57 protein-coding genes and 1 pseudogene (1 of these 58 running past the window's edge) are annotated in these 54,146 nt (G+C 70.4%); 27 read left to right on the forward strand and 31 right to left on the reverse strand.

Features of this window, described 5'->3' with window-relative positions; translation table 11 throughout:
- The 10 genes in view from ACIBGM_RS03150 to ACIBGM_RS03195 are tightly spaced (at most 50 nt apart) and all read left to right on the forward strand, a layout consistent with a single transcriptional unit that may run on beyond the window.
- Positions 1 to 609: the end of a DUF4389 domain-containing protein gene (locus ACIBGM_RS03150; protein ID WP_360526956.1), read on the forward strand. Its footprint begins 852 nt before the window's first position; only the last 609 of its 1,461 coding nucleotides appear in the window; its start codon lies beyond the left edge, outside the window; its stop codon occupies positions 607 to 609.
- A 14-nt stretch (positions 610 to 623) separates the two neighbouring features.
- Positions 624 to 1,631 (forward strand): type I glyceraldehyde-3-phosphate dehydrogenase, encoded by a 1,008-nt coding sequence (gene gap, locus ACIBGM_RS03155; protein ID WP_360526959.1) that lies wholly within the window; start codon positions 624 to 626, stop codon positions 1,629 to 1,631.
- A gap of 12 nt (positions 1,632 to 1,643) precedes the next feature.
- Positions 1,644 to 2,549: a PEP/pyruvate-binding domain-containing protein gene (locus ACIBGM_RS03160; RefSeq protein ID WP_360526962.1), complete on the forward strand. Its 906-nt coding sequence runs from the start codon at positions 1,644 to 1,646 to the stop codon at positions 2,547 to 2,549.
- 10 nt (positions 2,550 to 2,559) lie between these two features.
- Positions 2,560 to 3,150 carry a 2-oxoacid:acceptor oxidoreductase family protein gene (locus ACIBGM_RS03165; RefSeq protein ID WP_396384307.1) on the forward strand — a complete coding sequence of 197 codons (591 nt, stop codon included), beginning with the start codon at positions 2,560 to 2,562 and terminating at the stop codon, positions 3,148 to 3,150.
- Positions 3,134 to 4,306, forward strand: coding sequence for a transketolase C-terminal domain-containing protein (locus ACIBGM_RS03170; protein WP_396384308.1), 1,173 nt, complete (start codon positions 3,134 to 3,136; stop codon positions 4,304 to 4,306). Before ACIBGM_RS03165 ends, ACIBGM_RS03170 begins: the two co-directional genes overlap by 17 nt.
- A 13-nt stretch (positions 4,307 to 4,319) precedes the next feature.
- Positions 4,320 to 5,309, forward strand: a complete 990-nt coding sequence (locus ACIBGM_RS03175) for a thiamine pyrophosphate-dependent enzyme (RefSeq protein WP_360526971.1) — start codon at positions 4,320 to 4,322, stop codon at positions 5,307 to 5,309.
- Entirely contained in the window at positions 5,310 to 6,950 is a 1,641-nt protein-coding gene (locus ACIBGM_RS03180; protein WP_360526974.1) for an NAD(P)-binding protein, read from the forward strand.
- Between the two features lie 22 nt (positions 6,951 to 6,972).
- Entirely contained in the window at positions 6,973 to 7,176 is a 204-nt protein-coding gene (locus ACIBGM_RS03185) for a hypothetical protein (RefSeq protein WP_360526977.1), read from the forward strand.
- Entirely contained in the window at positions 7,151 to 8,044 is an 894-nt protein-coding gene (locus ACIBGM_RS03190; RefSeq protein ID WP_396384310.1) for a class I fructose-bisphosphate aldolase, read from the forward strand. The genes ACIBGM_RS03185 and ACIBGM_RS03190 overlap by 26 nt, the downstream gene beginning before the upstream one ends.
- Before the next feature lie 50 nt (positions 8,045 to 8,094).
- Positions 8,095 to 8,226 carry a hypothetical protein gene (locus ACIBGM_RS03195; protein ID WP_360526983.1) on the forward strand — a complete coding sequence of 44 codons (132 nt, stop codon included), beginning with the start codon at positions 8,095 to 8,097 and terminating at the stop codon, positions 8,224 to 8,226.
- Between the two features lie 95 nt (positions 8,227 to 8,321).
- Here the strand turns inward: ACIBGM_RS03195 and ACIBGM_RS03200 are convergent, their stop codons facing one another.
- From ACIBGM_RS03200 to ACIBGM_RS03210, 3 genes are all read right to left on the reverse strand, one after another.
- Entirely contained in the window at positions 8,322 to 9,125 is an 804-nt protein-coding gene (locus ACIBGM_RS03200) for an ABC transporter permease subunit (RefSeq protein ID WP_396384312.1), read from the reverse strand.
- Positions 9,126 to 9,130: 5 nt separating this feature from the next.
- A complete protein-coding gene (locus ACIBGM_RS03205; protein ID WP_396384314.1) occupies positions 9,131 to 9,934 on the reverse strand; it encodes an ABC transporter ATP-binding protein in 804 nt (267 codons plus the stop codon).
- Positions 9,935 to 10,037: 103 nt separating this feature from the next.
- A complete protein-coding gene (locus ACIBGM_RS03210) occupies positions 10,038 to 10,871 on the reverse strand; it encodes a universal stress protein (protein WP_360526992.1) in 834 nt (277 codons plus the stop codon).
- Between the two features lie 188 nt (positions 10,872 to 11,059).
- Here ACIBGM_RS03210 and ACIBGM_RS03215 point away from each other — a divergent pair, with 188 nt between their 5' ends.
- Positions 11,060 to 12,112, forward strand: a complete 1,053-nt coding sequence (locus ACIBGM_RS03215) for a zinc-dependent alcohol dehydrogenase family protein (protein ID WP_396384316.1) — start codon at positions 11,060 to 11,062, stop codon at positions 12,110 to 12,112.
- A 54-nt stretch (positions 12,113 to 12,166) separates the two neighbouring features.
- On the opposite strand, the gene ACIBGM_RS03220 is transcribed toward ACIBGM_RS03215, so the two are convergent.
- From ACIBGM_RS03220 to ACIBGM_RS03235, 4 genes are read right to left on the reverse strand one after another with little or no spacing between them, the layout of a single operon-like run.
- On the reverse strand, positions 12,167 to 12,637 hold the full coding sequence (locus tag ACIBGM_RS03220; RefSeq protein WP_396384318.1) for a GyrI-like domain-containing protein: 471 nt from the start codon (positions 12,635 to 12,637) through the stop codon (positions 12,167 to 12,169).
- A 4-nt stretch (positions 12,638 to 12,641) separates the two neighbouring features.
- Entirely contained in the window at positions 12,642 to 13,517 is an 876-nt protein-coding gene (locus ACIBGM_RS03225) for a universal stress protein (protein ID WP_396384319.1), read from the reverse strand.
- 21 nt (positions 13,518 to 13,538) lie between these two features.
- Positions 13,539 to 14,507 (reverse strand): Acg family FMN-binding oxidoreductase, encoded by a 969-nt coding sequence (locus ACIBGM_RS03230; protein ID WP_396384321.1) that lies wholly within the window; start codon positions 14,505 to 14,507, stop codon positions 13,539 to 13,541.
- Positions 14,504 to 15,109, reverse strand: a complete 606-nt coding sequence (locus ACIBGM_RS03235) for a hypothetical protein (protein ID WP_396384323.1) — start codon at positions 15,107 to 15,109, stop codon at positions 14,504 to 14,506. The genes ACIBGM_RS03230 and ACIBGM_RS03235 overlap by 4 nt, the downstream gene beginning before the upstream one ends.
- Positions 15,110 to 15,304: 195 nt before the next feature.
- Between ACIBGM_RS03235 and ACIBGM_RS03240 the strand changes: the two genes are divergently transcribed.
- The 5 genes from ACIBGM_RS03240 to ACIBGM_RS03260 are packed head-to-tail and all read left to right on the forward strand — an operon-like array spanning position 15,305 to position 18,381.
- Positions 15,305 to 15,865, forward strand: coding sequence for a hypothetical protein (locus tag ACIBGM_RS03240; protein ID WP_360516869.1), 561 nt, complete (start codon positions 15,305 to 15,307; stop codon positions 15,863 to 15,865).
- 5 nt (positions 15,866 to 15,870) lie between these two features.
- Positions 15,871 to 16,611, forward strand: coding sequence for a universal stress protein (locus ACIBGM_RS03245; RefSeq protein ID WP_396384325.1), 741 nt, complete (start codon positions 15,871 to 15,873; stop codon positions 16,609 to 16,611).
- A gap of 19 nt (positions 16,612 to 16,630) precedes the next feature.
- The gene (locus tag ACIBGM_RS03250; RefSeq protein WP_396384326.1) at positions 16,631 to 17,563 is read left to right on the forward strand and encodes a universal stress protein; all 933 of its coding nucleotides are present in this window, start codon (positions 16,631 to 16,633) and stop codon (positions 17,561 to 17,563) included.
- Positions 17,564 to 17,582: 19 nt separating this feature from the next.
- Positions 17,583 to 18,116: a flavodoxin domain-containing protein gene (locus tag ACIBGM_RS03255; RefSeq protein ID WP_360516878.1), complete on the forward strand. Its 534-nt coding sequence runs from the start codon at positions 17,583 to 17,585 to the stop codon at positions 18,114 to 18,116.
- 25 nt (positions 18,117 to 18,141) lie between these two features.
- Entirely contained in the window at positions 18,142 to 18,381 is a 240-nt protein-coding gene (locus tag ACIBGM_RS03260) for an SHOCT domain-containing protein (RefSeq protein ID WP_360516881.1), read from the forward strand.
- Between the two features lie 50 nt (positions 18,382 to 18,431).
- Here ACIBGM_RS03260 and ACIBGM_RS03265 read toward each other — a convergent pair whose 3' ends face one another.
- Both ACIBGM_RS03265 and ACIBGM_RS03270 read right to left on the reverse strand, forming a co-directional pair.
- Entirely contained in the window at positions 18,432 to 18,575 is a 144-nt protein-coding gene (locus tag ACIBGM_RS03265; protein ID WP_396384329.1) for a hypothetical protein, read from the reverse strand.
- Complete coding sequence (locus tag ACIBGM_RS03270; protein WP_396384331.1) at positions 18,572 to 19,078, reverse strand: pyridoxamine 5'-phosphate oxidase family protein; 507 nt, start codon at positions 19,076 to 19,078, stop codon at positions 18,572 to 18,574. The genes ACIBGM_RS03265 and ACIBGM_RS03270 overlap by 4 nt, the downstream gene beginning before the upstream one ends.
- A gap of 196 nt (positions 19,079 to 19,274) precedes the next feature.
- On the opposite strand from ACIBGM_RS03270, the gene ACIBGM_RS03275 reads away from it, so the two are divergent.
- Entirely contained in the window at positions 19,275 to 19,928 is a 654-nt protein-coding gene (locus ACIBGM_RS03275) for a response regulator transcription factor (RefSeq protein ID WP_360516887.1), read from the forward strand.
- On the opposite strand, the gene ACIBGM_RS03280 is transcribed toward ACIBGM_RS03275, so the two are convergent.
- From ACIBGM_RS03280 to ACIBGM_RS03290, 3 genes are read right to left on the reverse strand one after another with little or no spacing between them, the layout of a single operon-like run.
- Positions 19,916 to 20,443 carry a flavodoxin domain-containing protein gene (locus tag ACIBGM_RS03280; RefSeq protein WP_396384332.1) on the reverse strand — a complete coding sequence of 176 codons (528 nt, stop codon included), beginning with the start codon at positions 20,441 to 20,443 and terminating at the stop codon, positions 19,916 to 19,918. The two genes, ACIBGM_RS03275 and ACIBGM_RS03280, sit on opposite strands and share 13 nt — an antisense overlap.
- Before the next feature lie 21 nt (positions 20,444 to 20,464).
- Positions 20,465 to 21,271 (reverse strand): universal stress protein, encoded by an 807-nt coding sequence (locus tag ACIBGM_RS03285; protein ID WP_360516893.1) that lies wholly within the window; start codon positions 21,269 to 21,271, stop codon positions 20,465 to 20,467.
- Entirely contained in the window at positions 21,268 to 23,646 is a 2,379-nt protein-coding gene (locus ACIBGM_RS03290; protein WP_396384334.1) for a phosphoketolase, read from the reverse strand. Before ACIBGM_RS03290 ends, ACIBGM_RS03285 begins: the two co-directional genes overlap by 4 nt.
- A 151-nt stretch (positions 23,647 to 23,797) precedes the next feature.
- Here ACIBGM_RS03290 and ACIBGM_RS03295 point away from each other — a divergent pair, with 151 nt between their 5' ends.
- Complete coding sequence (locus ACIBGM_RS03295; RefSeq protein ID WP_396384335.1) at positions 23,798 to 26,494, forward strand: GNAT family N-acetyltransferase; 2,697 nt, start codon at positions 23,798 to 23,800, stop codon at positions 26,492 to 26,494.
- On the opposite strand, the gene ACIBGM_RS03300 is transcribed toward ACIBGM_RS03295, so the two are convergent.
- The 5 genes from ACIBGM_RS03300 to ACIBGM_RS03320 form a co-directional block, all read right to left on the reverse strand.
- Complete coding sequence (locus tag ACIBGM_RS03300; RefSeq protein WP_360516901.1) at positions 26,495 to 27,862, reverse strand: MBL fold metallo-hydrolase; 1,368 nt, start codon at positions 27,860 to 27,862, stop codon at positions 26,495 to 26,497.
- Positions 27,859 to 28,218, reverse strand: coding sequence for a hypothetical protein (locus ACIBGM_RS03305; protein WP_360516904.1), 360 nt, complete (start codon positions 28,216 to 28,218; stop codon positions 27,859 to 27,861). Before ACIBGM_RS03305 ends, ACIBGM_RS03300 begins: the two co-directional genes overlap by 4 nt.
- Positions 28,215 to 29,189, reverse strand: coding sequence for an Acg family FMN-binding oxidoreductase (locus tag ACIBGM_RS03310; RefSeq protein WP_360516907.1), 975 nt, complete (start codon positions 29,187 to 29,189; stop codon positions 28,215 to 28,217). The genes ACIBGM_RS03305 and ACIBGM_RS03310 overlap by 4 nt, the downstream gene beginning before the upstream one ends.
- A gap of 96 nt (positions 29,190 to 29,285) precedes the next feature.
- A complete protein-coding gene (locus ACIBGM_RS03315) occupies positions 29,286 to 31,040 on the reverse strand; it encodes a GAF domain-containing protein (RefSeq protein WP_396384337.1) in 1,755 nt (584 codons plus the stop codon).
- Positions 31,041 to 31,092: 52 nt separating this feature from the next.
- The gene (locus tag ACIBGM_RS03320; RefSeq protein WP_396384338.1) at positions 31,093 to 31,572 is read right to left on the reverse strand and encodes a pyridoxamine 5'-phosphate oxidase family protein; all 480 of its coding nucleotides are present in this window, start codon (positions 31,570 to 31,572) and stop codon (positions 31,093 to 31,095) included.
- Between the two features lie 200 nt (positions 31,573 to 31,772).
- Between ACIBGM_RS03320 and ACIBGM_RS03325 the strand changes: the two genes are divergently transcribed.
- Both ACIBGM_RS03325 and ACIBGM_RS03330 read left to right on the forward strand, forming a co-directional pair.
- The gene (locus tag ACIBGM_RS03325) at positions 31,773 to 32,177 is read left to right on the forward strand and encodes a VOC family protein (protein WP_360516916.1); all 405 of its coding nucleotides are present in this window, start codon (positions 31,773 to 31,775) and stop codon (positions 32,175 to 32,177) included.
- Positions 32,152 to 32,823 carry a CBS domain-containing protein gene (locus tag ACIBGM_RS03330; protein WP_396384339.1) on the forward strand — a complete coding sequence of 224 codons (672 nt, stop codon included), beginning with the start codon at positions 32,152 to 32,154 and terminating at the stop codon, positions 32,821 to 32,823. The genes ACIBGM_RS03325 and ACIBGM_RS03330 overlap by 26 nt, the downstream gene beginning before the upstream one ends.
- 19 nt (positions 32,824 to 32,842) lie before the next feature.
- Here ACIBGM_RS03330 and ACIBGM_RS03335 read toward each other — a convergent pair whose 3' ends face one another.
- Both ACIBGM_RS03335 and ACIBGM_RS03340 read right to left on the reverse strand, forming a co-directional pair.
- Entirely contained in the window at positions 32,843 to 33,196 is a 354-nt protein-coding gene (locus ACIBGM_RS03335; protein WP_396384340.1) for a YbhN family protein, read from the reverse strand.
- Positions 33,111 to 33,863 carry a lysylphosphatidylglycerol synthase domain-containing protein gene (locus ACIBGM_RS03340; RefSeq protein ID WP_396384341.1) on the reverse strand — a complete coding sequence of 251 codons (753 nt, stop codon included), beginning with the start codon at positions 33,861 to 33,863 and terminating at the stop codon, positions 33,111 to 33,113. The genes ACIBGM_RS03335 and ACIBGM_RS03340 overlap by 86 nt, the downstream gene beginning before the upstream one ends.
- A gap of 220 nt (positions 33,864 to 34,083) precedes the next feature.
- On the opposite strand from ACIBGM_RS03340, the gene ACIBGM_RS03345 reads away from it, so the two are divergent.
- Positions 34,084 to 36,663, forward strand: coding sequence for a cation-translocating P-type ATPase (locus tag ACIBGM_RS03345; protein WP_396384342.1), 2,580 nt, complete (start codon positions 34,084 to 34,086; stop codon positions 36,661 to 36,663).
- Between the two features lie 2 nt (positions 36,664 to 36,665).
- Here the strand turns inward: ACIBGM_RS03345 and ACIBGM_RS03350 are convergent, their stop codons facing one another.
- Positions 36,666 to 36,995, reverse strand: coding sequence for an HPF/RaiA family ribosome-associated protein (locus tag ACIBGM_RS03350; protein ID WP_360516928.1), 330 nt, complete (start codon positions 36,993 to 36,995; stop codon positions 36,666 to 36,668).
- Positions 36,996 to 37,008: 13 nt separating this feature from the next.
- A complete protein-coding gene (locus ACIBGM_RS03355) occupies positions 37,009 to 37,392 on the reverse strand; it encodes a hypothetical protein (RefSeq protein WP_360516931.1) in 384 nt (127 codons plus the stop codon).
- A gap of 134 nt (positions 37,393 to 37,526) precedes the next feature.
- Here ACIBGM_RS03355 and ACIBGM_RS03360 point away from each other — a divergent pair, with 134 nt between their 5' ends.
- Positions 37,527 to 37,949, forward strand: a complete 423-nt coding sequence (locus ACIBGM_RS03360; protein ID WP_396384343.1) for an Hsp20/alpha crystallin family protein — start codon at positions 37,527 to 37,529, stop codon at positions 37,947 to 37,949.
- 264 nt (positions 37,950 to 38,213) lie between these two features.
- Here the strand turns inward: ACIBGM_RS03360 and ACIBGM_RS03365 are convergent, their stop codons facing one another.
- From ACIBGM_RS03365 to ACIBGM_RS03395, 7 genes are all read right to left on the reverse strand, one after another.
- Positions 38,214 to 39,800, reverse strand: a complete 1,587-nt coding sequence (locus ACIBGM_RS03365; protein ID WP_396384344.1) for an ABC transporter permease — start codon at positions 39,798 to 39,800, stop codon at positions 38,214 to 38,216.
- Positions 39,797 to 40,690 (reverse strand): ABC transporter ATP-binding protein, encoded by an 894-nt coding sequence (locus ACIBGM_RS03370; RefSeq protein ID WP_360516940.1) that lies wholly within the window; start codon positions 40,688 to 40,690, stop codon positions 39,797 to 39,799. The genes ACIBGM_RS03365 and ACIBGM_RS03370 overlap by 4 nt, the downstream gene beginning before the upstream one ends.
- Before the next feature lie 37 nt (positions 40,691 to 40,727).
- Positions 40,728 to 42,302: an FAD-dependent monooxygenase gene (locus ACIBGM_RS03375; RefSeq protein ID WP_396384345.1), complete on the reverse strand. Its 1,575-nt coding sequence runs from the start codon at positions 42,300 to 42,302 to the stop codon at positions 40,728 to 40,730.
- Positions 42,299 to 42,790, reverse strand: a complete 492-nt coding sequence (locus tag ACIBGM_RS03380; RefSeq protein ID WP_360516946.1) for a flavodoxin domain-containing protein — start codon at positions 42,788 to 42,790, stop codon at positions 42,299 to 42,301. The genes ACIBGM_RS03375 and ACIBGM_RS03380 overlap by 4 nt, the downstream gene beginning before the upstream one ends.
- A 111-nt stretch (positions 42,791 to 42,901) precedes the next feature.
- A complete protein-coding gene (locus ACIBGM_RS03385) occupies positions 42,902 to 43,765 on the reverse strand; it encodes a universal stress protein (RefSeq protein ID WP_396384346.1) in 864 nt (287 codons plus the stop codon).
- Positions 43,762 to 44,778, reverse strand: a complete 1,017-nt coding sequence (locus ACIBGM_RS03390; protein ID WP_396384347.1) for a magnesium transporter — start codon at positions 44,776 to 44,778, stop codon at positions 43,762 to 43,764. Before ACIBGM_RS03390 ends, ACIBGM_RS03385 begins: the two co-directional genes overlap by 4 nt.
- Before the next feature lie 98 nt (positions 44,779 to 44,876).
- Positions 44,877 to 47,303 (reverse strand): glycoside hydrolase family 65 protein, encoded by a 2,427-nt coding sequence (locus tag ACIBGM_RS03395; protein WP_396384348.1) that lies wholly within the window; start codon positions 47,301 to 47,303, stop codon positions 44,877 to 44,879.
- A gap of 159 nt (positions 47,304 to 47,462) precedes the next feature.
- Between ACIBGM_RS03395 and ACIBGM_RS03400 the strand changes: the two genes are divergently transcribed.
- Complete coding sequence (locus ACIBGM_RS03400; RefSeq protein WP_396384349.1) at positions 47,463 to 48,347, forward strand: universal stress protein; 885 nt, start codon at positions 47,463 to 47,465, stop codon at positions 48,345 to 48,347.
- A 5-nt stretch (positions 48,348 to 48,352) separates the two neighbouring features.
- Here ACIBGM_RS03400 and ACIBGM_RS03405 read toward each other — a convergent pair whose 3' ends face one another.
- From ACIBGM_RS03405 to ACIBGM_RS03415, 3 genes are all read right to left on the reverse strand, one after another.
- Positions 48,353 to 48,841 (reverse strand): GyrI-like domain-containing protein, encoded by a 489-nt coding sequence (locus ACIBGM_RS03405; RefSeq protein ID WP_396384350.1) that lies wholly within the window; start codon positions 48,839 to 48,841, stop codon positions 48,353 to 48,355.
- Positions 48,842 to 48,926: 85 nt separating this feature from the next.
- Positions 48,927 to 49,808, reverse strand: a complete 882-nt coding sequence (locus ACIBGM_RS03410) for a hypothetical protein (RefSeq protein WP_396384351.1) — start codon at positions 49,806 to 49,808, stop codon at positions 48,927 to 48,929.
- A gap of 29 nt (positions 49,809 to 49,837) precedes the next feature.
- The gene (locus tag ACIBGM_RS03415; RefSeq protein ID WP_360516966.1) at positions 49,838 to 50,422 is read right to left on the reverse strand and encodes a CBS domain-containing protein; all 585 of its coding nucleotides are present in this window, start codon (positions 50,420 to 50,422) and stop codon (positions 49,838 to 49,840) included.
- A gap of 245 nt (positions 50,423 to 50,667) precedes the next feature.
- Between ACIBGM_RS03415 and ACIBGM_RS03420 the strand changes: the two genes are divergently transcribed.
- The 4 genes and pseudogenes from ACIBGM_RS03420 (at position 50,668) to ACIBGM_RS03435 (ending at position 54,128) form a co-directional block, all read left to right on the forward strand.
- A complete protein-coding gene (locus tag ACIBGM_RS03420; RefSeq protein ID WP_396384352.1) occupies positions 50,668 to 51,492 on the forward strand; it encodes a hypothetical protein in 825 nt (274 codons plus the stop codon).
- A 169-nt stretch (positions 51,493 to 51,661) separates the two neighbouring features.
- Positions 51,662 to 52,522 (forward strand): universal stress protein, encoded by an 861-nt coding sequence (locus ACIBGM_RS03425; protein ID WP_396384353.1) that lies wholly within the window; start codon positions 51,662 to 51,664, stop codon positions 52,520 to 52,522.
- 261 nt (positions 52,523 to 52,783) lie between these two features.
- Positions 52,784 to 53,263: pseudogene (locus ACIBGM_RS03430) on the forward strand (ATP-binding cassette domain-containing protein); the annotation flags it as partial.
- A 358-nt stretch (positions 53,264 to 53,621) separates the two neighbouring features.
- Positions 53,622 to 54,128, forward strand: coding sequence for a hypothetical protein (locus ACIBGM_RS03435; RefSeq protein ID WP_396384490.1), 507 nt, complete (start codon positions 53,622 to 53,624; stop codon positions 54,126 to 54,128).
- Positions 54,129 to 54,146: the final 18 nt, after the last annotated feature.

The following is a 54,146-nucleotide window of genomic DNA, read 5'->3' on the forward strand; positions in this document are numbered from 1 at the left end:
TCCGCCGGTTATGTCACCACGGACAAGGTGACGCTGGAGACCTCCGGCTACGCCGTGGCGAGTGAGGAGCTGACGATCCACGCCGACGGTGCGACCTTGCCGCGCAAGCTGTTCGGCGACGCCCGGGTCCGGGTGCTGGCCGACGACGGCGCCCCGGTCTTCGTCGGCATCGCCAGCAGTGCCGACGTGCGGGCGTACCTGGCCGGCGTCGCGTACACCACGGTGACCTCGGCCCGCCCGTACAGCACGACGTACGACGACCACGCGGGAGGCGCGCCGTCGACGCCGCCGACCGAGGTGGCGATCTGGCGGACGCAGGCGGCCGGATCCGGTGAGCAGACCATCACCTGGCCGGTCGAGAACGGTGACTGGATGCTCGTCGTGATGACGCCGGACGTCGCCGCGAACTTCGCCGTACAGGCCGACTTCGGCGCGACCGCACCTGCGCTGACCGGGGCGTGGATCGCGGTGCTGGCCACCTCAGGCGGGTTCCTCCTGCTCGGCACGCTCGCCGTCGTCCTCGCGGTCGTACGGCGGCCCGAGCCGGGACCTTCGACCCTGGAGCCGGCGTCGACCGGCCGGTCGAATGAAAGGGAGGACATCCACTGACCGGAGGGCCGATCATGAGCGTACGTGTGGGGATCAACGGATTCGGGCGCATCGGAAGGGACTACCTGCGCTGCGTGCTGGACCGGGGATCGAGCGGCATCGAGGTGGTCGCGATCAACGACATCGCGGCACCGGCGACACTCGCGCACCTGCTGCGCTACGACTCGACGTACGGCCCGCTGAAGGAGGAAGTCGGTCACTCCGACGACACGATCACGGTCGGCGGCCGCACCCTGCGTGCGACCGCCGAACGTGATCCCGCCCAGCTCGACTGGGCTGCTGTCGGCGCGGACATCGTGATCGAGTCGACCGGCAGGTTCCGCACCCGCGAGGCGGCCGGCGCGCATCTCACCGCGGGCGCCCGCAAGGTGATCCTGTCCGTGCCGGGCAAGGACGTCGACGCGACCGTCGTGCTCGGTGTCAACGAGGACGACTACGACCCGGCCGTGCACCAGGTGATCTCGAACGCCTCGTGCACGACGAACTGCGTGGCGCCGATGGTGTCCGTGCTGCACCGGGCGTTCGGCATCGAGCGCGGGCTGATGACGACGATCCACAGCTACACCAACGACCAGGTGCTGCTCGACTCGCCGCACAAGGATCTGCGCCGCGGACGTTCCGGGGCAGCGAACCTGATCCCGACCAGCACGGGCGCCGCCCGGGCGGTCGGCCTGGTCATCCCCGAACTCGCGGGGAAGATCGACGGCGTGGCGGTGCGGGTCCCGGTCGAGGACGGCTCGCTGACCGATCTCTCGGTCGAACTGTCCGGAACCGTGACCGTCGAACAGGTCAACCAGGCCTTCGCCGACGCGGCTGCCGGTCCGCTGAAGGGCATCCTGCGCTACACGACCGACCCGATCGTGTCCCGCGACATCGTCGGCGACCCGGCGTCCTGCATCTTCGACGCACCGCTGACGCAGGTCCAGGACCACCTGGTGAAGGTCTTCGGCTGGTACGACAACGAGTGGGGCTACACGAGCCGCCTGGTCGACCTGACCGAGCTCGTGGCCCGCTCACTCTGACAGGAGAGTGACATGAACGGCGAGTGGGTCGTCCGGCCCCAGGACGACGGCGGAACCGACCCGGCACAGGTCGGCGCGAAGAGTGCCGAGCTGGCTGAGCTGTCCCGCAAAGGCATCCGCGTGCCGGCAGGCTTCGTGGTCACGGCGGACGCCTACCGGGAGTTCGTCCGCGCGGCCCGCCTGGGCCCGGTGATCGCGGCTGAGCTGCGCAGGTACCGGGCCGGCCGTGACGTGGTCGCAGTCGCCGCCGCGATCCGCACCGCCTTCCGCGAAGCCTCGTTGCCGCCGGCATTGGTCGACGAGATCCTCGCGGCGTACCAGGAGCTCGGCGGCGACGGCACCGAGGTCGCGGTTCGTTGCAGTCCGGTCACCCGGTACGACAACGAGCGCGAGGAGGTCTTCCTCCGGCTCCGCAGCGGAGCGGACGTCGTCGCGGCGTGCCGGCGTTGTTTCGCCGCGCTCTTCAGCTTCGTGGCCGTCGGCAACCGTGAGCTCCGCGGCCCCGATCACCTGGCCGCCGCGATGCCGGTCGTCGTACAGGAGTGGGTCCGGTCCGACCTCGGCGCCTCCGGAACGGCCCGCGGTGAGAGCACGTTCGTCCGCGTCAGCGCCGTCTCGGGGCCGGACGGCGATCCGGACCGGTACTCGGTGCACCCGGGTGCTCGCCCGATGATCACCAGGCACCTGATCACCAGGCATCGCGGCGGCGTGTCGCGAGTGGTGCTCACCGACGACGAGCTCCAGGAACTGGCCTGCTGGTCGGGCCTGGTCGACAAGCACTTCAAACGCCCGATGGAACTCGAGTGGGCCAAGGACGGACCTTCCGGCCGGCTCTTCCTGATCGAGGTCCGGGAGTGGTCGCTGCCGGCGGTCACGCTGCCGGGGCCGGCGCCCGCGGTCCGGGTGCACAGGCGCTGAGGGGGACGCGATGTTCGAGGTGCGGGTCCACGGCCGGGGTGGCCAGGGGGTCGTGACGACCGCGGAGTTGCTGTCGGCCGCCGCCTTCGCGGAAGGCCGGCAGGCGCAGGCGTTTCCCACCTTCGGGTCGGAGCGGACCGGAGCGCCGGTGGTCGGCTTCTGCCGGTTCGACGACCTGCCGATCCGATCCCACGAACCGGTGGCGAACCCCGACGCGGTGATCGTTCAGGACGCGAGTCTGGTGCACCAGGTCGATGTCTTCGGTGGGTTGCGGGACGACGGCTACGTGCTCGTGAACACCTCCCGGTCACTGTCCGAGCTCGGGCTCGACGCCTTCGCCGGGCGGTTCCGGCCGGAGCGGGTGACGGCGGTTCCCGCCACCGAACTGGCCTTGACACATCTGGGGCGCCCGCTGCCGGGAGCCGTGCTGCTGGGCGCGTTCGCGGCGCTCACCGGCCGGCTCCGGCTGGAGTCCGTGGTCGCGGCGATCCGGGAGCGGTTCGCCGGGCCGATTGCCGCCGGCAACGTTGCCGCGGTCGAGGAGGCGTACACCCGGGTCATCCGGCAACTGGAGGGGGCTGATCGTGCTCAAGCAGGTTGAGGGTTCCCGCGCGGTGGCGGAGGCGGTCGCGCGAAGCCGGCCCGAAGTGATCTGTGCCTATCCGATCTCGCCGCAGACACACATCGTCGAAGCACTCAGCGCGTTGGTGGCGTCGGGCGAGCTGACGCCGTGCGAGTTCGTCAACGTGGAGTCGGAGTTCGCAGCGATGTCGGTCGCCATCGGCGCGTCCGCGGCCGGCGCCCGCGCCTACACCGCGACCGCCAGCCAGGGCCTGCTGTACATGGCCGAGGCACTTTACAACGCCTCCGGACTCGGCTTGCCGATCGTCATGACGGTCGCCAACCGCGCGATCGGCGCCCCGATCAACATCTGGAACGACCACAGCGACTCGATGTCGCAGCGAGACTCGGGCTGGCTGCAGCTGTACGCCGAGAGCAACCAGGAAGCCGCCGACCTGCACGTCCAGGCGTTGCGGATCGCCGAGGAGCTCTCGCTGCCGGTGATGGTCTGCATGGACGGATTCGTGCTCACCCACGCGGTCGAAGGCGTGGATCTGCCGGGTGAGGACCAGGTGGACGCGTTCCTGGAGCCCTACGTCCCCCGCCAGGTGCTCGATCCCGGTGATCCGATGACGATCGGCGCGATGGTCGGGCCGGAGGCCTTCACCGAAGTACGCTACCTGGCGCACCAGCGGCACCTGCAGGCCCTCGAGGTGATTCCGGAGGTGGCGGCGGACTTCACCGCAGCCTTCGGACGCGACTCCGGCGGGCTGATCCGGCCGTACCGGTGTGGCGACGCGGACACCGTCGTCGTCGCGCTCGGCTCGGTGCTGGGCACGATCAAGGACACCGTCGACGAGTTGCGCGACGAAGGCGTCGACATCGGCGTCGTCGGCGTCACCACCTTCCGGCCCTTCCCGACCGAAGCGCTGCGTACGGCGTTGCGCGGTGTGCGACGGGTCGTCGTACTGGAACGGGCGCTCGCCGTCGGCATCGGCGGGATCGTGACCGCCGACGTCCGGGCTGCCTGGTCCGGTGAGCCGTTCACCGTCATCGCCGGTCTGGGTGGCCGGCCGGTGACCAAGAAGTCGCTGCGGGCGCTGTTCGCCGACGCCGTCGCCGACCGGCTGGAACCCCTGACCTTCCTCGATCTGAAGCATGACGTCGTCGAGCGCGAGCTACGGCGGACGGGCTGAAAGGAGTCTGGCCATGCCGGCAGAACGCGTGAAGTTCTACCAGACCGGGAGTTTCGCGGTGGGCAACCGGCTGCTCGATCCCGGGCAGCGATCGATCCAGGCGGACAGCGGGCGGACGAACTCGCTGAACTCGGGCCACCGCGCCTGCCAGGGCTGCGGTGAGGCGCTCGGTGCCCGCTACGTGCTCGACACCGTGATGCGTGCTACCGGCAACCAGTTGGTGGCGGTGAACTCGACCGGCTGCCTGGAGGTGTTCTCCACGCCGTACCCGGAGTCCTCCTGGCGGGTTCCGTGGCTGCACTCGCTGTTCGGCAACGCGCCCGCGGTCGCGACCGGAGTCGCGGCGGCCCTGAAGGTGAAGGGCCGCAGCGAGGTCCGCGTGCTGGGTCAGGGAGGAGACGGCGGCACGGTCGACATCGGGCTCGCCTGTCTGTCGGGGATGTTCGAGCGCAACGACGACGTCCTGTTCGTCTGCTACGACAACGGCGGCTACATGAACACCGGCGTCCAGCGGTCCGGAGCGACGCCGCACGGAGCGGTCACCACGACCACACCGGCGGGAAGCTCCTTCGGACAGGGCAAGAGCGTGCCGTTGATCGCGATGGCCCACCGGATCCCGTACGTCGCCACCGCGACCGTCGCGGACCTGCGGGACCTGGAGTACAAGGCCCGCCGGGCGATGGAGTTCCACGGCGCCCGGTACCTGCACGTCCTGGTGCCGTGTCCGCTCGGCTGGCGCTTCGGCTCGGCGGAGACGATCCGGATGGCCAGGCTGGCCACCGAGACCGGAATCTTCCCGGTGTTCGAGGCCGTCGACGGCGAGGTGACCGACGTGACCAGGATCCGCCGGCTTCGCCCGGTGGCGGACTACCTGCGGCCGCAGGGCCGCTTCGGCCACCTGTACGGCGACCGCCCACGGGAGGACCTGATCACCCGGATCCAGGCGGAGGCGGACCGCAACATCCGCACCTTCGGCCTGACCGGACCCGACGAGGTGAGTTAGATGCCTGAGGCAAACAAGCACGAACCGCGGCCGTTCGCGATCACGCTCGACGTCGGATCGAGCCTGGCGAACAAGACCGGCTCGTGGCGCACCGAGCGCCCGGTGTACCTGGACCGGATGCCGCCGTGCAACGACGCGTGTCCGGCCGGCGAGAACGTCCAGCAGTGGCTGTCCGACGCCGAGGAGGGCAACTACGAGGCGGCCTGGCGGCAGATCATGGCCGACAACCCGTTCCCGGCGATCATGGGCCGGGTCTGCTACCGGCCGTGTGAGACCGCGTGCAACCGGGCCGCGCTCGACCAGCCGGTCGGGATCAACTCCGTCGAGCGCTTCCTGGGTGACGAGGCGATCCGGCAGGGCTGGTCGGTCACGGTCGACGCGCCGCCCACCGGCAAGCGGGTGCTGGTCGTCGGCGCCGGCCCTTCCGGGCTGTCCGCCGCCTACCACCTGAGCCGGCTCGGTCACGAGGTGACCGTGCGGGACGACTCCGCGGAGGCCGGCGGCATGATGCGGTACGGCATCCCGTCGTACCGGCTGCCCAGGGACGTGGTGGACGCCGAGGTCCGGCGCGTCGTCGATCTCGGCGTGCGGCTCGAGCTCAGCACCCCGGTGACCGACCTCGCGTCGGCGCTCGCGGACTTCGACGCCGTCTTCCTGGCGGTCGGCGCGCACATCGGCCGGCGGGCCGACATCCCGGCCGGTGACTCGGCGCGGATCGTCGACGCGGTGTCCCTGCTCGCCGGGCTGGAGAACGGCGAGGAGCCGCTGCTCGGCCGCCGGGTCGCCGTGTACGGCGGTGGGAACACCGCGATGGACGTGGCCCGCACCGCGCGCCGGCTCGGCGCGACCGATGCCGTGGTCGTCTACCGGCGGACCCGGGACCGGATGCCGGCGCACGAGATCGAGGTGCAGGAGGCGCTCGAGGAGGGCGTCCGGATGCGGTGGCTGTCGACGATCGCCTACGCCGACGCCGACCGGGTGCTGATCGAGAAGATGCGGCTGGACGACACCGGCTTCCCGCAGCCGACCGGCGAGTTCGACGAACTGGACGTGGACTCCGTGGTGCTCGCACTCGGTCAGCAGGCCGACCTCGCGCTGGTTCGGGACCTGCCCGACGTCCGGGTCACTGACGGCGTCGTCGAGGTCGACCAGCGGATGATGACCGGCCGCGCCGCCCTGTTCGCCGGCGGCGACCTGGTGCCGGGCGAGCGGACCGTCACCGTGGCCGTCGGCCATGGCAAGCAGGCCGCCCGGAACATCGACGCCTGGCTGCGCGGAACGACGTACCAGCACGCGGACCGGCCCGGGCTCGCGACGTACGACCGGCTGAACACCTGGTACTACGCGGACGCCCCGGCCACCGTCCGGCCGCAGCTCGAGGTCGCCCGGCGGATCACCACGTTCGACGAGGTGACCGGTGGACTGACCGCGGAGACGGCGTTGTTCGAGGCCCGTCGCTGCATGTCGTGCGGGAACTGCCTGGAGTGCGACAACTGCTTCGGCGTCTGCCCGGACAACGCGGTCATCAAGCTCGGCCCCGGCAAGGGCTACGAGATCGATCTCGACTTCTGCAAGGGCTGCGGGCTGTGCGCGGCCGAGTGCCCGAGCGGCGCCATCTCGATGGTCCGTGAAAGCTACTGAGACACCGAAGAAGGAGACTGCCATGGACCAGCCGAGGATCGCTTGGCTGAAGGACGAGGCCGGCACCGATCTGGCCAGTGTCGGCGGCAAGAACGCCTCGCTCGGCGTGATGCTGCGTGAGCTCGGGGCCGAGGGCATCAACGTCCCCGACGGCTTCGCGAGCGGCCCGGCTAGTCAGGTTCTACCAGGAGGTGATCTTCATGCAGACACGGCCGGCGTTGAGTGAGCTCGGTCTGAGCAGTGGCAAGAAGACGAGGTTGCGGCGGATCCTGTTCGATCACGGCCTCCGCAACGGCACGGCGTTCTTCCTGCCGTACGACCAGGGCCTGGAGCACGGCCCGCGGGACTTCTTCGCGAACCCGCAGGCCTCCGACCCGGCCTACATCGCCAAGCTCGCGATCGCGGGGCAGTTCAACGGCATCGCGATCCAGATCGGCCTGGCCGAGAAGTTCTACTGGGACTACGCGGGCGAGATTCCGCTGATCCTGAAGCTGAACGGCAAGACCGACATCCCGTCCGACGAGGCGGCGCTCTCACCGGTGCACGCGAGTGTCGAGGACGCGGTCCGGCTGGGCGCGGACGCGGTCGGCTACACGCTGTACGTCGGATCGCCGGCCCAGGAGACGGACTTCGCGCAGTACCGGAAGATCCGCGCCGATGCCGAACGGTTCGGCATGCCGCTGGTCGTCTGGGCGTACCCGCGCGGCGCCGCGATCGAGGCGAAGGGCGGCAAGGACTCGTTCTACGCGGTCGACTACGCGGCCCGGGTCGCCAGCGAGCTGGGCGCCGACGTGGTGAAGGTGAACTTCCCGCACCCGGAGAAGCGCGACAACGTCAAGCCGCAGTACCGCGAGGTGTTCACCTCGCAGCACGCCATCGACGCGGTCGTCCGCTCGGCCAACCGCACGCTGGTGCTGGTGTCCGGCGGCGAGAAGGCCGGTGACGAGGCGATGCTGCGCAAGGCCGAGCAGGCGATGGACGCCGGCGGCCTCGGCCTGATCTTCGGCCGCAACGTCTGGCAGCGCGGGTACGACGAGTCGCTGCGGTTCGTCGACTCGCTGCAGAAGATCCTCTCCCAGCACCCGAGCAAGTGAAGGGCACGAGAGTGGCTGGTCACGATCGTGCGAAGAAGTGAGGAGCGACGATGAAGCACTATCTGACGGTCGCGGACGTGATGACGACCGACGTCGTCACCGTGGCCGGAGAGGACACCGTCGGCATCGTGACGCGGTCGGATCTGCTCAAGGCGTTCCTGTCCCCGGACGGTTGTCCGTGACGTCGACGGTGTCGTCGGTGTGCGCAACAAGCTCACGTGGGCCTTCGACGACACTGCTCCCGCTCCGGGCACCACGGGCTTGCACCGCAAGAGCGTCAGCGGCCGTGCGCCGAGGAGATGTCGCGGCCGTCGAGGGCGGGAAGCGCGATCGCCACCAGGACGGCTGAGCCGGCGACCAGCCAGAGGTAGCCGGTCTGGAAGCCGGCGCCGAGAGGACCGCCCTCGAAGGCTTGGTGGATGGGGGAGTACGGCTGCCAGGACTCGAACCGCGGCACCATCAGCCCGGCGGCGTAGATCACGTACGCGGCGGTGGCCGCTGCGGCCGCGACGGCGATCGCCACGGCCCGGCGGCCGGTGAGTGCGCCGGCGGCGAGGGCGAGTACGCCGTACTCAGTGCCGAGCAAGGTCAGCGCGAGCGCTCCGCTGGCGGCGGCGGACACGCTGATGCCGAGTCCGAAGATCAGACTGCCGAGGATGGTGGCGGCCAGCAGCGCGGAACCGAGCACGGCGAGCGACGCGGCCAGTGCGAGAGCCTTGTCGACCACGATCCGTGCTCCTGAGACAGGGGTGACGAGCAGGAGTTCGAGGGTGCCCTGCTCCTCTTCGCCGGCGATCGCGCGGGCGCCGTGCCCGATGCCGTAGACGAGGAAGAGTCCGGGCAGGAGCAGCGTGAACAGCTCGGCGTTGAGGAAGCCTGTTCCGGTGTTCATCGCTTCCAGGTCGAAGAACGCGCGGAGCTCCTCCGGGAAGGACCGGTACAGCTCGGTCAGGTTCGGCATGTCCCGCACCGACGGCCAGAGTGCGCACTCGAGCAGCACGAGCAGCCCGATCGCGATCGACCAGCCGAGCAGCCCGCGGCGGGCGTCGCGCAGCGACTTCAGGAAGACGGTGCGGAACATGGCGTTCACCCTTCGCCGGAATAGTAGTCGAGGAAGGCCGCCTCCAGGTCGGTCTCGTGACTGACCACATTGGTGACGTCGTACGGCGCGACGGCCTTGATCAGCGTCGCCGTCGATCCAGTGATCGAGAGGTGCGCGACGCGGCCGTCCACGGTGAGTTCCCGGACGCCTGGCACGCAGCGGATCCGCTCCAGCGGCGGTACGTCGGCGAACGTGAGATCGAGCCGGCGCCGGGCACGGTCCTTGAGATCCTGGACGGACTGGACCGTCACCAGACGGCCCGCCCGCAGGATGGCGACCGTGTCGGCGACCGCCTCCACCTCGGAGAGCACATGCGAGGAGAGGAAGACGGTCCGTCCGGCGTCCCGGGTCTCGCGCAGCAGCTCGCGGAACTCGCGCTGCATGATCGGGTCGAGGCCGGTGGTCGGTTCGTCCAGGATCAGCAGGTCGGGGTCGTGCATGAAGGCCTGGACGATGCCGACCTTCTGCCGGTTGCCGCGGGACAGTGCGCCGATCCGGACGCCGAGGTCCAGGTCGAACCGCTTGGCCAGCAGATCGATCCGCTCCGTCGGCACGCCGCCGTACAGGTGGGCGAAGTAGGTCAGGTACTGCGCCCCAGTGAGGCCGGGGTAGGCGACGAAGTCACCGGGCAGGTACCCGATCCGGCGCTGCAGGGCGTCGTACTGGTCGGCCGCGTCGAACCCGAAGACCATCGCCGATCCCGACGTCGGGCGGATCAGCCCGGCGAGCAGCCGGATCGTCGTGGTCTTGCCGGCGCCGTTCGGGCCGAGATACCCCGAGGACGACACCGGCCGGGACGTCGAGGTCCAGGTCGTCGAGAGCCGTCCGGCGGCCGAACCGCTTGGTCAGCCGGCGCGTCCTGACGACGATGTTGTCCATGGCAACGATCCTTCAGGGATGGTGGACGACGGCGATCGGGCAGCGGGAGTGGTACAGGACGCCGCGGGACACCGGGCCCATTCCCAGCTCGGAGAACGAGGTCTCGCCGAGGCCGCCGACCACGACCAGATCGGCGCGCTCGGACTCCTGGGCGAGGGCGCGGACCGGATGCTCGGCCACCCCTCGCTGGTCGACGACGACGCCCGGGTACTTGGTCCGCCACCCGTCGAGGCTGCGAGTCAGCAGTTGGTCCGCAACAGCCGCCCACGGCCGGCCGCCGACGTCTGCCGGGAACTCGGCCGCGTGCACGCCGCGCACCTCGGCATCGGTGGCGTCCGCGAGTTCGAAGGCGAAGCGGACCGCGTCCTGGCCCTCCAGCGACCCGTCGACACCGACGACGATCCGCCGGTGCGGGGGAGCGGTCGCATCCCACATGGCCGGTACGACGATCAGCGGTACGTCGGTGTTCGGCGCCGTACAGACCTGCGACGTCGAGCCGAGCACGAGCTCCGCGAAGCCGCCCAGGCCACGGCGAGCCACGACAAGCGCCCGCGCGTGTCCGGCCTGCTCCGGCAGAACCTTGGCCGGATGACCGTGGCAGACCTCGAGCGAGGCGTCTCGGAAGCCGATCCGTTCGAGCTCCCGGGCAGCATCGATCAGTACCTCGGTGCCGTCGTCCGGCCCGGGCAGCGGTGCGACCGCCGGGAGGTCGTGGTCGTCGTCCAGCACGTAAACCGCGTGCAGGGGCGCGTGGTGCAGGGTTGCGAAGCGCGCTGCCCAGGTGAGGGCGAGCAGGCCGTCTTGTGATCCGTCGATCCCGACCAGGACCGGGCTCTGCGCTGACATCGTGACACCTTCCGGGGCTCGCGGTTCTGCACTTCCAGTCAAGCTCCGCGGGCCGGGCGCGGGGAGGGCGGAAGGTCCCGGGCTGCGGGTTCCGAAGGTCCCACCGGCTGGGGTGGTTCGGCCGCAGCCACGACCGGGTCCGGACAGCCATCGTCGAGAGTGGAACGTTTCGCCGAGGGAGGTCTGCGATGAAGGCATTGGTCTACAACGGTCCGGGGCAACGGAGTTGGCACGAGGTGCCGGATCCGGTGATCCAGGACCCCGAGGACGCGATCGTCCGCGTCGACGCGGTCACCATCTGCGGCACCGATCTGCACATTCTCAAGGGCGACGTGCCGACCGTGCAGAAGGGCCGCATCCTGGGGCACGAGGCGGTCGGCACGATCACGGCGACCGGCTCCGGCGTTCGCGGCGTGGCGGTGGGCGACCGGGTGCTGATCTCCTGCATCACGTCGTGCGGCCGCTGCGAGTACTGCCGGCAGGGGCACTACGGGCAGTGCCTGGGCGGCGGCGGATGGATCCTCGGTCACCTGATCGACGGGGTCCAGGCCGAGCAGGTCCGGGTGCCGTTCGCCGACCGGTCGGTGCACAAGCTGCCGGACAACGTCTCCGACGAGGAGGCGGTGCTGCTGGCCGACATCCTGCCGACGTCGTACGAGGTCGGTGTGCTGAACGGCCGGGTCTCGCCGGGCGACACGGTGGTCATCGTGGGCGCCGGGCCGATCGGGCTGGCCGCGATCGCCACTGCGAAGCTGTTCAGCCCGGCGCGGATCATCGTCGTCGACGCCGCCGAGTCGCGGCGCAAGGCGGCTCTGGACCGCGGCGCCGATCTCGCCCTCGGCCCGGACGAGAACGTCGAGGAGACGGTGCGCGAGCTGACCGGCGGTCTGGGCGCGGAGGTCGCGATCGAGGCGGTCGGCATCCCGGCCACGTTCGAGCTGTGCGCCCGGGTGGTCCGTCCCGGCGGCACGGTTGCCAACGTCGGGGTGCACGGCGCGCCGGCGACGCTGCACCTGGAAGACCTGTGGATCAAGAACGTCACGATCACCACCGGCCTGGTCGACACGTCGACGACCCCGCGGCTGCTGTCGATGCTGTCGGCCGGCAAGCTGCAGCTGCCCGGCCTGATCACCCATCGGTTCGGCATCGACGAGATGCAGGACGCGTACGACGTCTTCTCCCGCCCGGCCGAGACCGGCGCGCTGAAGGTCGCCCTGTTCAGCGAGCAGGGCGTCGAGTAGGTCGATGAGATCCGCGGCCCGCACCGATCGGTGCGGGCCGCGGACTGCTGTGCGTCAGACCAGTACGTGTGCGAAGGTGATCGGCTGGACGACCTCGATCCGCCGACCAATCCGGTCGCAGGCCGACAAGTCGCGGTACACCTCCCAGCTCTCGCCCGCGCGGTCCGCGTCCTCCTCGTGCAGCCAGTCGTCGATGGTCTGCTGGACGGTGCCGATCTGCTCGTAGGGCCCGGCGTACCGCACGACCAGGACCGGGCCGCCGGGCAGCGCCGACGGCTCGATCAGCCCGTCGGCAATGATGGGTACGGCGACCGGGAAGCCGGCCTCCACATCGACCAACCCGTCGTGCAGCGGGTGGTGTCGGGCGAACGGGTATCCGCAGGGAGCCGTGCCCTGACGGTACAACCAGTCGCCGACTTCCACGCAGGCCCGCGGTACCCAGTCGGCCAAGAGGCCGGTGGGCACGACAGCGCGCCGGACAGCCGTCGCCTGTTCGGTGAATGTCCTCGTCTGCCAGGTGTGCATGGCGTCAGCGGACGATGGCGATCGGGGACTGGGTGTGGTGGAGGACGCTCTGGCTGACCGATCCCAGGAGCAGGCCGGTGAAGCCGCCGCGGCCGCGGGAGCCGACGACGACCAGGTCGGCGGACTCCGAGCGGCGGACGAGTGCCTGCGCCGCGGAGCCGCTGACGAGTTCGGTCGTCCACGCGACGTCCGGATGATCGGCGACGGCGCCGGCGACGGACTCGGCCACCAGGAGCCGGCTCTCGTCCTCGACCTTGTGCGCGTCGAACTGGAGCATGGACGCTCCGTTGGCATAGGTGAGGAAGGGGCTCGTCCAGGCGTGCAATGCGACGACGTGGGCGTGCATGGCCTCGGCTTGGTCGAACGCGAACTCGATCGCCCGCGCCGACGCCTTGGATCCGTCGACACCGACGACCACCGTGGGGCCCTCGTGCGCATGCGGCCGCAGGTCGGGCGGAATCACGACCACCGGGCACTGCGCGTGCGTGGTCACCTGGACCGCGACCGATCCGACCAGCAGCCCGCTCCAGCCACCGAGGCCCCGGGAGCCGAGCACGATCAGCCGCGCCTGCTCGGCCTCGGCCAGCACGGCTTCGGCCGCCGGGCCTCCGGCGAGGACTGTCTCGACGACCAGGCCGGGCTGTTGCAGGCGGATTCCCTCGGCCAGTGCGCTCAGCCCCTTCTCACGGGCGGTTCGCAATGCCTCGAGCGGCACGACCTGGCCCGGCGACGGCCGTGAGTAGACGACGAGCTCGAACGCCTCGACGATCTTCAGCGGCGCCAGCTCGCGGGCGGCGACGGTGGTTGCCCAGCGCAACGCGTCGAGGCTGGGCGGCGAACTGTCGTACCCGACGACGATCGGGGCTAGCGGTGCGGACATCTTGTTCTCCTTGTTCGAGGTTCAGAACCAGTGGTCGTAGGACTCGCGCCAGTCCCGCCGGGACGTGACGTGGTTGGGTTGTGCGGGGTAGCCGACGCGGAGGATCATCTGCGGCCAGGACCGGCCGCCGATCAGGTCGCGAATCTGGGTGCGCGACGCGGTGCTTTCGAGCACCTGGTTGAGGAACGACGCGACCAGGTCGTACGACGTCGCGACGAGCAGCGTGCGCTGCAGTGCCATACCTGCCCTGAGCCAGGCCTCGGTGTCCTCTTGCCGGGTGCACAGCACCGCGATGGCAGGGTCTTGCTCGAAGACCGCCTGGCTCCGGTGCGTGCTGTCGAAGCCGGCGGACAGGTCCCGGACCAGTGCAGGCTTCACCGGCATCGGGCCGAGTGCGCTCTCCCGGACACCCTCGGTCCGGCCGTCGCCGCCGATCCAGCTCATCCGTTCGTGCAGGCGATCCTCGTCCCGCAGATCTGCGGCGTCGGTACGCCGCAGCAGCCCGGCCAGCCGGGACTTGGCGTCCTGGTCGAGCCAGCGCAGCGTCGCACCCTCGGCGCGTGCCGCATCGTCCAGCCTGCCCTGCACGCGGGGCGGGACGGCGTGCTCGAGCAACGGTCCACGGTAGGTGTGTCGCCGGGACAGTTCGCCGTACAGGCCGCCGAGCGTGGGCACCGGAGTGCTCCGGGCGCCGAGGAAGACGCGCGCCGCGATGTCGGGACGGCCGGGATCGGGATCGGCAACGACCCGGGAGTCGTGGCCGAGCATCGCTGCCGCGACCCGGATGTTGAACGCCGCCGCCCCGATGCCGATCCGCGCCGCCCGGTCCGCCGGGTCGCTGGCCGGCAGCGAGCGTTCGGCGTCGAGCAGTACGTCGATGACCGGGGCGTGCACCTCGAAACGCCACGGCTGGGTGTTGTGCAGCGACGGCGCGTGCACCGCCGCGGTGAGCAGGATGCCCACCTCGTCGTCGGTCAGGGTGATGTTCATGAGAGGTCTGTCCTCGGCAGGTGATGGAGGTACGACGCCGCGACGCCGTAGGTGACGGCGGTCAGGAGGACGCGTTCGAGGGCCATGCCCGCCGCGACTTGGTCCGCGGGTTCGTCGCGGTCGGTGGTCAGCACCGCCAGCGGCGCGAAGGGACCGGGGAGCCAGCTCAGCGCGGTGTTCTCGAGCTCAGCTGCCCGGGTCAGGGCGAACCGGACTGCCTCGGTCGGCGCTGCCGGTGGCCGGGTCAGGTGCCGCGAGCGGATCGCGGCGTACAGGCTCCGCAGTTCCTGGTCGGGGAGGCCGGTCGGCTCGATCACCATGCGAGCGAGCAGGTCGGGCTCGTGCCGGTAGGGACACAGACTGACCCAGCTGTCGAAGCTCAGCGACGCTGCGGCGCAGCGCAGGTCGAAGACCGCGGCGCCACTGGCGATCCGCAGTGCTCGCGCTGCCCGGTCGTGGGCAGGCAGGGCGTGCGAGCCGTCGAGGTAGACGTCGATCAGATGACCGTTGACGTCGATCCGCCAGGGGCGTACCGCGCTTGCCGGGGCCGCGGCGTCGAACAGGACGCCGAGCGCCTCGTTCGGCAGCTGCTCGTCGAGCATCTGGGCCTCCTCGGCCGGACCGGGCACGGACTTCGTCCCTTCACAGGCTCTCTCCGGCAGCGAGCGGCTCCCAGCGGCAAGGGTCCCGAGCAGGCAGGTCCTTGGACTCTTCGGGCTGGGGTGAGAACGGCCCTGACCGAATCGGCGCCGCGGATCGACGATCGAGGTGTCGAGAACGAGTGAAAGGACGACACCATGACCACCACGCCGCACCGGCCGGCAATGCCGGCTCCGAGGATGGAGCCCGACGGCGATCGGTACCCGATCATCACGACGGCGGCGGGCCGCGCGCTCGCCGTGCTCCGGGTTGGGTACGGGCTCACCTTCCTGTGGGCCTTCTTCGACAAGTTGTTCGGCTTCGGGTACGCGACCCCGTCCGGCAAGGGCTGGATCGACGGTGGCGACCCGACCGCCGGATTCCTGGGCAAGGGCACCAGCGGCCCGTTCGCGGACTTCTACCAGTCGCTGGTCGGTGACTGGTGGGTCACCCCGCTGTTCATGGTCGGCCTGGCCGGTATCGGTCTCGCGCTGACCCTGGGGATCGGGATGCGGATCGCGGCCGGCACCGGCGCCCTGCTGTACGTGCTGATGTGGACTGCCGCCCTGCCGCCGGAGAACAACCCGGTGCTGGACGACCACATCCTCGGCGCCATCACCCTCGTCGTCCTCGCGCTGGTTGCCGCTGGCAACGTGTGGGGCTTCGGCAAGTGGTGGAGCGGCCTGAACCCGGTCCGCCGGTACCCCTGGCTGCGGTGAGCACGATGACCCCGAAGCCGGTCATCCACGTGGGAGTCGACGACTCCCGGCGGAACACCGGCGCCCTGGAGTGGGCCCTGCGGGAGTCCACACTCCGGCAGGAGCCCCTCCAGGAGCTTTACGTGGTCGAGGAGAAGCCGGCCCGGGCGCTGGCCGGCCGGGCGACCGGCAGCCGGATGCTCGTGGTCGGCCGCCGCGAACTGGGGACGTTCCGGCGGTTGCTGGCCCCCTCCACCTCGGAGGCGGTCGCAGTCGAGGCGAAGGTGCCGGTGGTGATCGTGCCCGAGCACTGGATGCCGTCCGATCACGCCGGTCCGGTGCTCGTCGCACTGGACGACTCCGACGAGAACACGGCGGTGATCGAGTTCGCGATCGCCGAGGCGACCGAGCGGCAGCTGCCGGTCCGGTTCGTGCACGTCTGGGATCTGCCGGCAATGTACAGCTGGGACGCGATGAACGTCGCCGGCGTCGGTGCCGAGTGGACGGAGAACGCCGAGCGGCACTTCGAGAACGTGGCGGCCGAGTGGCGCGCGAAACACCCGGAGGCGACCATTCAGGTCCGCGTCCGGCGCGGCCATGTGGTCGACGGCGTCGTGACCGCCGCCGAGGAAGCCGACGCGCAACTACTGGTGGTCGGCACCCGCCACCACACCCGCCTGGCCTCGTTCCTGCTCGGCCCCGTCACGCGTGGCGTCCTGCACCATGCACCCTGCCCGCTCGCCATCGTGCCGGTGGCACGGGCCTAGCAAGAGAAGAGGATGGCAGATGAGTACCTGGAACCGGGGCGGTCCGGTTGTGGTCGAAGTCGACGGAAGCGCCGAGAACCTGCACGTGGTGGACTACGCGTGCGGTGAGGCGCTCCGAGCCGGTGCCGAGCTGGTGCTGGTGGCGCCGTACGCACTGCACGGCTCGTTCTCGCCGATGATGCCTGCCTACTCGCCGAAGGCTCCGGCCGAGCTCGCCGACGACGCGTTGCGCGTGGCGGTTGCGCACGTACGGCATCACCACGGATACGCGATGGATCTGGTTGCGCTCACTGACGAAGGCTCGCGCGCGCGGGTCCTGGCCCACGCGGCGCGCAGCGCGCGCATGCTGGTGGTTGGAAGATCCCGCAGCCGCGGACCACAGCGCCTGGTCAACACCCACGCCAACCTGACCCTGGCTGCCCGGGCCGGCTGCCCGCTGGTCGTCGTACCTGCCACGTGGCGGCCGTCCTTGGCCGACCGGCGGGTTGCCGTCGGCATCGACGGTACGGCGCTGTCCGCGGAGGCGCTGGAGTTCGCCTTCGGGGTCGCGGCCGGACGGAAGGCGAACCTGATCGTGGTGCACGCCGGCCTGCCGGCGGATCACGCGTTCAACGACGAGGATCCGGAGCACTCGTGGATCAGCCGGGCCGATGCCCTGCTGTCGGAGTCGCTCGCACCGTGGACGCGCCTGTACGGCGACGTGAAGGTGACCCGCTTCCTGAGCAGCCGGCCACCGGCCGCGGCGCTGGTGCACGAGAGCGGCGAGGTCGGCCTGGTCGTCGTCGGGTCGCACAGCGGGGCGTTGCCGATCGATCCGGTGGCGCGCCGGTCGGTCGCCGCCATGACCTGCCCGGTCGCGATCGTGCCGCACCACCCGACGGCCGAGGAGCAGGAGCGGCTGCGCAAGCAGCGCGAGGCGCGGCGTCGTGAACTTGTGACTCCGACGTACTGAACCTGAACGGAGGCTGATGATGTCCGAGGCCACACGTGCACTGATCGTGTACGAGTCGATGTACGGAAACACCGAGAAGATCGCGACCGCGATCCGCGACGGGCTGCGGCGGACGCTGCCCACCGAGACCGTACCGGCCTACCAGGCGCCGGCGGAGCTCCCCGGCGACGTGCGGTTGGTCGTCGTCGGCGGACCCACGCACGCGTTCTCGATGAGCCGTGCGTCGACCCGGCGGGACGCCCAGAACCAGCACGAGGTCGTGATGCCGATCGAGGCCGGAATCCGCGACTGGCTGGAGACGCTTGCTGATGGCAAGCACGTTGACGCGGCCACCTTCGACACCCGGATCACCAAGGTACGGCGGCTGCCCGGATCGGCGGCCAAGTCCGCCGCGAAGGTGCTGCGGCACCACGGCTTCCGGATGCTGACCGCGCCGGCGAGCTTCTACGTGGACGAGACCACCGGCCCCATCGGCGCGGACGAGGTCGAGCGGGCCCGCAGGTGGGGCGAGGAACTCGGCCGGATGGTCAGCGGTTCGGCGGTCGCGTCCTGACCGCCTGCGGACCGAAGGAGGAGCCATGATGCACTCGATGGGAGCCGGGATGGGCTGGCTCGTGTTCGGGCTCGTGCTGTGGGCACTGGCCGTCGGCGGCGCGGTGTGGGGCACCGTCTGGCTGGTCCACCGGCCACGGCCGCGGCCGGCCGGACTTCCCTCACCGCTCGACATTCTCGAGCGCCGGTTCGCCGCGGGTCAGATCAGCCGTGAGGACTTCGACGAGGCCCGGGCCCGGCTCCGGGAGCACGAGGTGGATATCTGATCCCACGACCGAGGGGCTCACCGATCGACGGTGAGCCCCTCGTCGTCGACCTACCAGGAGCGGATCCGCCGGCCGGTGATGCGCTGTGGCTCGATGGCCATGTAGGTCTCGCGCCGTCCGCCGGCCCAGGGCTCGACCCGTTCCCGTGCGGCCTCCAGTTCGGGCTCGGTGGCGGGACGGACCTGGCCGTTCACCAGGACGCTCCAGCCATCCCGCAGGCCTTCGTCGACCGTGTCGACCTGGAACGCGATCGGGCCAGGTCGTACTGCGCGACGGCGCTGTCGGCCGCGGTACGGAAGACGATCAGGTCACCCACCCAGCAGTAGTTGATCGGGATCACGACCAGGCCGTCGGCGCTGTTGAAGGCGATCCGGCCGACGACGCCCGACTCGACGAGCTTGACGCACTCGTCCCGGCGCATCGGCTCGAGCAGTGGCCCCATCCGCGCGCGTCTGGTCGTCCGGTGCTGCAGCGGTGCGCTCAGTTCGCTGATCGTGGTGCCCAGCGCGCGGGCCAGCCTGGCCAGCTCGCCGGCGGTCAGTGCGACCGGGCGGGTCTCGACCTGCTCGATACGGCGGGTGCTCATCCCGGTGCGCTCGGCGACCTCCGACGTACTGAGGCCGAGCTCGGTCCGGCGATGCCTGACCCGGTTGCCGAAGTCACCCGGCACTTCCACGGGCTGCGTCCTGGTGTCCATCGGTCGTCCCTTCCTTGTTCCGGTAACTCCAGGCAACCATCAACCGGCCCGCCGCGGCAGGGCACGAGGACCCGACGGCCGCACCGCGCGTTCACGGTGAGCAGTGCCGAAGGTCCCGTCCGGACCGGGACCGTTTGCCTCTTCCGTACGGCGCGCCGGACCTGCAGGCTGGCAGGTGAAGCCGAAGGAGATGGTGATGACGATCAGGGTGTTTCTGCTCGACGACCACGAGGTGGTCCGGTTGGGTCTGCACCAGCTGCTCGAGGACGAGCCTGACATCGAGGTGGTCGGGGACGCGTCCACGGCCGCCGAGGCGATCGCCCGGATTCCCGCCGTACGGCCGGATGTGGCGCTGCTGGACGTCCGGCTGCCCGACGGCGACGGCATCACCGTCTGCCGGGAGGTTCGCTCGATGATGGACGAGCCGCCGGCGTGCCTGATGCTGACGTCGTACTCCGACGACAACGCCTTGTTCACAGCGATCATGGCCGGTGCGTCGGGCTACCTGCTGAAGCAGGTGCACGCCAGCGACCTGATCGGAGCCGTACGGCGGCTCGCCGCCGGTGAGTCGCTGCTGGACCCGGCCATGACGAGGAAGGTGCTCGAACGCCTGCGGCACCCGGTGGCCGAGGAGGATCCCCGGTACGCCTCGCTCACCGAGCAGGAACGCCGCATCCTCGCCGAGATCGCCGAGGGCAAGACCAACCGCCAGATCGCGCAGTCGCTCTACCTGGCCGAGAAGACGGTCAAGAACTACGTCTCGTCCCTACTGCGCAAGCTCAACGTCGAACGTCGCACCGAGGCCGCCATCTTCGCCCTCGAACACGCGAAGAAGACTCAGTCGAGGTAGCCGTCGCCCGGAACGTCCGGGATCGGGGAGATCGCCGCGCTGATCTCCGCGGCCCAGCTCCGGATCTGGTCCCAGTCGCGGGAGTCACCCGCCAGGTTGCCGGTGGCAAGGTGACGGGCGAGGAACCCCTTTGCGGTCTCGGGCTCGAGCCGACCGGCGAAGGTCACCGCCGGCGCCGCACCGATGTCGTCGGCCAGACGCTGTACGGCGGCCGGCATGTCCTGGACCTCGTCTTTGTCCGGGCCGACAGGCCCGCTGTGGAAGAGCCAGACCTGGCGGCTGCGGAGCTGGTCGGCGTTCCGGCGAAGGAAGTGGACAGCCTCCGGTCGCCAGCGCCGCATGTAGATCGCGCTGCCGAGCACGACGGCGTCGTACGGCTCGACGCTGCGGACCTGGTCGGCGGCGTCGACGTCGACGGTGTGTCCGCGGGCGCGCAGCTCGGTGCCGATGGCCTCGGCGATCTCCTGGGTTGCGCCCATCTTGCTGGCGTAGGTCACCAGCACGTTCCCGGACATGGCAGAGCTCCTTCGGCCGAGTCAACGGATCGCAGACGGGGGAATGACGGCGATCGGGCAGGGGGACTGGCTCAGTAGGGTCTGGCTGACCGAGCCGAGCAGGAGGCCGGCGAAACCGCCGCGGCCGCGGGATCCGACGACCACGAGCTGGGCGTCGGCGGACCATTCGAGCAGCAGCTCTGCGGGGTGACCGGTGACCTCGACGATCTCGGCGGTGCGTACGTCGTGGGCCCGAAGTGCCGCGGTGATCTCGTGGTCGTCGTCCTGCCCCTCCGGGCGAACCGTGACGATCCGGGCGACCAGTCCGTGCCGTTCTGCGTAGCCGAGGCCGTAGTCGACGGCAGCGTCCGCCGCGGGGGAGCCGTCGTATCCGATGACGACGGCGCCGCCGACCAGTGCCTCGTCGCCCGGCCGGACCACGACCACCGGGCAGCCTGCGTGCGCAGCGAGCTCGAGGCCGGTCGAGCCGACGAACAGCCCCAGCGCCCGGCCGGCGTTGCGGCTGCCGATCACGACCGAGTCGGCATCGCCCGACTCCGCCAGCAGCACCGGCGCCGGAAACCCGTCGACCCGGCGAGCGGTGACGGCCACGGCCGGCTCGAACTTCCGGGCCTGCTCGACCGCGTCGGCGACGATCTTGTCAGCCGCCGCACGCAAGCCGGGAGCGAACGCAGTCGGCCCCAACCGCACCCGGAACTCGGCCCAGACGAACGCGTGGACGAGATGCAGTTCGGCATCCCGGGCGGCGGCTTCGGCCGCACCCCAGCGGATCGCGTTCTCACAGTCGTCGGCACCGTCGATGCCGACAACGACTCTTCCGGCGGTCATGACGAGCCTCCTGTCCAGCGCCAGTCGCGGATCTCGGGCAGGTCCTCGCCGTACGCGAGGATGTGGGCGTGGTGCCGGGCCCGCTGGTCGGTGAGCCACTGCCGTACTGCGGCGGCCTGCTGACCGAGGCCGGGGACCCGGTCGATCACGTCCAGGGCCAGGTGGAACCGGTCCAGGTCGTTGCGGACCACCATGTCGAACGGCGTCGTCGTGGTGCCCTCCTCCTTGTAGCCGCGGACGTGCAGGTTGCGGTGGTTGGTCCGCCGGTAGGTGAGCCGGTGGATCAGCCACGGGTAGCCGTGGTACGCGAAGATGATCGGCCGGTCCGCCGTGAACAGCGCGTCGAAGTCCGCGTCCGGCAACCCGTGCGGGTGCTCCGACTGCGGCTGCAGGCGCATCAGGTCCACCACGTTGACGACGCGGATCTTCAGCGCGGGAAGGTGTTCGCGCAGCAGTCTCACTGCTGCGAGCGTCTCCAGGGTGGGTACGTCGCCGGCGCAGGCCATCACGACGTCCGGCGTACCGTCGTCGTTGCTCGCGAAGTCCCAGATGCCCAGACCCCGGGCGCAGTGCAGGGCGGCGGCCTCAGGGCCGAGCCAGTCGGCCTGGGGCTGCTTGCCCGCGACAACGACGTTGATGTAGTCGTGACTGCGCAGGCAGTGCTCGGCGGTCGACAGGAGAGTGTTGGTGTCCGGCGGCAGGTAGACCCGGATGACCTCGGCCTTCTTGTTCACCACGTGGTCGATGAACCCGGGGTCCTGGTGCGAGAAGCCGTTGTGGTCCTGTCGCCAGACGTGGGACGTGAGCAGGTAGTTGAGTGAGGGGATCGGCCGTCGCCAGGGCAGCGCCCGGGTGACCTTGAGCCACTTCGCGTGCTGGTTGACCATCGAGTCGACGATGTGCACGAAGGCCTCGTAGCACGAGAACCAGCCGTGCCGCCCGGTCAGCAGGTAGCCCTCCAGCCAGCCCTGGCAGGTGTGCTCGCTGAGAATCTCCATCACCCTGCCGTCGGTGCGCAGGTGTTCGTCGGTCGGCAGCACGTCGGCGTTCCACGCCTTGCCGGTGACCTCGAAGAGCGCGTCCAGCCGATTGGAGGCGGTCTCGTCCGGACCGAAGACCCGGAAGTTCCGGTGGGCCAGGTTGTCGCGCATGACGTCGCGCAGATAGGTCCCCAGCACCCGGGTCGGCTCGTGGTCCGTCCCGCCCGGGCCCGGCACCGGCACGAAGTACTCGCGAAGATCCGGCAGGTTCAGGTCCTGGCTGAGCACACCGCCGTTGCTGTGCGGACTGGAGCCCATTCGGCTGTCCGGAGCTGGGACCTGGGCGAGCACTTGCCGGACCGGCCGGCCGTCGGCGTCGAACAGTTCCTCCGGACGGTAGCTGCGCAACCAGCTCTCGAGCAGGCGCAGATGATCCGGAGACGTCCGGACCTGGGACAACGGCACTTGGTGCGAGCGCCACGTGCCCTCGACCGGTACGCCGTCCACCTCCTGCGGACCGGTCCATCCCTTGGGGGTGCGCAGCACGATCATCGGCCACGCACGGCGTCGCGCGCCTCGCCCGCTCCGGGCCTCGGCCTGGATCTCCGCGATCTCGTCGAGAGCCCGGTCCAGCGTCAGCGCGAGCGCCTGGTGGACGTGTCCGGGATCGTTGCCTTCGACAAGGTACGGGCGATAGCCGTAGCCCTCGAAGAGCCGGGTGACCTCGTCGTCGCCGATCCGGGCGAGCACGGCCGGGTTGGCGATCTTGTAGCCGTTCAGATGCAGGATCGGCAGCACCGCGCCGTCAGTGCGCGGATCGAGGAACTTGTTGGAGTGCCAGGAGGTCGCCAGCGGGCCGGTCTCGGCCTCGCCGTCACCGACGACACAGGCGACGACCAGGTCCGGGTTGTCGAGCGCGGCGCCGTACGCATGGCTGAGCGAGTAGCCGAGCTCACCGCCCTCGTGGATCGATCCGGGCAGCTCGGGAGCCACGTGGCTGGGGATGCCGCCGGGGAAGGAGAACTGGCGGAACAGGCGCGCCATACCGGCCGCGTCCCGCGAGACGTCCGGATAGGTGTCGCTGTAGCTTCCCTCGAGCCAGGTGTTGGCAGCGATCGCGGGTCCGCCGTGCCCGGGACCGATGACGTACATCATGGTCAGTTCGCGGCGGCGGATCACCCGGTTCAGGTGCGCGTAGACCATGTTCAGCCCGGGCGTCGTGCCCCAGTGCCCGAGCAGGCGTGGCTTGACGTGCTCGGGGCGCAGCGGCTCGTCGAGCAAGGGGTTGCCGAGCAGGTAGATCTGGCCGGCGGACAGATAGTTGGCGGCGCGCCAGTATGCGTCGAGGCCGGCAACCTCGTCGTCGGCGAGCGGCTTACCGGTCAGCTCATGCATGCTTCCTCCAGTTCAGGGCTGGGTGAGACCAGCCTGTCGGCCGAGCGGTGCCCGGGCCCAGAGTCGAAGGTCCTGGGCCGCCGGGACCGTACGGCTCTGGCCCGGACCTGCCCTGCCGGGGTGAGCTGGAGGAGTGTCGGAAGGAGACGTCATGACGACGGTCGAGCGGCCGGATTCCCGGCTCATGGCGGGATGGGACGTGCTGGCCTCGGACGGGTCGGTGGTGCGGATCCGGCCGGTGCGGGCGGACGACGAGGCGGCGCTCGGTGCGATGAACGAACGGGTGTCGGATCGGTCGATGTACCTGCGGTTCTTCGGGATCAGCCGGTCGATGGCGGACGAGCACATGCACCACCTGGTGGCCGACCACGACGGTCACGTCGCGCTGGTGGCCGAGTACGACGACCGCGTGGTGGGCGTGGCGAGCTACGAACCGCTGCGGCCCGGACAGGTCGAGATGGCGTTCCTGTTGGAGGACTCGGTGCACGGCCGGGGGATCGGGACGCTGCTGCTGGAGCAGCTCGCCGCGACCGCGCGGGAGAACGGGGTGGAGCGACTCCGCGCCGACACCCTGGCCGAGAACGCCGGCATGCTGCGCGTGTTCGCCGACTCGGGCTTCGAGCAGGTACGGCGGCTGGAGAGCGGAGTCGTGGAGCTGGTCCTGGACACGGCGTACCGGCCGTCGACGCTGGAGCGGATGGCCGACCGGGAACGTGCGGCGGAGGACCGCTCACTGCACCGGGTGTTCGCACCGCGCGCGGTGGCGGTCATCGGCGCCGGTCGCAAGCCCGGTGGGATCGGTCACGAGGTGCTCCGGAACCTCGCCGGAGGCAACTTCACCGGACCCGTGTACGCCGTGAACCCGCACACCGACCGCGTTGGCGGCCAGCCGTCGTACCCATCGGTCGAGGACGTGCCGGGAGTGGTCGACCTCGTGGTGATCGCGGTTCCGGCCGAGCAGGTGCCGCACGTTCTGGTCTCCTGCGGAGCCAAGAACGTCGCCGGAGCAGTGGTGCTGACCGCTGGATTCTCCGAGCTGGGGACGGCCGGTCAGGCGGCCCAGCAGGAGATTCTGGAGGTTGCGCGCCGGCACAGCATCCGGCTGATCGGCCCGAACTGCATCGGCCTGGTGAACACCGACCCGGCCGTCAAGCTGAACGCGACGTTCGCCGAGGTGTTGCCGACACCCGGCGCGCTGGCGATCGCGGCGCAGTCCGGAGCGGTCGGCGTCGCGGTGCTGGACCAGGCCGGCCGCAGCGGGCTCGGCATCTCGGAGTTCGTCTCGCTCGGCAACAAGGTCGATGTGAGCGGCAACGATCTGCTGCTGCACTGGTGGGGTGATCCGCGGACCGCGGTGATCGGGCTGTACCTGGAGTCGTTCGGGAACCCGCGGAAGTTCGGCGGATTGGCGCGGCTGGTCGGCCGGACGAAGCCGATTCTCGTCGTCAAGGGCGGCCGTTCCGCGGGTGGCCGGCGGGCCGGTGCCTCGCACACCGCCGCCGCGTCGACTCCGGAGACTGCTGTCGACGCATTGTTCGCGCAGTCCGGCGTACTGCGGATGGACACGCTCGAGGAGCTGGTCGAGACGGCTCGTGTCCTCGCTGCCTTGCCGCTGCCACGCGGCCGTCGGCTGGCTGTGGTCGGTAACGCCGGTGGTGCCGGGGTGCTGGCCGCGGACGCGGCCGGGCGGCTCGGTCTGGAGCTGCCGGAGCTGAGTGACGCGGTTCAGTCCGAACTTATGGAACTCGGCGCGGTCGGCAGCGGTAACCCCGTCGACCTCGGCGCAGCTGCGTCACCGAGCAGCCTCGGACAGGCTTTGCGGCTCATCGCCGACAGCGGCGAGGTCGACTCGGTGCTGATCAACTACGCGGCCACCCGCGCCGGCCGCGTCGACGAGATCTACGACGCGATCGCCCACTCGGCGGCCGGTTCCGACCTGCCGATCCTGGTGAACTGCGTCGGTGCGCTCGACGCTGCCCCCGAGATCGTGGTGGCGGGCGGGCGGCGGCTGCCGGTCTTCCCGTTCCCCGAGAGCGCCGTACGGGCGCTGGCACACGCAGTCCGGTACGCCGAGTGGCGGGCTCGTCCGCAGGGCGCCGTACCGGAGCTTGCCCGGGTCGATGCCGCCGGTGCGCGAGCCGTGGTTCGCGGCTTCCTCGACGAGTGTCCTGAGGGTGGCTGGATGGATCAGGTGCGAGTGGGACAGCTGCTGCAGAGCGCCGGAGTCAAGGCGATCCCGGTGACCGTGGCATCGACCCGGGCGGATGCGATCCGGGTGGCGAAGTCGATCGGCTACCCGGTCGCGCTGAAGACCGCGTCGCGGACTGTCCTGCACAAGACCGACATCGGGGGAGTGCGGATTGGGCTGGCCGACCAGCTGCAGCTGGCGGCCGCGTACGACGAGGTCACCGCGGCGGCTCAGGACCCGGACGTCGTGATCCAGGCGATGGCCCCCGCTGGAACCGAATTGGTCATCGGCGTCGTCCGGGATCCGCTCTTCGGCCCGCTGGTGATGGCCGGAAGCGGTGGCGTGCTGACAGACCTGCTGGCCGATCGCCAGTGGCGCGGCCTGCCGCTGACGGACCTGGACGCGGCGGACATGGTGCGATCACTGCGGTGCGCAGTGCTGCTCGCCGGCTACCGAGGCGCGGAAGCCGCCGACCAGACGGCCGTGCTGGACGTGATCCACCGGATCGCGTGGCTGGCCGAGCAGGTCCCCGAGCTGGCCGAGCTCGACATCAACCCGCTGATCGCCGGCGCGACCGGCGTGTTCGCGGTCGACGTCCGCATGCGCCTCGCCCCGGCGAGCCCCGAGCCCGACTGGTACGCCCGCCGGCTGCGTTCCTGATCAGACTTTGACTCGCTCGAGGTGGCCGGGGGTCACGGCGGTCCAGTCGAGCTCGTCCTGGATTCGGTCGGCGAGCTCGGCGCGGGCGTGGTCCTCACCGTGGACGACGTACACGACCTCGGGCGGCTGCGGCGCCGCGGAGAGCCACTGCACCAGCTCGTCGGCGTCGGCGTGCGCGGAGAACTCGGGCAGCCCGACGACCCGGGCCCGCACCGGGACATACCGCCCGTGGATCTTGACCGAGCGGGCGCCGTCGAGCAGCGCCCGGCCACGGGTTCCGGGGACCTGGAAGCCGGGGAGCACGACGGTGTTCCGTGCCCCGGGCAGCAGCCTGGCGAGGTGGTGCAGCACGCGGCCGCCGGTCGCCATCCCGGACGCCGAGATCACCACCGACGGGCGACCGGGATCACTGATCCGGATGGATTCCTCCACCGAGTGGACCAGGCGCAGATCGCCGGGGTCGAACGGATCCGGGCCGCCGACGACCTCGGGCCGCAACTCGGGAGCCTTGCTGCTGACGGCCGAGCGGTAGACGTTCAGTGCGGCGAGTGCCATCGGGCTGTTGACGTAGACGGGCAGCCTGGGCATCAGGCCCTCCCGGGCCAGGCCGGTGAGCTCATGCAGCAGGACCGCCGTACGGTCGATCGCGAAGGCCGGGATCAGCACGACGCCGCCGCGTTCGGCTGTGGAGCTGATCAGCCGTCCGAGCCGGGCGTGGTCGAGCGGCTGGTGGAGCCGGTCGCCGTACGTCGCCTCGACCAGGACGGTGTCGACCGCCGGAGGAGTCTCGGGTGGCAGCAGCAACGGATGGTCCTGGCGGCCGAGGTCCCCGCTGACCAGGAGCCGACGCCCGTCCAGGTCGAGCTCGGCGAACGCGGAGCCGAGGATGTGCCCGGCCCGATGCAGGGCGACAGTGATGCCGCCGGGAAGCTCGACCCGGTCGGCAGTGGGCCGGAACAGGCGGATCGCTCGTTCGGCGTCATCTGTGTCGAACAACGGCAGTGGCGGATCATGTCGCGAGTAGCCCTCGAGCCGCGCGTGCTGTGCGTCCTCCACCTGCAGGTGGGCCGCATCGCGGAGCACGATTGCCGCGACGTCCGCCGTCCCCGGGGTGCAGATCACCGGGCCGCGGAAGCCCTGCCTGACCAGGCCGGGCAGGTATCCGCAGTGGTCCAGGTGGGCGTGCGTCAGGACGACGGCGGAGATGGTTGCCGGATCGACCGGGAACGGGTCCCAGTTGCGCCGGCGCCAGCGCGCGTCGCCCTGGAAGAGGCCGCAGTCGACCAGAACGCGGTGCCGGTCCTGCTCGAGCAGGAACTTGCTGCCGGTCACCGTCCCGGCCGCGCCGAGGAAGGTGAGGGTGGTCATCGGGCGGTTTCGAGGGATTGGTCGAAGCGGTAGGCGACGTGTCCGAGGGCCCGGAGGGCGGCGAGGGTCTCGGCGACGTGGTGGTGCGAGTCGGCTGGGTGGACGGTTCTGTAGAGGTGGTCGCGGAGGTCTTCGAGCCGGTCGAGCAGGTGGATGATCTCGTCGGCGACGATCGCGTCGTACTGCTGGCGGAAGGCGAACAGCGGCAGGATGCGGCTGCGGTACGCGGTGAGGGTGTACTGCGCTTCGGTCAGGCGGCGCTCCTCGACGAGCCAGTTGTCGGACGCGCTGGTCTCGGCGATGCGCTCGAGCTCGGCCTCCCAGCTCTCGATCTCACGCTGCAGTGAGGTGGTCATGACTGCTCCTTGTCGAGGAAGTCGGCGACGGGCCGGCGTGCGGTGCCTTCGGCCGGACGGCCGCGGCCGAAGCGGATGATCATGTGGGCGTGTCCCGGCTGCCGCGTGAGGCGCTGCACTTTCCTGCGCAGGTCGTCGTACTCCAGCGGTTGATTGAGGAAGGACGCGTTGACGCCGTCCCGGGTCGCGGTGAGCAGCACGCGTTCGAGCGCGAGTCCCGCGGCGACCTGGTCGGCGGGTTCGTCGGTTGCGGTGGACAGTACGGCGAGGTCCGGATGAGCCTCGAAGGTCGTCTCCTGACGCATCCGGTCGGTCGGCCGCGTGCCCATGTCGCGGACCGCTGCCGGATAGCTGGCGGAGCGTGGTCCGAGCGCGGAACTGGGCACGCCCTCGGAAGGTCGCTCGCCACCGACCCAGTGGGCGCGTTCGGCCCGGCGATGCCAGTCGTGGATCTCGCGCAGATCGGTCTCGACGACCAGGTCGAGGACGGTGCGGACCTCGGGCTCGTCGAGCCAGGTCAGCTCGGCGCCTTCGGCGTACGCCGCCTGGACGAGCGCCACCCGCGTACTCTGCGCGAGTGGGTCGGCGCCGGAGGGGCGGCGATCGGTGTGGCGCTTCGGGATCTGCCCGGCCAGGTCACTCAGTTCCTCGTCGGGTGTGCTGGTGGGCTCGACGACGATCCTGGCCAGCAGGTCGGGTTCCTCCGGGTACGGTGCGAGTCCGAGCCAGGTGCCGTAGCCGAGCGACTCGGCGGCGCAGCGCAGGTTGAACGTCGCGGCGCCGGCCGCGATCCGCATCGCCCGGCCGGTCGGGTCTTCGGCGGGCAGGGTCCGTGAGCCGTCGAGGAAGACGTCGATCACGCGGCCCTTCACCGCGAAGCGCCAAGGCTGGGTGTTGTGCATGCTCGGGGCCGCGACGGCCGCCGCGAGCAGGATGTCGACGTCCTTCGCCGGCAGTTGCTGGTCAGACACTGGAGGCTCCTCCCACTGGCTCCTACTCCAGCCTGACCCGTGCGAGGAGGGCCCCGCTGCGGTCAAGAGTCCCGACTTGGCAGGCCGTTCGGCTTGTCAGTCGCCGTTGAGCGGGGCGCGCAGCTCGACCACCGTGCCGTGCGGGTCGTTGTCGGTGATCTGGACAGTTCCGCCGAGGGCGTGCGCCCGTTCGGTCAGGTTGCGCAGGCCGCTCGATCGACGGGAGTTCCCGATGCCGACTCCATCGTCGGCGACTCGGGCGAGCACGTGGTGGGAGTCGACCGCGATCTCGACGGTGACATGCGACGCCTGGGCGTGGCGGACCACGTTGGACAGCGATTCGCGAACGGTGGCGAGGATCTGCGGCCGGACGGCCTCCGGTACGACGGTGTCGATCGGGCCGGTGCAGGTGAGTTGGGGCCGGAAGCCGAGTGGGTCGGTGTACTCCGCGACCAGGGCGTGGATGTCACCGCGCAGCGACGTGGCGTCGGGGGCCTGCTGGAGCTCGAAGATCGCGGCCCGGAGGTCGTGGATGGTGGTGTCGATGTCCTCGACCGCGCGATGCAGTCGTTGCTGGTGCTCGGGCCGGGCGAGCCGCTGCATGCCCTGAAGCTGCAGTCCGGTCGCGAACAGCCGCTGGATGACCAGGTCGTGCAGGTCCCGGGCGATCCGGTCGCGATCTTCGAGGACGGCCAGCATGTCGCGGTCGCGCTGGGCCTGGGCCCGCTCGAGTGCCAGAGTGGCCTGGCCGGCGAACAGTTGGACCAGGGCGGCGCCGTCGGAGACCCGGAAGGTCGCTCCCTGCTCGGCCGCCACCACGAGCAGGCCGCCCGTGCCGGTACTGCCGGCCGGTAGCGGTGCGATCGTCGTACGGCCTAGATTTGCGCCTTCCGGGAACTCGGTCAGGCCACCGGCGTCCTTGAGGAGTTGCGCGAGATCCTCGATCACGACCTGCTCGCCGCTGCCCGAGGCGGCCCGGCTGATCACCGGGAGATCGGCGGGGAGGCGGCGGCCCAGGAAAGGCTGGAACTCGGCCGGGCCGTCGATGGCACGCACCACGAGGTCCTGTTCGTCGTCGGCGAGCAGCACGGCCGCGACCTGCGCGCCGGACACCTCGCGGGCTCTCCGTGCGATCAGGTGGAGTGCCTCGTCGGAGTCGAACTGGCCCAGCATCAGCTGCGTGATCTCGGCGTTCGCCTCGTGCCATCGGCGGCGCTGCTCGGTGTCGGCGTACAGCCTGGCGTTGTCGATCACGACACCCGCCGCGGCCGCCAGCGCGGTGACCGTGCGCTCGTCGTCCTCGGTGAAGTCGGCACCGCCGGTCTTCTCGGTCAGGTACAGGTTGCCGAAGGCGAGTTCCCTGGTGCGGATCGGCACGCCGAGGAACGTCTTCATCGGCGGATGGTTGGCCGGAAAGCCGTATGACCGCGGGTGCTCGGCCAGATCGGCCAGGCGGATCGGCTCGGGGTGGTCGATCAGCAGGCCGAGGATGCCGTGGCCCTCGGGATACGGGCCGATCGCGGCGATCTGCTCGTCGGTGACGCCGTACGTGATGAACCGGACCAGTCGTTTGCCGTCCGGTCCGACGACGCCGAGTGCGCCGTACCGGGCGCTGGCCAGTTCGCAGGCGGCGGTGACGATCCGGTCGAGGGTGCTGTTCAGGTCGAGGTCCGCGCCGATGCCGACGACCGCGTCGAGGAGGGCGCGGAGCCGCTCCTGCGACTCCATGATCTCGTCGACCCGGCCGAGCAGCTCCTGCAAAAGGGCGTCGAGGCGCACCCGGGACAGTCCGGCGAACTCGAGCGCCCCCTCGTCCCAGGTTCCCCGCCCGGTCCGTGATCCATCTGTCACGTGCCTACGTTACGAAGAATGCGCCCCGGATGTGAACCGTCACCGCGGAGATTCAAACGCCTGATCGCGGTCGCTGACCCCACGGCACCAGGCGGCGCCCGTTGACGGACTCGATGCCGAGACGGACGAGGTGTGGGTCGTCCATCGGCAGCCAGGAATGTAGCGGCAGGGTCCGCCGGAGCGCGGCCGCCTCGTCCGCGGTGACCACAGACAGGTGGCCGACAGCTGTCACGGTCCAGCCCAGGTGCCGCTCGGCGTCCACCACGTCGGTCTCGAACGCGACCACATCGCCCCGTTCCGCTGCCCGGAGCTTGTCACCCGGTCCGGAGTCGAACACGATCGTGTCGTCGTCGACGAGGAAGTTGACCAGGCGAACCGCGGGAAGGCCGCCGTAGGTGTAGACGAGCCGGCCGAGCGGTACGGACCGCATCAGCCGCAGGCACTCCGCGGGACTGATGATCTGCAAGCGGGAGTGGTCGAAGTCGGGCATGGCGGTCACGGTCTCCTCCTGGACAGAAACGACGTCGTCCATCCGTCAACCATCCCCCCGCCGCCGACGCCTCAGTAGGGTCGAAGGTCCCTGACCCCAACCCTCGAACAGCCTGGACACCATGAGCAGACGACCTTCCGGACCTTCGGGGGTCAATGGAAAGGACTTCGGCCCTGGGACGGCGGCCACCGGCGGCGTTCGGTGGAAGTGGGAGGACACCTCGAGTCCTGGAGGTGAGGACCATGTCCAACCCGGTGATCCACTTCGAGGTCGGCGGACGCGACCTCGCGCAACTGACGTCGTTCTACGGTGCGTTGTTCGGCTGGCAACTGCAGCCGGCCGGTCCGGACTACACGTTGGTCGCGGCCGGCGACGCCGGTCCCGGCATCGGCGGCGGCCTGATGCAGACGCGCGGCGAGATGCCGCCGTACGTCACCGTCTACGTGGCCGTGGACGACCTGAAGGCGACCCTCGACCGGGCCGGCGAGCTCGGCGCGAAGACCGTCGTCGAACCGACGGACATCCCCGGAATCGGTCAGTTCGCCATGTTCGCCGACCCCGACGGAAACATCATCGGCCTGATGCACCAGCAAGCCATGACCGAGCAGGCAGGAGCGGGCGATGAGGCATCTGCTGACCGTCGCTGACGTGATGACGCCGGACGTCGTCGCGGTGCCCGAGGACACGCCGTACAAGGTCATCGTGACCTTGCTGGCCGAGCACCACATCAGCGCCGTGCCGGTGGTCAACCGGTACGGCGGCATCGGGGGAGTCGTCTCGGAGACCGATCTGATGCGCAAGGAGGAGTTCCAGCGCACCGCGCGGCCGCCCAAGGTGTTGCGGTGGTGGCGGCGCCGGGCCCGGTCCCGGGCCGCCGGGCTGCGGGCGGGCGACCTGATGTCGCACCCGGCCGTGACGATCGGACCGGAGGCGACGATTCCCGAGGCGGCGCGGTTGATGGCGACCCGGGGGATCACGCGGCTGATCGTGACCGACGGGGACTTCCTGACCGGCATCGTCACCCGGTCGGACCTGCTGAAGGCCTTCCTGGCGCCCGACGACCGGATCGCGCAGCGAGTACGGCGCGATGTCGTCGACCACGTGCTCTGGGACGACCCGATCGGTCTCGAGATCAGTGTGCAGGACGGCGTCGTCACGCTCTCCGGAGAGGTCGATCGCCGCAGCACGGCCGAGGTCGCCGGGAAACTGACGGCCGAGGTCGACGGAGTGGTCGGCGTCGTCAACAGTTTGTCCTGGGCCTTCGACGACACCGCCCCTGTGACGGTCCCGTGACCGCCGGCCGGCGCCGTACTCAACCGGTGCGGCGCCGGATTCGGCGGGTGTGGGACTCCGCGCGGAGTGAGAGGTAGCACAGGCCGGCCACCGGGACGGGGGCCCAGAACTGGACGAGGCGCCAGGAGATGACGCCGAGTACTGCGGCGTCGGCCGGCACCCCGAAGCCGAGCAGCATGGAGATCAGGACGCCTTCCACGACTCCGAGGCCGCCCGGAGTGATCGGGACTATCGCGGCCAGGCTCGCCGCGCAGTAGGCCACCAGCAGCATGACGGGATGGACGCGCTCACCGTAGGCGGCCAGAAAGACCCACAACGCGGCAGCATCGAGCACCCAGTTGGCCGTTGCCCACCCCAAGAAGGCCTTGCGCACCTCGGGGTCGGCGAGCAGGGTCCCGCAGACGCAGTGCAACGGAGGCGGTCCACGGCCGGACCCGCTGGGGGAGCCGGTGAAGCGTCCAGCGCAGCAGCCGGCCCGCCAGCCGCTCGACCGCCGACCGCTCCCGTACGGCAAGCAGCCCGCAAGCGATCGCGACCGTGCCGACGAGGAACGCCACGAGGTAGGCCGCCGTCGCATCGAGCAGCAGCGCGGCCCCTGCGCTCACCCACGCGACGAGGACCAGCGCGAGCCAGGTGCCGACCCCTTCCGCCGCGACGGCGGCGGTCACCTCGGGCGTGCGAGCGCCGCCGGAGACCAGCAACCGGAACCGGATGGCGGTCGCCGTGGCACCGCCCCCCGGCAGAACGTGACTGGCTCCGAAGCCGGTCAGGTCCGAGCGCAGGATCCAGGAGAAGCGGATCGGGCTGGTCCGCAACAGCGCGCGGGTGAACAGCGAGTAGCACAGCAGGCTGAAGGCTTCCAGCCCGACACCGAGAACCACCCAGCCGGGCCGGATCTCGGCGAGCAGGTGCAGCGAGTCCTCCGCACCGGCCAGCTTCGGGAACACCACGTACCGGATCAGGACGACCAGGATCAGGAACGTGGCCGCCGACCGAAGCAGCGCGGGCCACGTCCTCCGCGGCTCCGCCGGAGTGAGCACGGCTGCCCGGCTCAGCGGTCGCGCGGTTGGTGCTCGTTCAGATGGGTGCCTTCGACGACCAGCCAGTCGCCTGCTGATGCTCGCATGGCGGTTTCCTTCCTCTCACTTGCAGGCTGGCAGTTCGGGCGACCGCGGTGCAGATCCGTTCGGCTCCGAAATCGGGACGATGGGCCCTGCTGCCAGGAGGCCCCGGATCGGGATGCTCGATGCGGAGGTGGTCATGCCCAGCTCGCAGGAAACCCTGATTGCCCGAGGTCTGTCGGCGGCAGCGGCTGCCCAGCGACTCGCGGCCGACGGGCCGAACCAACTGCCGCCACCCCGGCGAACACCGGCGTGGCGACTGCTTGCCGGGCAGTTGACCCACCTGTTCGCCGTCATGCTGTGGGTCGCCGCCGCGCTGGCACTGGCGGCCGACCTCGCGCCGCTGGCCGCGGCGATCGTGGTGATCATCGTTCTCAACGGGGTCTTCGCCTTCGCTCAGGAGTACCGCGCGGACCGTGCGGCCGAACGGCTGCGCGACCTGCTTCCCGCCCGGGTTCAGGTCATCCGCGACGGGCAGGTGACGAGTGTCGACTCGGCCGGACTGGTCCGCGACGATCTCGTCCTGCTGAGCGCAGGCGATCGGGTGTCGGCCGATCTGCGTCTCGTCGCGGTGCACGGCCTGGCCGTGGACGAGTCGATGCTCACCGGCGAGTCGGTACCGGTCCGCCCGGCGGCCGGGGGTGACGTTTTCGCCGGGACGTACGTCGTACAAGGCGAGGCCGAGGCGGTCGTGACCGGCGTGGCCGGCGACACCCGGCTGGCCGGGATTCAGTCGCTGACCGAGAGCGCGGACCGGCCGCCGAGCCCGCTGACCCTCGAGCTGCATCGGTTGATCCGGATCATCGCGATGATCGCGGTGGCGGTCGGCGTCACGCTTGCCGCCGTGTCGCTCGTCCTCGGCCTGGGCTTCACCGAGGCGCTGCTGTTCGGCGTGGGCGTGACGGTCGCTCTGGTGCCGGAGGGCCTGCTGCCGACGGTGACGCTGTCACTGGCGCGTGGCGCACAGCGGATGGCTCACGGGAACGCCCTGGTCCGTCGGCTGGACGCGGTCGAGACTCTCGGCGCGACGACGTACGTCTGCACGGACAAGACCGGCACCCTGACGATGAACCAGATGGAGGTCCTCGACGTCTGGACCCCGCAGGGAACCGTTGCGATGTACGGCGACGGCTACGACCCGGTCGGCTCGGCCGAAGGGGATCCGACGGCGATCGCTGCGGCCGCCCGCGCAGTCTCAGCGGCCTTGGCCTGCGTCCGCGGCCGAGCAGTGAGCCTGGAGGGTCGTTGGGTCGCCGAGGGCGATCCGATGGAGGTCGCTCTCGACGTGCTCGCCCGGCGGCTCGGCGTTCCGGCCCTCGATCCAGGCACGATCAGCCATCGCGTCACTTTCACCAGTGAGACCAGGTACAGCGCGGCGGTGGCCGACGGCGACACGATCGTGCTCGGCGCGCCCGACGCGCTGCTGCCGTACTGCCGCGTCGACGGTGGGCCGGACGCGACCGCCGCGGTCGAGCGGTTGGCCGGCCGGGGACACCGCGTGCTCGCGGTGGCGGAGGCGAAGGGCGTGCTGGTTCAGCACGGCCGGCTGGAACTCCGCCCGGACGCGCTGGAACTGCTGGCCGTGTTCGGCTTGGAGGACCCGCCCCGGACGGACGTGCACGAGGCCTTGACCACCTGCCGGCAGGCCGGCGTGCGGATCGCCGTGGTCACCGGCGATCATGCGGCCACGGCAGCGGTGATCGCCCGCGAGGTCGGGCTGCTGGGCTCCAGGGGAATCGTTGTGACGGGCAACGAGTTGCCGGCCGACGACGAGCAGCTCGGCGAACTGCTCGACCGGGACGACGGGGTGGTCGTCGCCCGAGTGACGCCGGCGGACAAGCTGCGGATCGCGCGGGCGTTGCGGGCCCGGGGGCACGTCGTGGCGATGACCGGCGACGGGGTCAACGACGCACCCGCGCTGCGTGAGGCGGACGTCGGTGTCGCCATGGGGGCGTCGGGCAGTGACGTGGCCCGGGCGGCGGCCGACCTGGTGCTGCTCGACGATCACTTCGCCAGCATCGTCACCGCGATCCGGCTCGGCCGGGCCACGTTCTCCAACGTACGGCGTTTCCTCACTTATCACCTCACCGACAACGTCGCCGAGCTGACACCGTTCGCGGTGTGGGCGCTGTCCGGTGGATCGATCCCACTCGCGATCGGCGTTCTGCAAGTGCTTGCCCTGGACATCGGCACCGACATGCTCCCGGCGCTCGGACTCGGTGTCGAGCCACCGGGCCGGCGCACACTGGACGGCCCGGCGAGGCATCGCCGGATCGTCGACCGCGCCTTGCTCGTGCGAGCGTTCGGGATCCTCGGACCAGTCGAGGCACTGCTCGCGATGGCCGCCTTACTGATCGTGCTGACCGGCCACGGCTGGCAGCTCGGCGCGGAGCCGACGAGCGCCGGACTCGCGATCGCCTCTGGCACTGCGTTCGCCGTCATCGGCCTCGCCCAGCTGGCGAACGCGTTCGCCTGCCGCAGCGAGCGAAGCACCGTGTTCGAGATCCCGCCGGCCCGCAACCGCGCCCTGATCGTTGCCGTGCTCGCCGAGCTGGTCCTGCTGGCCGTCTTCCTCGGCGTGCCGCAACTGTCCGCCTTGCTCGGGGGCGACTGGCCGTCGTACCAGGGCTGGCTGTTCGCCGGCGCCGCCGCGATCGTCCTCCTGCTCACCGATACAACCGCCAAACTCCTGCGCCGCAGGATGACCCGGCACCCCTGAGGTCAAGCTGTGCCGGATCCTTCCCTGAGCTGGCGGCGGAGCCGGTCAGTGGCTGCGTCGGTGGCTTCGGTCAGGGTCGGCCCTTTCGCGTGGACGTGGATCGGCGTCCCGTCGACGATGGCCTCGACCTCGATCCCGGCCGCCTCCTCGTGCTTCTCGTTCGCCAGGGTGACGACGACGTGCAGGTGCTGGACGCGGTCCGGTGTCCAGTTCAGGACGTGGTCGATCTTCGCGGTGGCGTAGGTCGCGATGTCGCGCGGCACCGGGCCGCGCACGGTGAGCTGAACGCGACTGCCGGACTGCTCCGGTGTGGTGTTCGGTTGGGCCTTCATGGTGGGCTCCTCCTCAGTGCCGGCGCGGGATCGGGAAGGTCGTGTGTTCGGCGAGTTCGACCGCCCAGATGACGATGACCAGGGCAACGAAGACGGCGAGCAGGACACCGGCGACCGACGAGCCGGTGAGGCCGAGTGCCAGGAAGCCGGCCAGCGCGCAGGTGCCGGCCAGCGTCACGACGAACCACCCCAGTGCGTCGTACTGCTCGGCGCTCACCAGCACGTAGATGACGGCTCCGCCGGGGATCAGCGCGGCGGCGGTCATGTCCCGGGTGGTGTCGATCAACGGCAGTTCCCCCACCGCCAGGTAGGCGAGATAGGGCAGGACGAGGGCCAGAACCAGTCCCGTGGCCAGCAGATCCCGCAGTCTGACCTGCATCTCCACCCCCTCCGTCATCTCCGACGGTAGGAGCCGGGCGATCGCCCGGTCAGGGCCGAAGGTCCGTTCCCGATGGTGCCTAGTTCCCTGGGACAGGGCGATCAGGCGAGCTGTGGTGGAGGTAGGAGGAAGTACAGCAGAGAGGAGAGACTATGACGACACTCCAGCACCGGGACAACCGGCGCCAGTTCGTGGACCTGTTCGACTGGGCCGAGAGCCTGCCGAGCATGTTCGCCTGGCCGGCCACGTTGCGTGGCGTCCGGCTCGAGGAGTTCACCGAGGACGGCAAGTACGTCGTCCGCGCCGAGCTGCCCGGGATGGACCCGGCGAAGGACATCAAGGTCGAGGTCGCGAACGGCATGCTGACCATCGCGGCGACTCGTCAACAGGAGGAGCACGACGGATCCCGGTCGGAGTTCCACTACGGCTCGCTGACCCGCCGGGTCATGCTGCCGGACGGAGCCGACGAGGGCGCGGTCGCGGCCAAGTACGCGGCCGGCATCCTCGAGGTGACGGTGCCGATCACGGCGAAGACCGCCGAGGCGCGCACGGTCACCATCGACCAGACCGAGTGACTCCACCGCAACCGGCCCGGCCGGGGCGCCCCGGCCGGGCCCGCCGGCGGGCGTGTCCGCCACCGTGTGCGTAGGGGGCCCGACCATGGGCTGCCGCGAGGTCTACCTGGACAACCTCAAGGTCGTCGTCATCGCCGTGATCATCGCCGGTTCCGGCGCCGGCCGAAGTGAAGCGCTACTACTGGCCGGCGGGGAATCTGGGGCTCGTTCGCGCTCGCCCGGCTGCTGATCGCCCGGGTGCCCGGAGTCGGCCGGGTGCTCTGATCAGTACCCGAAGTCCCGGCGGGCGAGGCCTAGGAAGCCGATGACGAGGCCGGCCGCCGCCACGGCGCCTACGACCACGAGGGGGGTCGCGGTGACGGTGTCCAGTGGGGCGTTCGGGAGATGGACGAACGGTGAGGCCTGACGTGACCAGGTGGGCAGACGGAACGACTCGGCGAAGACCGCGACCACCGCGCAGTAGCCGACCACTGTCCACGCCACCACTCCTGCGGCTCGCGGTATCCAGCCGATGGCCAGTACGGCGATCGCGACGACGAGCCAGACGGCGGGCAGGTGCACGAGGGCGACTCCGGTCAGTCGGACGAGCTGTCCAGGATCGGAGATTGCGACTCCGTAGGCCAGGCCATGGCCGAGGCCGGCCGCGGCCAGGGCGATTGTGCCGCCGATCAGGGCGACGACGACATGACCGCCGAGCCAGGACCAGCGGCTGACCTTGGTGGCCAGTACCGGCTCGGCCCGTCCGGACGTCTCTTCGTGCCGAGCCCGCATCACGCCTGCCACGGCAGACGCCGACGCGAGCAGTGCGCAGAACAGGATCACCAGAGCGAGGTAGGAGTTCACTACGTCGACCGCACCGCCCGGCAGGAACTCGGCGATCTCGGGGTTGTTGGTGACATAGTCCTGGATGGAGTCGGTGAACGACCCGTACGCGACGCCGAGCACGAGCAGGCCCGCCGTCCAGCCGATGATCGAACCGCGCTGAAGGCGCCAGGCCAGTCCGAGCGGCGAGCCCAGTGCCCAGGAGGCTGTGGCCCGGCCTTGCCGGTAGGGCAGCAAGCCGTCTCCGAAGTCGCGGCGTTCCAGCAAGGCTACTGCAACCGACACGAGGGCTGCGCCGGCGATCACCGGTACCGCGAGAGGCCACCACCGGTCGCCGGTGTAGGGAAAGGTGCGCTGCCCCCAGCCGATAGGGGACAACCAGGACCAGATGGGGTTGCCGACGTCCCCCGCGGCTCGCAACCCGAAGGCGGTGCCGATCGCGACACCGACCGCGCCGTACACCGACCGGGGATTCTCGAACACTTGCGCGGCCACCGCGGTCAGACCCGCGAAGGCGATTCCGACTCCTGCACCCGCGGCCGCGACCAGCACGGAACCGGCGAATGGCAGACCGGTGCCGGCGGCCGCGACGAAGAGCACCAGTGCGACGGCCAGGTCGGCCAGTACGGCGAGGCACAGCGCGGACGCCAGCGGGGCGCGCCGGCCGATCCGGGTCGATCGGATCAGCTCGCCACGACCGGTTTCCTCGTCGGTCCGGGTGTGCCGCCCGACCAGGAACATGTTCATCAACGCGATCACGACCGCGAGGAACGCGAACACCTCGAAGACGACTTCACCGCCGATCGTGCCGAGCAGCCGTTCGGGACCGCTCATCGCGAGAATCGCCGTGTTCCCGGTCATCGTCTGCCGCAGGGCGGCGAGCTTTTCCGGGGTGTTGTACAGGTCCTGGCTGCCGACCGACTGGAAGGCCAGCAGCGCGCCCGCGCCGAGCAGCCACCACGGGAGGCTGCGGCGTTCCTGCCACAGCATGAAGCGCAGGAGAGTGCCGGTTCCCGCCGCCGTGCTCACGACGTGGTCTCGCTGTCGTAGTGACGGAGGAAAAGCTCCTCGAGCGTCGGCGGCGTACTGGTCAAGCTGCGGACGCCGAGGACGGACAGCTGCCGGATGGTCTCGTCGAGGTGCGCGCTGTCGACGTCGAAGGCCGCCCGGTTGCCGTTGACCGCCAGGTCGTGCACACCGGGCAGCGTCGTGAGCCCGTCGAGCGGACGCTCCGTCTCGACCGAGATCGAGGTGCGGGTGAGGTGCCGTAGCTCGGTCAGCGTGCCGCTCTCCACGGTCCGGCCGAGCCTGATCAGGCTGACCCGGTCGCACAGCGCCTCGACCTCGGCCAGGATGTGGCTGGACAGCAGCACGGTGCGGCCTTCGGCCTTCACCTCCTCGATGCAGCGCTGGAACTCCGACGCCATCAGCGGATCCAGGCCGGAGGTCGGCTCGTCGAGCAGCAGCAGTTCCGCGTCCGAGGTGAGCGCGGCGATCAGCCCGACCTTCTGCCGGTTGCCCTTGGAGTAGGTGCCGGCCTTCTTCCGCGGATCCAGGTCGAACCGCTCGAGCAGGTCGTCGCGACGGCGCCGGTCCAGCCGGCCGCGCAGCCTCCCCATCAGGTCGATCACCTCGCCGCCGGTGATCCCCGGCCACAGGGTCACGTCGCCCGGAACGTAGGCCAGCCGAGCCCGCAGCGCGACGCCGTCGGTCCAGGGGTCGCCGCCGAGCAGCCGGACCGTGCCGGCGTCCGCACGCAGCAGGCCGAGCAGGATCCGGATCGTGGTCGTCTTGCCGGAGCCGTTCGGCCCGAGGAAACCGTGGACCTCGCCGGTCGTCACCTCCAGGTCCAGTCCGTCCAGCGCCCGCGTCGGCCCGAACGTCTTCACCAGCCCCGTTACCGAGATCGCCGAGGTCATCCACGCCTCCCCAGAGTGCCTGCCTACGAGTTGCCGATCAGTACGACGATGCGCCGTGGCCCGTGCCGCCGCAAGGGGGGCTCGCGCCGACGAGGTCCAGCCAGGAGCGGAGTACGACGGGATCGGCCGGCCCGCTGTGCAGGCCGACGTACCCGTCGGGGCGGACCGCGACGAGGTCGCCTCCGGGCCGGCTGGTCAGGCGATGAACGTGGACTCGCGGGCCGAGGGGGTCCGGCTGCTCGGTGTCGCGGGAGAGCAGGAGATGGATTCCGGGGCTGGCTGTCAGTTCGTGCAACCGGACTGTGCGGCCGTCACAGGTCACCGTTGCGTCCGGCAACCGATCACCCGGCTGGAGCTGCCGGTCCGCCGGAGCTGTACCGACCTGTGAGAGTGGGCTGCCGTGGTAGTTCACTCGGAGCTGGGACAGTGTGCGGACGCCTTCAGCCAGCAGCCGTCGCTGCCGCATCAGCAAGGGCGCCGCGGGGGCAGCCAGCGGAGCCAGCGTCCCGCGCAGGAACGCCGGCAGCGGGTGCGTCGACGCCTCGGCGAAGAAGATGAGATGCGTCATCGCCAGCACCTTGCGGGCGACCGGCCGCCGCTCCCGGTCGTACGAGTCGAGCAACTCGGAGCATCGTTCGCGGTCGGCGGCGTACGCGAGCTTCCAGCCGAGGTTGACCGCGTCCTGGATCCCGGTGTTCATGCCCTGCCCGCCGGCCGGCGAATGCGTGTGCGCGGCGTCGCCGGCGAGGAACAGGCGACCGTACCGGTATGCCGCGGCCAGCCGGTGCTGCAGCCGGACCTTGGCGGACCATCTGACCTCCGCGATGGTGGCAGCCAGCCCCGAGTCGGCGATCAGCCGCTGGAGCTCCGGTGTCGGCACGTCCCCACCCGGCTGGCCGAATGCTGCGTCCGGCGCGCCACGGACCGGGCGGGTCGCGAGCAGACGCCAGGTCGCGCCCTCGCCGAGCGAGAACACGAATAGCAGCCCGTTGCGTCCGGCAGCGACATGGACGACGCCGGGGGAGAGGTCACCGGTCAGTTCGACGTCGGCGAGAACGACCTCCTGGCGGTACGACGCACCTCGCCAGCCGATCCCGGCGAGGCGCCGTACCGTGCTGTCCGGGCCGTCGCAGCCGGCCACGAACCGGCACGTCGTGTCCTCGATGCCGGCCGCCGAGCGGAGCGTCGCCCGTACCAGGCCGCCGCCGTACCCGGTGAACGCGGCGTCGGTCAGCTCGACTCCTCGCTCGATCGTCACGCCGCGCCGGGCCAGCGCTTGCGCCAGGACTTCCTCGACATCGGCCTGCCGTACCAACGTGAGATGCGGGAAGGCCGTGTCGGGCAGGTCGAGGCCGGACAGCTCGACCGATACCCGCCGGTGGCCCAGGTGGAGCTCGGCGCGGGGCGCGATGTCGCCGCGGTCGAGCAGTTCGCCGGTCACGCCGAGCGGCCGGAGGCACTCGAGCGTCCGCGGGTGCACGATCAGGGCACGCGACGGCCGGAACGCGTCCGGTCGTCGTTCCACCACGCGAACACTCGCGCCGTGCGCAACAGCCTGCAGGGCAGTGGTGAGCCCGGCCGGCCCGGCACCGACCACCAGGACGTCGGTCATGACAGAGCGGATGCGATCTCGTCGGACCAGGTGCGGATCTGCGGCCAGTCGCGGGCGTCGCCGACCATGGTGTCGACCCGGGCCCGGTGCGCGAGGCGCCCGGCCGCGGTGTCCGGCTGGAGGTTCCCGGAGAAGGTCTTCACCGGCGGCGCGCCGATCTTCGCGGCCAGCCGCGCGACGTCGGACGGGACCTTCTGCGCCGCATCCCGGCCAGGCCCGATCGGCCCGCTGTGGAACAACCAGACCGGCCGGCTGCCCAGCTCCCGTGCGTGGCTGCGGAGGAACCGCACGGCCTCGGGGCGCCAACGGCCGAAGTAGAGCGCGCTGCCCAGTACGACGGCGCCGTACTCGCTGACCGCCTTGACATCAGTGACCTCATGGACCTCCACCTCGTGACCGGCCCTGCGCAGCTCGGCGCCGATCGCCGCCGCAATGGTGGCGGTCGCCCCCATCCTGGTGGCGTAAGCCACCAGCACCTTCTCGGACATCAGCCTTCTCCTCCTTCAGCAGCGAGCATTGCCCCTAAGTTCATCGTGGGCACGTCGGCTCGCCTCCGCTGCGGCTGGATGGCCTTGAAAGACAGGGACTCTCGGCCCGGGTCAGCGGACGACGGCGACCGGGCAGCGGGCATGGTGCAGGAGGTCGCGGCTGACCGAGCCGAGCAACAGGCCGCGGACAGCGCCGCGTCCGCGTGAGCCGACGACCACCAACTGGGCGGTTCTCGAGGCATCCAACAGTGCGTCGGCGGCGGCCGCGTGGACGACCCTTTCCGTCACCTTGATGTCCGGGTGGTCGGCCAGGTGCCCACTGAGGGTCTCGGCGAGGACCAGTGCGCTGTCCCTCTCGAGGGCATCGAGGTCGTAGACCACGGGCACCATGTCGCCAGGGCCGGTGCTCACCGGGTCGTGCCAAGCCAGCAGTGCCGTCAGCCGGGCGCCGCTCTGCTCGACGTGCCGGAACGCGAAGTCGATCGCTGCCGTGGACCGCTCCGACCCGTCGACCCCGACAACGACCTCGCCGTCTGGCTCCGGCGTCCAGCCGGCGGGTACGGCGACCACCGGGCAGTGCGCGTGGGTCGCGACGTGGGTCGTGACCGAGCCGGTTGCGAACTCACGGAACTCTCCGAGTCCCGTGGACCCGAGCACGAGCATCGCCGCATCCGCGGCCTCCCGCAACAGAACGGGCCCGGTGTCTCCGAACACCACCTCGACCTCGACGGTCAGGCCGGGATACGCGGACCGGACGGACCGGCAGGCCTGGTCGAGCAGATGTCCCGCGGCGGTGCGGATGCTGTCCTGCCGTAGCATCACCGCGGCGCCGGTCACGCTCCGGACAATCGGCCACGGCGCCACGTGCACCACACGGAGCGGCACGAGTTGCCGCCGGGCCTCGGCGGCGGCCCAGCGGAGGGCGGCGAGGCTCGCCGATGATCCGTCGTACCCGATGAGAATGGGCTGGGTCATGTCGTCACCACCGTGATTGCTGCGAAGTAGATCGCGATCGAGAGCAGGTCCTGGATCACCGTCGCCAGCGGTCCGGATCCGAAGGCGGGATCGGCGCCGAAGCGGGCGAACAACCAGGGCAACGCCATCGCGACCAGCGTTGCGATGGACGACGCGGCGAAGACGGCCAGGCCGACTGCCACGGCGACGTCGACGTCGTTCCACAGCAGCCAGATCGCCGGCGCCGCCACGACGCCGAGCAGCGCGCCGACGAGCACGCCGGTCAGTGTCTCGCGGACGACGATCCTCCGGATCCCCACCCCGACGGACAGTCCGCGAATCACCAGGGCCTCGGTCTGAGTGCCGACGGCGTCGGCGATGTACACGACGCCGGGCACGAAGAACGCCACCAGTACTGCGCGTTCCAGCGCCTGCTCGAAGGCGCCGACGATTCCGGCGGCGGCGAGTGCGCCGGCGAGGCCGAGCAGGAGCCAGGGCAGCCGGTGCCACAACCGGTGGGGGACCGGCTCGGTGCTGGCAGTGCGGGCTTCGGCTGTGGTGTGCAGGTAGCCGCCGAGCCGGGCCATGTCCTCGTCGTGCTCGGCCAGCAGGACTGCCAGCAGCCGCTGTGGTGCGATGAGGCCACGGAAGCGACCGGCGCTGTCGACGACCGCGAGCCCGGGTTCGCCGTGCTTCACGGCCTGCCAGGCGGTGCGTTCCTGATCAGTGCCGGGGGCAACAGTGGGCGGAGCGGGATCCATCACGGCCCGCATGGAGAGATCAGGACCCGCGGCCAGCAGCCGTTCGATGGTCACCACGCCGACGAGCCGGTCATCGGCACAGACCGCGACGACCGAGGCGGTGTCGAACTGACGGCCGGCCATCCCGCGCAGCACCTCGCCGACGGTGTCGTCGGGCGCGGCGACCGGCACGGAGATGGACGCGTGCTGCGCCGCGGTCTCCAGCAGGTGATCCGGCGTGCGCGGGCTCGCACTCGCCACCGTGGCACGACGCCCGGCTGATTGCGTTCTCACTGCTCCAGCCTGCCCCCGGGACCGAGCCCGGTGGTAGGGGCGAAGGTACGGCGCACCCTGGGCCGAAGGCCCTGCCCGGGGCTTCGATCCGGAGAGACTCAGTGCGCAGGCGTCCAGGTGTGGGTCTCGCCTGGGCGTAGTAGGCGGGTGCGCCCGTAGCAGCGGGCGGCGATCGCGGGGCCGGGTTCGGGGTCGACGGTCAGGGTGACGCTCTTGGTCGAGATCTCGGCGACCACCCGATGACCGCGATAGCGCAGCACCATCCGGAGCGTCCCCAGCTTGCCCGGCCACCGCGGACCGAACCGCAGTACGTCGTTGGTCGTGGTCAGCCCGGTGAAGCAACGCTGGACGATGTCGGCGCTGCCGGCCATCGCCGCGAGGTGGATGCCTTCGGCAGTGGTCCCGGTCCGCGTCGCGTCACCGGCGTCACTGTGCAGAGCCTGCTCGAGAAAGGCCAGTGCGCGATCCGGATCGAGGGTCGCTAGTCCCCAGGCGTGGACGACGGCGCTGAGGGACGAACCGTGGCAGGTCCGGGCGAGGTAGTACTCGACGGTCGAGCGCAGGATGTCGGACGACAGCGGGTAGTCGAGTCGGTCCATCAGGCTGTACAGGTCTCGGCGCGGCAGCAGGTAGAGCAGCATCAGCACGTCGGCCTGCTTGGACACCTGGTACGACGACACGTCGCGCCCCTCGGCCTCGAGGATCCGGTCCAGCCGCCGGATGTCGCCGTACTTCTGCCGGTAGTGCGGCCAGTCCAGTTCCTCGAGTCGTTCGTAGCCCTCGAACTGGCTGATCACGCCGTCGTGGAACGGCACGTACATGCGACGGGTCAGCTCGTCCCACCGGTTGCGTTCAGCCTGAGTGAGCCCGAGCGACTCGATGAGTTCGGTACGGCGCCAGGGCGGCAGCCGGTCGAGCGCGTGGGCCGCGGCGTCGAACAGCCAGACCGCCAGCACGTTGGTGTAGGCGTTGTTGTCGACACCGGGATCCGCCCGGCCGGGATACCCGGTGTGGAACTCGTCCGGGCCGACTACGCCCCTGATCACGTAGCGGTCGCGGCCGGCGTCGTACTCGGCCAGCGCGGCGAAGAACCTCGCGACCTCCACGATGACTTCGGCGCCGTAGTCACTCAGGAATCCGACGTCGCCGGTGGTCTCGACGTACTGCCACATGGTGTAGGCGACCGCGAGACCGACGTGCCGCTGGCGGAAGGTCGCGTCCTCGGTCCAGCGCCCGGACAGCGGGTTGAGATGCAGTCGCTGGCTCTCCTCACGGCCGTCGCTGCCGGACTGCCACGGAAACATCGCGCCCGGGTATCCGCTCTGCCGCGCCGCCAGCCGCGCGGCGGGAAGCCGGCGGCACCGATACTGCAGCAGTGCACGGGTCAGCTCGGGGATCCTCAGGGTGATGACCGGGAACACGAACAGCTCGTCCCAGAAGACATGCCCCCGGTACGCCTCTCCGTGCAGGCCACGCGCCGGTACGCCGGCATCCGCGTCGATGCTGTGCGGCGACACGGTCTGCAGCAGGTGGAAGAGGTTCAGCCGGAGTGCGGCCAGCGTTCCGTCGAACGGCTCCTCGAGATCGATGGAGAAGCGTCGCCACAGCTGCGACCAGGCCAGGGCGTGGGCTTCGGTCAGCTGCTCGAATCCCGGGGCGTTGTCCAGCGCGATCCGGGTGGCCAGCTCCGGCTCCGAGATCCCGGCGTCGCGCGATCCGTGGATCGCGACGACCTTCTCCGCACTGACGACGTCGCCCGCCGTCACCTCGACGCTGAGCTCGGCGTACGCCGACGTGCTGTCGGTGCGCGTGGCCCAGTCGAAAACGTCGCCGTTGTGGAGGGCAACCGTTTTGGTGCCGACGGCCACGCGATGGTGGGACTGACAGGTGGTGGCGGTCACGATGAGTTTGTCATCGGCAACCACCGGGGTGAGGTCGGTGAGATGCCGGCCGGCGAGTTTGCGGTAGCGCTCGACCCCGGAGTTGGTGACGCCGCCGCGCACCGCGGAGCCGATCCGGATCCGGCCCGACCAGTTGACGGCGGTGACGGCGAGCGTCTGTCCGCCGAGATGGGCGTCGGCCATGCTCGCGAGGCGGCGTTCGATCCCGCGCACCTCCCGGCCGTGCCGGTCGCGCAGGAGGAAACGGCGGGTCAGGACACCCCGGCGGAGGTCGAGCTCCACGTCGTGCTCGAGGACGTCGGAATTGTCCGGGGTCAGCCACTCGCCGTTGTCGATGGCAACAGTGAGGGGGAGCCAGTCGGGCAGGTTGACCAGGCTCTCGTTCTCGACGTCGGCCTGGCCGATCCGGTCGGTCAGCCGGTTGAAGTAACCGGCCAGGTACGTGCCTGGGTAGTGCCGGTCCCCGGCCGCGGAACCGGCCCAGGCGCCGCGGCTGGCGAAGTACCCGTTGCCGACCGCGCACAGCGCCTCGCGCCGGCGCTCGTCCGCCGGGTCGTATCCGTCGAAACGAAGGAGCCAGTCGGTCACAGCGCCGTGGACCGGCGAAGCGGACACGGATGTCATGGCTCGACTCTGCGCGCCGGCCGGTGGTGCCCACCAGAGCCGAAGGTCCTGTTCGAACAGGCCGGGGCTTTCGGCGTGCCACAGCCGTGACAACCGCCTCTGCCGAGGTCATGCCCCCGGCCGGACGATCGAGATGAGAACGAAGGAGAGGCATCTGCTATGAGCACTGCACCTGTCAGACCGGTCATCCACGTCGGACTCGACGCTTCATGGCGCACCAGCGGCGCACTGGAATGGGCACTGCAGGAGGCCGAGCTGCGGCACGAGCCACTGGACTCGGTCCACGTGATCGACGAGCGGGTACGGCGGACGCCGTACTGGGAACCGAACGTCATCGACGACGCGGCGATGGACCTGGCCGGCGAGGTCCAGGCTTACCTCGACAGCGGCCCGAGCACACTCGACCACGAGATGGATCTGGTCGTCGGGCCACCGGCTGAAACCCTGGTCAAGAGGGCCGCTGGCAGCCGGATGCTGGTCGTCGGCCGGCGCGGAATCGGCGCCTTCCGGCGGCTGCTGATCGGATCGACGTCGGAGGCCGTGACGGCGGCGGCGACGGTGCCGGTCGTCGTCGTTCCGGATCGGTGGAAGGCTGCGGACCACAACGGGCCGGTCGTCATCGCGGTGGACGAGTCGGGTGATGATCAGGCAGCGATGGAGTTCGGGGTCATGGAGGCGACCGAGCGGAATGTGCCGCTGCGGCTGCTGCACGTCTGGGACCTGCCGAACATGTACAGCTGGGAGGCGGTGAACTCGTCAGGCCTGGCCGCGGAGTGGGAAGCGGATGTCCGCAGGACGTTCCAGCAGATCGCGGAGCAGTGGCGCGCCAAGTACTCGGATGTCTTGATCGACGTCGACGTGTGGCGCGGCCACCCGGTCGACTGCATCGTCCGGGCGGCGGAGCGCCACGATGCCCAACTAGTTGTCGTCGGCAGTCAGCGGCGCCGCCGACTGCCCGCCATGCGGCTCGGCTCGGTCGCGCGCGGTGTGGTGCAGCACGCAACCCGCCCGGTCGCCGTCGTACACGAACCTGCAGGCCGCTGACAGCGTCAGGTGCTGGCCACTGGATCGTGAGGGACGACCGCCGCGGGGGTGAACGGTTGGACGACCTCGGTCCGCCAGAACTGTGGGTCGTCGGTCGGCGGGTCGTGGTAGACCTCCCAGGCATCACCGGTGCGGACGCCGTCCTGGGCTTTCAGCCACTCGTCCACGGCCTCGTAGGTCTCGCCCAGTCGCTCGTACGGGCCGATGTGCCAGGCGACCACGACGCGACCGCCCGGAAGGACGGAAGGCTCCACGTGTTCGTCACCCGCGACGCGTGCGTCGACGGGGAACCCGACCTCCATGTCGAACCTGTGGTCGGGCAACAGGTGGTACCTGGCGACCGGCATACCGCGCGGGGCGATGCCGGTGGCACGCAGGTAGGCGACGACCCGGTCGAACGCGGCCGGGATCCAGGAACCCAGCTCCTCGCGATCCAGCGTCGCCTTCATGACTGCAATGTGCTGTGCGGGAACAGTCCGCGACTCGATACGCATGGTTTCCTCCACCTTCAGGGTGTGCCGACCGGCCCGCCTCAGGCAGCGGCAGCGGTCCCGCCCCGGCAGGACCCGGCGGGGATGGTCAGTTCTCGGTGCCGGTGAGGGCGAAGCGCTCGACGCGCTGGAGATGTCCACCGGTGAACGCGACGATGGTCAGGGCCGGATCGGTCGCGCCGCGGAAGCTGATGCTCGTCGACCACGGCTGGTTCTCGCCGCCGGCGGGTACGCCGGGGGCCCGGCCGATCGGTTGCTCGCTCGACGGCTGCCGCACCTCGACCACGATCGACTCGTCGACCCCGGTGATCCGGCCGCCGACGGTGATCGGTGAGGTCACCTTCGCGCCGTACGCCGGCCGCTCGACGGTCAGCGTGGTGTCCCGGCTGCCGACGACCTCCCACGGTGCGTCGGCACCGGTCCCGATCCGGGCCAGATGCAGTACGGCGGCCACGCTGAGCTGCCCGTTCGGATCGCGATACCCGACCGCCACCCAGGCCTCGGAGCCTCGCACCGACCGGGACACCACCCGATCGATCTCGGTGAAGCCGAGGTAGCCGGTGGTGAAGGCCAGCGCGGTCCGGCCGGCGTCCAGGTGCCAGGGTTGATGGCCACCCGACCGATACGCCTCCTGCCAGGCCTGCGCCTCGGCCATCGAAGCGAACGGCCACAGCGGCTGGTACTCGAACGTGACCGGGGTGGAGCTCGTCGGCGCCGGAGTGCTCGGCGTGGCACTCGGTGTCGCGCTCGGTGTCCTGCTGGTCGTCACAGTGGGCGCCGGAGAGGCTGTCCCCGTCGGCGGCCCACCCGGCTGCACGGTTTCGTCACCACGAAGCAGAACGATCGCCAGGGCGGCCACCAGGACGGCCGTCGTACTGATCGCGACAGCCGCAATGGTCCGCAGCCGCCGTAGCCTCCGCTCATCGGGCCCAGGAGAGGATCCACCTGACCCGGTGCTGGCTGTTGTCATCTTCTCCTCCTGCCAGTCGGATCGCTTGCTCAGGCGATGTGTACGGCGACGACGCCGCGGACGGAGTCGGCGACGGCCCTGGCTTGGCGGCGGTCGTGGTCGGTCGCGGGGCCGGTGACCTTGACGACTCCGCCGTCGACTTCCGCGTGCCAGCTGGGATTCCGCTGGCTCAGGGCCTGGTTGACGTCGGCGCTGATCCGGTCCTCGCGGGTCGCCAGGAGGTGGATGATGTCGCTTCGGCTGACCACGCCGACCACCCTGCCCGCCTCCTCGACCGGCAGGCTCTTCACCATCGTCGATCGCATCAGGTCGATCGCGTCGTCCAGCTCGTCGTCGGGGTGCACGCTCATCACCAGGTGGGCCATCACATCGACGACCCGGCGCCGCCGGCTGGCGGCCGACACCGTGATCGGAGCAGACGGCAACCGGTCGGACAGCAGCAACGCGTCCTGCATCAGGTCGGCCTCGCTCAGCAGACCGATCAGTGCGCCGTTGCGGTCGACCACCGGCACTGAGGTGATCTTGTTCTGGTCCAGCAGCCGCAAGGCTTCGCTGACCGGTGTCTCGCTCAGCACCGTGACCGCAGGTGTGGTCATCAGGTCCCTGATCAGCATTGTTCTCACCTTCTCCTTCGCTTACCTCCATTGCAGGCCGACTGCGCGGTGCCGGTCAGAGCCGAAGGTCCTCACCGCCGGGGGACCAGCAGGCGACCGGCTGCCGGCCCGTCCGCTACCGGCGTGAGGACGCTCAAAGGACGACCAAGGTCCTGGTTCTGCTGTGCGTTTCGCCCCTGGCCGGACCCCGTTGACGACGGTCATCGTCATGCGTGACGGCACGAGCCTGAGCGGAGGCAGCCGACATGACGGTGGGACTGGGCGAGCAGGAGCGCGACGAGCTGCTTCGGGCAGCGGTCGCGGCTCCGTCCCTGCACAACTCCCAGCCGTGGAAGTTCCGCTTCCGGGCCTGGGTGGTGGAGGTCCACCGGGACCGGGCGCGCGAGCAGCCGGCGGAGGACCCGGATGGCCGGATGCTGTTCCTCGCCCTGGGCGCGGCGATCTTCAACCTCCGGGTGGCCGCCGCCCGGCAGGGCCTGACGGCCGTGGTCCGCAGCGTGATCGACCGGCATCGCCCGGACCTGGTCGCCGAGCTCGACCTCTCTCCGGGCGGTCCGGACGTCGAGCAGCTGGGGCCGCTCGCGCCGTACGTCGTGCGGCGCCGGACCAACCGGGAGCCGTACGACGAGCGGCGGCTCCCGGGCGACGTGCGCACACTGCTGGAGTTCAGCGCGCGGCTCGAGGGTGCCGAGCTGGACTGGCTGAACCAGCCCGCGCGGCTGAAGTGGTTGCGACTGGCCACAAAGGTGGAAAGCTCCGCCGACGCCACCAGGAGGATGCTGGCGACGTTCGAGCACGACCCACAGCTCGCGGTGCTGTCCACCCGGTACGACGGCCCCGACGAGTGGCTGCGAGCGGGTCAGGCGATGCAGCGGATTCTGCTCGAGGCGACCGGTCGCGGTGTCTCGACCTCGGTCCTGAACCAGGCGATCGAGCACGAGGTGCTCCGCTGGCTCATCAACGACCCGCTGGGTACCTGGCGGCGGCCCCAGGCGGTGATCAGTCTCGGCTACGGCCCGCCGACCCCGCCGGTTCCGCGCCGGCCGATCAGCGACGTCCTGCTGGACTGAGCTTCGCGCTGCGCCACGGGCGGCCAGGGACCTTCGGCACTGCCGCTGGTGACTCCGGCCCCTGCCGGACGCGCGGCGCCGACGCCACGATCGAGGTGATTCCCGACCGAAAGGAAGCGATCATGACCGCCAGTTTCGCTCGGCGCACGCCGTGGGTGCGGTGATCGGCATGAACAGCGCGATCTATGTCGGGGTGGACCACTCGTGGCGCGACACCGGTGCGTTCGAGTGGGCTCTGCAGGAGGCGAACCTCCGGCGCGAGCCCCTCCGAGCGATCCACGTCTTCGACGAACGGTTGCGGCCGACGTCGTACTGGGAGCCGGCTGTGGTCGACGCGCAGACGACGGAGCTGATCGAAGACGTCCGGCGCGAGCTGAAGTCCAGAGGTGGCGACCTGGACGTCGACGCGGACCTGACGGCCGGGTCGCCGGCCAAGCGGTTGGCCGAGGCCGGGGCGGACGGCTCGATGATCGTCGTCGGCCGCCGGGGGATGGGTACGTTCCAGCGCCTCCTGGTCGGTTCGACCTCCGAGGCACTGGTCCATGCGGCGACGGTTCCGGTGGTGGTCGTGCCCGCCGACTGGAAGACGCAGGAGCGGACCGGTCCAGTCGTGGTCGCCATCGGCAAGGCAGACGAGCAGCACGCCGCGATCGAGTTCGCGGCGACGGCGGCTGTCGAGCGGCACATTCCGCTGCGGATGGTGCACGCCTGGGACCTGCCGAACATCTACAGCTCGGACGCGGCGGTGGTCGCCCGGATCGAGGACGAATGGGCTGACGGCGCCCGGCGGGTGGTGAACGCTGCCGCCGACCACTGGCGGCGGCTGTATCCCGACCTCGCGATCGAGACCGTGGCCGTTCGCGGGCATCCGGTCGGCCGCGTCGTCGCTGCGGCCGAACAGTCTCACGCACCGCTGCTGGTGGTGGGTGGTCACCGCCGGCACCGGATGTCACCGATGCTGCTGGGATCGGTCGCACGCGGTGTTCTTCACCACGCGAGCTGCCCGGTGGCGGTGGTTCACGACTCCTGATCCGCTGGAGAAGAGCGTTGAGGGGCGCGCATCTCCAGCCGAAGGTGCCGTGCGGCCGTGACCTCAACGGCCGCACGGCACCGACTCCTGTCTCGGGACGATCGGAGTCGGCTGCGGGCCCGGACAGAGCGGGACCTAGGGCCCCCGCGGCGGGGCCGGCCGCGGGTCCTGGGGCCTGGCGAGTTGGGGCCCGATGACTGTGTCCTGCGTCACTCCCTGAGCGGAAGACTCGGTCTCATGATCGACCGACGGGAGAGGGCGATGAACAGCATCGAGCAGGACGCAACCGACAGGGCGCAGCACCCGGCCATCGTGGTTCGTGAGCTGTCGGTGCACGGAGTCGAGCTCGACGAGCTACGGGTTCGCCGCGGCGAGATCGTCGCCCTGCTGGGCGCCAACGGCACCGGCAAGAGCACGGTGAGCCGGGTGCTGGTCGGTGCGACAACGGCCGCCGGGACCACCCGAGTGCTGGGCCTGGACCCTGTGGACGATCACGCTGAGCTGAAGTGCCGGATCGGCTTCCTGATCCAGGACCTGGAGACGATGGGCTCGCTGAGCTCGCGCGACGTGCTCGACATCTGTGCCGCCGTGCGGGGCTGCTCGGCGTCGTACGCCGTGGAGCTGGCCGAACGGATCGGCCTGGACCTGGACCGCCCGATGGGCCAGTTGTGCCGGGGACAATTGCGCAGGCTGGGCGTCGTACAAGCGCTGATGCACCGTCCGGAAGTGGTCGTGCTGGACGACCCTACTGCCGAGCTCGACGCGCCCGGCCGGCTGGCGCTGGGGAAGCTGCTGCGCGAGGCAGCGGCCTGGGGCGCGGCGGTCCTGATCACTGTGACCACTGCGGCCGAGGCCGCGGAGTACGCCGACCGCACCACGACCTTCGCCCGCCGGTCCACCCCCGCCCCCGCTTCGGAGCCGACCGCTGACTGTGGTGCTTCGCCCTCGCAGAGCACAGACCGAGTGACTCATGTCCGGTACGGCGTCGCGATGCACCGAAGCGCCACGACGTTCGCGTGCTGGAGCCCTCCGTCCTGCTGCCGACAGTCGCAGTCCACTGATCCGGCCCTGCCTTGGCGGGCCGTCCAAGGAGTTGATCATGAAGCGAATCCGGGTGGTGCTGGTTGGGTTCTCCGTCGTCGTCGGGGCCGCCGTCGGCTACGGACTGTACCGGAGGTTCCGCGCGCCGGCGCGGGACGCGAGCGCCTGGGCGATGTTCGGCGAGGCAACCACGAAGGTCCTGTCCGGCCGGCTGACCAGAGCCGATGCCACGGCGGTGTTCGGCGCGTCCACTCTCGATCTGCGGGACGCCGAGATCGACATCGAGGCGGATCTCGACGCCGTCGCGATCTTCGGTGGGATCGAGGTCCTGCTGCCGGCCCGGTGGCGGTTGGCGTTGTCCGGTAGGTCGGTCTTCGGCGGCGTCGAGGACCTGAGCGGATCAGTGGACCCCCTGCCGGCCGACGCCGCTCGCCTGAACCTCCACGCGGTCGCGGTCTTCGGCGGCGTGACGGTGGCGAACGAACCGGGTGTGGCCGCCCGCCGGAAGGCTGCGGCCAGGAGCCGGGGCGCCGGACCCGAGTTCGTCGCAGCGTCCTCTGCCTGATCATGCGGGGGTCGTTCG

This window comes from Kribbella sp. NPDC050470 (genome assembly GCF_044458365.1).
Taxonomy (GTDB): Bacteria; Actinomycetota; Actinomycetes; order Propionibacteriales; family Kribbellaceae; genus Kribbella.

Coding starts and splice junctions, on each gene's coding strand:
- gap (WP_360526959.1), top strand. CDS start 624: ATGAGCGTACGTGTGGGGATCAACGGATTCGGGCGCATCGGAAGGGAC.
- ACIBGM_RS03160 (WP_360526962.1), top strand. CDS start 1,644: ATGAACGGCGAGTGGGTCGTCCGGCCCCAGGACGACGGCGGAACCGAC.
- ACIBGM_RS03165 (WP_396384307.1), top strand. CDS start 2,560: ATGTTCGAGGTGCGGGTCCACGGCCGGGGTGGCCAGGGGGTCGTGACG.
- ACIBGM_RS03175 (WP_360526971.1), top strand. CDS start 4,320: ATGCCGGCAGAACGCGTGAAGTTCTACCAGACCGGGAGTTTCGCGGTG.
- ACIBGM_RS03180 (WP_360526974.1), top strand. CDS start 5,310: ATGCCTGAGGCAAACAAGCACGAACCGCGGCCGTTCGCGATCACGCTC.
- ACIBGM_RS03185 (WP_360526977.1), top strand. CDS start 6,973: ATGGACCAGCCGAGGATCGCTTGGCTGAAGGACGAGGCCGGCACCGAT.
- ACIBGM_RS03190 (WP_396384310.1), top strand. CDS start 7,151: ATGCAGACACGGCCGGCGTTGAGTGAGCTCGGTCTGAGCAGTGGCAAG.
- ACIBGM_RS03195 (WP_360526983.1), top strand. CDS start 8,095: ATGAAGCACTATCTGACGGTCGCGGACGTGATGACGACCGACGTCGTC.
- ACIBGM_RS03200 (WP_396384312.1), bottom strand. CDS start 9,125: ATGTTCCGCACCGTCTTCCTGAAGTCGCTGCGCGACGCCCGCCGCGGG.
- ACIBGM_RS03210 (WP_360526992.1), bottom strand. CDS start 10,871: ATGTCAGCGCAGAGCCCGGTCCTGGTCGGGATCGACGGATCACAAGAC.
- ACIBGM_RS03215 (WP_396384316.1), top strand. CDS start 11,060: ATGAAGGCATTGGTCTACAACGGTCCGGGGCAACGGAGTTGGCACGAG.
- ACIBGM_RS03220 (WP_396384318.1), bottom strand. CDS start 12,637: ATGCACACCTGGCAGACGAGGACATTCACCGAACAGGCGACGGCTGTC.
- ACIBGM_RS03225 (WP_396384319.1), bottom strand. CDS start 13,517: ATGTCCGCACCGCTAGCCCCGATCGTCGTCGGGTACGACAGTTCGCCG.
- ACIBGM_RS03230 (WP_396384321.1), bottom strand. CDS start 14,507: ATGAACATCACCCTGACCGACGACGAGGTGGGCATCCTGCTCACCGCG.
- ACIBGM_RS03235 (WP_396384323.1), bottom strand. CDS start 15,109: ATGCTCGACGAGCAGCTGCCGAACGAGGCGCTCGGCGTCCTGTTCGAC.
- ACIBGM_RS03240 (WP_360516869.1), top strand. CDS start 15,305: ATGACCACCACGCCGCACCGGCCGGCAATGCCGGCTCCGAGGATGGAG.
- ACIBGM_RS03245 (WP_396384325.1), top strand. CDS start 15,871: ATGACCCCGAAGCCGGTCATCCACGTGGGAGTCGACGACTCCCGGCGG.
- ACIBGM_RS03250 (WP_396384326.1), top strand. CDS start 16,631: ATGAGTACCTGGAACCGGGGCGGTCCGGTTGTGGTCGAAGTCGACGGA.
- ACIBGM_RS03255 (WP_360516878.1), top strand. CDS start 17,583: ATGTCCGAGGCCACACGTGCACTGATCGTGTACGAGTCGATGTACGGA.
- ACIBGM_RS03260 (WP_360516881.1), top strand. CDS start 18,142: ATGATGCACTCGATGGGAGCCGGGATGGGCTGGCTCGTGTTCGGGCTC.
- ACIBGM_RS03270 (WP_396384331.1), bottom strand. CDS start 19,078: ATGGACACCAGGACGCAGCCCGTGGAAGTGCCGGGTGACTTCGGCAAC.
- ACIBGM_RS03275 (WP_360516887.1), top strand. CDS start 19,275: ATGACGATCAGGGTGTTTCTGCTCGACGACCACGAGGTGGTCCGGTTG.
- ACIBGM_RS03280 (WP_396384332.1), bottom strand. CDS start 20,443: ATGTCCGGGAACGTGCTGGTGACCTACGCCAGCAAGATGGGCGCAACC.
- ACIBGM_RS03285 (WP_360516893.1), bottom strand. CDS start 21,271: ATGACCGCCGGAAGAGTCGTTGTCGGCATCGACGGTGCCGACGACTGT.
- ACIBGM_RS03290 (WP_396384334.1), bottom strand. CDS start 23,646: ATGCATGAGCTGACCGGTAAGCCGCTCGCCGACGACGAGGTTGCCGGC.
- ACIBGM_RS03295 (WP_396384335.1), top strand. CDS start 23,798: ATGACGACGGTCGAGCGGCCGGATTCCCGGCTCATGGCGGGATGGGAC.
- ACIBGM_RS03300 (WP_360516901.1), bottom strand. CDS start 27,862: ATGACCACCCTCACCTTCCTCGGCGCGGCCGGGACGGTGACCGGCAGC.
- ACIBGM_RS03305 (WP_360516904.1), bottom strand. CDS start 28,218: ATGACCACCTCACTGCAGCGTGAGATCGAGAGCTGGGAGGCCGAGCTC.
- ACIBGM_RS03320 (WP_396384338.1), bottom strand. CDS start 31,572: ATGGACGACGTCGTTTCTGTCCAGGAGGAGACCGTGACCGCCATGCCC.
- ACIBGM_RS03325 (WP_360516916.1), top strand. CDS start 31,773: ATGTCCAACCCGGTGATCCACTTCGAGGTCGGCGGACGCGACCTCGCG.
- ACIBGM_RS03330 (WP_396384339.1), top strand. CDS start 32,152: ATGAGGCATCTGCTGACCGTCGCTGACGTGATGACGCCGGACGTCGTC.
- ACIBGM_RS03345 (WP_396384342.1), top strand. CDS start 34,084: ATGCCCAGCTCGCAGGAAACCCTGATTGCCCGAGGTCTGTCGGCGGCA.
- ACIBGM_RS03350 (WP_360516928.1), bottom strand. CDS start 36,995: ATGAAGGCCCAACCGAACACCACACCGGAGCAGTCCGGCAGTCGCGTT.
- ACIBGM_RS03355 (WP_360516931.1), bottom strand. CDS start 37,392: ATGACGGAGGGGGTGGAGATGCAGGTCAGACTGCGGGATCTGCTGGCC.
- ACIBGM_RS03360 (WP_396384343.1), top strand. CDS start 37,527: ATGACGACACTCCAGCACCGGGACAACCGGCGCCAGTTCGTGGACCTG.
- ACIBGM_RS03370 (WP_360516940.1), bottom strand. CDS start 40,690: ATGACCTCGGCGATCTCGGTAACGGGGCTGGTGAAGACGTTCGGGCCG.
- ACIBGM_RS03375 (WP_396384345.1), bottom strand. CDS start 42,302: ATGACCGACGTCCTGGTGGTCGGTGCCGGGCCGGCCGGGCTCACCACT.
- ACIBGM_RS03380 (WP_360516946.1), bottom strand. CDS start 42,790: ATGTCCGAGAAGGTGCTGGTGGCTTACGCCACCAGGATGGGGGCGACC.
- ACIBGM_RS03385 (WP_396384346.1), bottom strand. CDS start 43,765: ATGACCCAGCCCATTCTCATCGGGTACGACGGATCATCGGCGAGCCTC.
- ACIBGM_RS03395 (WP_396384348.1), bottom strand. CDS start 47,303: ATGACATCCGTGTCCGCTTCGCCGGTCCACGGCGCTGTGACCGACTGG.
- ACIBGM_RS03400 (WP_396384349.1), top strand. CDS start 47,463: ATGAGCACTGCACCTGTCAGACCGGTCATCCACGTCGGACTCGACGCT.
- ACIBGM_RS03405 (WP_396384350.1), bottom strand. CDS start 48,841: ATGCGTATCGAGTCGCGGACTGTTCCCGCACAGCACATTGCAGTCATG.
- ACIBGM_RS03410 (WP_396384351.1), bottom strand. CDS start 49,808: ATGACAACAGCCAGCACCGGGTCAGGTGGATCCTCTCCTGGGCCCGAT.
- ACIBGM_RS03415 (WP_360516966.1), bottom strand. CDS start 50,422: ATGCTGATCAGGGACCTGATGACCACACCTGCGGTCACGGTGCTGAGC.
- ACIBGM_RS03420 (WP_396384352.1), top strand. CDS start 50,668: ATGACGGTGGGACTGGGCGAGCAGGAGCGCGACGAGCTGCTTCGGGCA.
- ACIBGM_RS03425 (WP_396384353.1), top strand. CDS start 51,662: ATGAACAGCGCGATCTATGTCGGGGTGGACCACTCGTGGCGCGACACC.
- ACIBGM_RS03435 (WP_396384490.1), top strand. CDS start 53,622: ATGAAGCGAATCCGGGTGGTGCTGGTTGGGTTCTCCGTCGTCGTCGGG.